The organism is Clostridium malenominatum (assembly GCF_039521365.1).
Classification (GTDB): domain Bacteria; phylum Bacillota; class Clostridia; order Clostridiales; family Clostridiaceae; genus Clostridium_AW; species Clostridium_AW malenominatum.
The window spans coordinates 1,441,783-1,499,453 of record NZ_BAAACF010000001.1; the positions used below are offsets into that span (position 1 = coordinate 1,441,783).

The 57,671-nt window shown below is 30.4% G+C and carries 62 protein-coding genes (1 of these 62 running past the window's edge); 57 read left to right on the plus strand and 5 right to left on the minus strand.

Annotated features, from left to right (window positions below; translation table 11 throughout):
* The first annotated feature begins 81 nt into the window (after nt 1–81).
* The 3 genes from ABDZ69_RS07325 to ABDZ69_RS07335 all read left to right on the plus strand — a co-directional run bounded on the left by ABDZ69_RS07325 (nt 82) and on the right by ABDZ69_RS07335 (nt 1,667).
* Complete coding sequence (locus ABDZ69_RS07325; protein ID WP_343768262.1) at nt 82–549, plus strand: YdeI/OmpD-associated family protein; 468 nt, start codon at nt 82–84, stop codon at nt 547–549.
* A 93-nt stretch (nt 550–642) separates the two neighbouring features.
* A complete protein-coding gene (locus ABDZ69_RS07330; protein WP_343768264.1) occupies nt 643–1,092 on the plus strand; it encodes a hypothetical protein in 450 nt (149 codons plus the stop codon).
* Nucleotides 1,093–1,145: 53 nt separating this feature from the next.
* Complete coding sequence (locus ABDZ69_RS07335; RefSeq protein ID WP_343768266.1) at nt 1,146–1,667, plus strand: hypothetical protein; 522 nt, start codon at nt 1,146–1,148, stop codon at nt 1,665–1,667.
* 56 nt (nt 1,668–1,723) lie between these two features.
* On the opposite strand, the gene ABDZ69_RS07340 is transcribed toward ABDZ69_RS07335, so the two are convergent.
* The gene (locus ABDZ69_RS07340) at nt 1,724–2,836 is read right to left on the minus strand and encodes a glycosyl hydrolase family 18 protein (protein WP_343768268.1); all 1,113 of its coding nucleotides are present in this window, start codon (nt 2,834–2,836) and stop codon (nt 1,724–1,726) included.
* 185 nt (nt 2,837–3,021) lie between these two features.
* Here ABDZ69_RS07340 and ABDZ69_RS07345 point away from each other — a divergent pair, with 185 nt between their 5' ends.
* Nucleotides 3,022–4,686, plus strand: a complete 1,665-nt coding sequence (locus ABDZ69_RS07345) for a ribonuclease J (RefSeq protein WP_343768271.1) — start codon at nt 3,022–3,024, stop codon at nt 4,684–4,686.
* 96 nt (nt 4,687–4,782) lie between these two features.
* Nucleotides 4,783–5,475, plus strand: a complete 693-nt coding sequence (locus ABDZ69_RS07350) for a lysoplasmalogenase family protein (protein ID WP_343768273.1) — start codon at nt 4,783–4,785, stop codon at nt 5,473–5,475.
* Here ABDZ69_RS07350 and ABDZ69_RS07355 read toward each other — a convergent pair.
* A complete protein-coding gene (locus ABDZ69_RS07355; RefSeq protein WP_343768275.1) occupies nt 5,452–5,874 on the minus strand; it encodes a hypothetical protein in 423 nt (140 codons plus the stop codon). The two genes, ABDZ69_RS07350 and ABDZ69_RS07355, sit on opposite strands and share 24 nt — an antisense overlap.
* Before the next feature lie 206 nt (nt 5,875–6,080).
* Here ABDZ69_RS07355 and ABDZ69_RS07360 point away from each other — a divergent pair, with 206 nt between their 5' ends.
* The 27 genes from ABDZ69_RS07360 (at nt 6,081) to ABDZ69_RS07490 (ending at nt 32,538) form a co-directional block, all read left to right on the plus strand.
* A complete protein-coding gene (locus ABDZ69_RS07360) occupies nt 6,081–6,323 on the plus strand; it encodes an acyl carrier protein (protein ID WP_343768278.1) in 243 nt (80 codons plus the stop codon).
* Complete coding sequence (locus tag ABDZ69_RS07365; RefSeq protein WP_343768280.1) at nt 6,320–7,783, plus strand: AMP-binding protein; 1,464 nt, start codon at nt 6,320–6,322, stop codon at nt 7,781–7,783. Before ABDZ69_RS07360 ends, ABDZ69_RS07365 begins: the two co-directional genes overlap by 4 nt.
* A 5-nt stretch (nt 7,784–7,788) precedes the next feature.
* The gene (locus ABDZ69_RS07370; RefSeq protein WP_343768282.1) at nt 7,789–8,904 is read left to right on the plus strand and encodes a LuxE/PaaK family acyltransferase; all 1,116 of its coding nucleotides are present in this window, start codon (nt 7,789–7,791) and stop codon (nt 8,902–8,904) included.
* On the plus strand, nt 8,897–10,213 hold the full coding sequence (locus tag ABDZ69_RS07375) for an acyl-CoA reductase (RefSeq protein ID WP_343768285.1): 1,317 nt from the start codon (nt 8,897–8,899) through the stop codon (nt 10,211–10,213). The genes ABDZ69_RS07370 and ABDZ69_RS07375 overlap by 8 nt, the downstream gene beginning before the upstream one ends.
* Nucleotides 10,214–10,358: 145 nt before the next feature.
* A complete protein-coding gene (locus ABDZ69_RS07380) occupies nt 10,359–11,768 on the plus strand; it encodes a sigma-54 interaction domain-containing protein (protein WP_343769614.1) in 1,410 nt (469 codons plus the stop codon).
* Between the two features lie 219 nt (nt 11,769–11,987).
* Nucleotides 11,988–13,442, plus strand: coding sequence for a 4-hydroxyphenylacetate 3-hydroxylase family protein (locus ABDZ69_RS07385; RefSeq protein WP_343768287.1), 1,455 nt, complete (start codon nt 11,988–11,990; stop codon nt 13,440–13,442).
* Nucleotides 13,443–13,541: 99 nt separating this feature from the next.
* Nucleotides 13,542–13,799, plus strand: coding sequence for a hypothetical protein (locus ABDZ69_RS07390; protein ID WP_343768289.1), 258 nt, complete (start codon nt 13,542–13,544; stop codon nt 13,797–13,799).
* Nucleotides 13,800–13,804: 5 nt separating this feature from the next.
* Nucleotides 13,805–15,103: an acetyl-CoA hydrolase/transferase family protein gene (locus ABDZ69_RS07395; protein WP_343768291.1), complete on the plus strand. Its 1,299-nt coding sequence runs from the start codon at nt 13,805–13,807 to the stop codon at nt 15,101–15,103.
* A gap of 39 nt (nt 15,104–15,142) precedes the next feature.
* Nucleotides 15,143–16,516 carry a hypothetical protein gene (locus ABDZ69_RS07400; RefSeq protein ID WP_343768294.1) on the plus strand — a complete coding sequence of 458 codons (1,374 nt, stop codon included), beginning with the start codon at nt 15,143–15,145 and terminating at the stop codon, nt 16,514–16,516.
* Between the two features lie 430 nt (nt 16,517–16,946).
* Nucleotides 16,947–17,156 (plus strand): alpha/beta-type small acid-soluble spore protein, encoded by a 210-nt coding sequence (locus ABDZ69_RS07405; RefSeq protein ID WP_343768297.1) that lies wholly within the window; start codon nt 16,947–16,949, stop codon nt 17,154–17,156.
* A 467-nt stretch (nt 17,157–17,623) separates the two neighbouring features.
* Nucleotides 17,624–18,502, plus strand: a complete 879-nt coding sequence (locus ABDZ69_RS07410; RefSeq protein WP_343768300.1) for a YicC/YloC family endoribonuclease — start codon at nt 17,624–17,626, stop codon at nt 18,500–18,502.
* A gap of 29 nt (nt 18,503–18,531) precedes the next feature.
* Nucleotides 18,532–18,801 (plus strand): extracellular matrix/biofilm regulator RemA, encoded by a 270-nt coding sequence (remA, locus tag ABDZ69_RS07415; protein ID WP_343768303.1) that lies wholly within the window; start codon nt 18,532–18,534, stop codon nt 18,799–18,801.
* Nucleotides 18,801–19,433, plus strand: a complete 633-nt coding sequence (gene gmk, locus ABDZ69_RS07420; protein ID WP_343768306.1) for a guanylate kinase — start codon at nt 18,801–18,803, stop codon at nt 19,431–19,433. The genes remA and gmk overlap by 1 nt, the downstream gene beginning before the upstream one ends.
* A complete protein-coding gene (gene rpoZ, locus ABDZ69_RS07425; RefSeq protein ID WP_343768308.1) occupies nt 19,414–19,632 on the plus strand; it encodes a DNA-directed RNA polymerase subunit omega in 219 nt (72 codons plus the stop codon). The genes gmk and rpoZ overlap by 20 nt, the downstream gene beginning before the upstream one ends.
* Nucleotides 19,632–20,828 carry a bifunctional phosphopantothenoylcysteine decarboxylase/phosphopantothenate--cysteine ligase CoaBC gene (gene coaBC, locus ABDZ69_RS07430; protein ID WP_343769616.1) on the plus strand — a complete coding sequence of 399 codons (1,197 nt, stop codon included), beginning with the start codon at nt 19,632–19,634 and terminating at the stop codon, nt 20,826–20,828. The genes rpoZ and coaBC overlap by 1 nt, the downstream gene beginning before the upstream one ends.
* An 81-nt stretch (nt 20,829–20,909) precedes the next feature.
* A complete protein-coding gene (priA, locus tag ABDZ69_RS07435) occupies nt 20,910–23,111 on the plus strand; it encodes a primosomal protein N' (RefSeq protein WP_343768309.1) in 2,202 nt (733 codons plus the stop codon).
* Between the two features lie 17 nt (nt 23,112–23,128).
* Nucleotides 23,129–23,581, plus strand: a complete 453-nt coding sequence (gene def / locus ABDZ69_RS07440; RefSeq protein WP_343768311.1) for a peptide deformylase — start codon at nt 23,129–23,131, stop codon at nt 23,579–23,581.
* Between the two features lie 5 nt (nt 23,582–23,586).
* Nucleotides 23,587–24,516, plus strand: a complete 930-nt coding sequence (gene fmt / locus ABDZ69_RS07445; protein WP_343768313.1) for a methionyl-tRNA formyltransferase — start codon at nt 23,587–23,589, stop codon at nt 24,514–24,516.
* 30 nt (nt 24,517–24,546) lie between these two features.
* Nucleotides 24,547–25,230, plus strand: coding sequence for a zinc metallopeptidase (locus ABDZ69_RS07450; protein WP_343768316.1), 684 nt, complete (start codon nt 24,547–24,549; stop codon nt 25,228–25,230).
* Between the two features lie 69 nt (nt 25,231–25,299).
* Nucleotides 25,300–26,628: a 16S rRNA (cytosine(967)-C(5))-methyltransferase RsmB gene (rsmB, locus tag ABDZ69_RS07455; protein ID WP_343768319.1), complete on the plus strand. Its 1,329-nt coding sequence runs from the start codon at nt 25,300–25,302 to the stop codon at nt 26,626–26,628.
* A gap of 4 nt (nt 26,629–26,632) precedes the next feature.
* Nucleotides 26,633–27,670: a dual-specificity RNA methyltransferase RlmN gene (rlmN, locus tag ABDZ69_RS07460; protein WP_343768322.1), complete on the plus strand. Its 1,038-nt coding sequence runs from the start codon at nt 26,633–26,635 to the stop codon at nt 27,668–27,670.
* A 13-nt stretch (nt 27,671–27,683) separates the two neighbouring features.
* Nucleotides 27,684–28,430: a Stp1/IreP family PP2C-type Ser/Thr phosphatase gene (locus tag ABDZ69_RS07465; RefSeq protein WP_343768325.1), complete on the plus strand. Its 747-nt coding sequence runs from the start codon at nt 27,684–27,686 to the stop codon at nt 28,428–28,430.
* On the plus strand, nt 28,405–30,093 hold the full coding sequence (gene pknB, locus ABDZ69_RS07470) for a Stk1 family PASTA domain-containing Ser/Thr kinase (RefSeq protein WP_343768326.1): 1,689 nt from the start codon (nt 28,405–28,407) through the stop codon (nt 30,091–30,093). Before ABDZ69_RS07465 ends, pknB begins: the two co-directional genes overlap by 26 nt.
* Nucleotides 30,094–30,139: 46 nt before the next feature.
* Nucleotides 30,140–31,006: a ribosome small subunit-dependent GTPase A gene (gene rsgA / locus ABDZ69_RS07475; RefSeq protein WP_343768331.1), complete on the plus strand. Its 867-nt coding sequence runs from the start codon at nt 30,140–30,142 to the stop codon at nt 31,004–31,006.
* The gene (gene rpe, locus ABDZ69_RS07480) at nt 31,003–31,656 is read left to right on the plus strand and encodes a ribulose-phosphate 3-epimerase (RefSeq protein ID WP_343768338.1); all 654 of its coding nucleotides are present in this window, start codon (nt 31,003–31,005) and stop codon (nt 31,654–31,656) included. The genes rsgA and rpe overlap by 4 nt, the downstream gene beginning before the upstream one ends.
* Nucleotides 31,653–32,297, plus strand: coding sequence for a thiamine diphosphokinase (locus tag ABDZ69_RS07485; protein WP_343768340.1), 645 nt, complete (start codon nt 31,653–31,655; stop codon nt 32,295–32,297). The genes rpe and ABDZ69_RS07485 overlap by 4 nt, the downstream gene beginning before the upstream one ends.
* 85 nt (nt 32,298–32,382) lie before the next feature.
* Nucleotides 32,383–32,538: a hypothetical protein gene (locus tag ABDZ69_RS07490; protein WP_343768342.1), complete on the plus strand. Its 156-nt coding sequence runs from the start codon at nt 32,383–32,385 to the stop codon at nt 32,536–32,538.
* 180 nt (nt 32,539–32,718) lie between these two features.
* Here ABDZ69_RS07490 and rpmB read toward each other — a convergent pair whose 3' ends face one another.
* Nucleotides 32,719–32,910: a 50S ribosomal protein L28 gene (gene rpmB, locus ABDZ69_RS07495; protein ID WP_343768345.1), complete on the minus strand. Its 192-nt coding sequence runs from the start codon at nt 32,908–32,910 to the stop codon at nt 32,719–32,721.
* 200 nt (nt 32,911–33,110) lie between these two features.
* Between rpmB and ABDZ69_RS07500 the strand changes: the two genes are divergently transcribed.
* The 6 genes from ABDZ69_RS07500 (at nt 33,111) to ABDZ69_RS07525 (ending at nt 39,150) form a co-directional block, all read left to right on the plus strand.
* A complete protein-coding gene (locus ABDZ69_RS07500) occupies nt 33,111–33,461 on the plus strand; it encodes an Asp23/Gls24 family envelope stress response protein (protein ID WP_343768347.1) in 351 nt (116 codons plus the stop codon).
* 14 nt (nt 33,462–33,475) lie between these two features.
* Nucleotides 33,476–35,104 (plus strand): DAK2 domain-containing protein, encoded by a 1,629-nt coding sequence (locus tag ABDZ69_RS07505; RefSeq protein WP_343768350.1) that lies wholly within the window; start codon nt 33,476–33,478, stop codon nt 35,102–35,104.
* 58 nt (nt 35,105–35,162) lie between these two features.
* Nucleotides 35,163–37,196, plus strand: a complete 2,034-nt coding sequence (recG, locus tag ABDZ69_RS07510) for an ATP-dependent DNA helicase RecG (protein ID WP_343768353.1) — start codon at nt 35,163–35,165, stop codon at nt 37,194–37,196.
* 374 nt (nt 37,197–37,570) lie between these two features.
* Nucleotides 37,571–38,134: a 16S rRNA (guanine(966)-N(2))-methyltransferase RsmD gene (gene rsmD, locus ABDZ69_RS07515; protein ID WP_343768355.1), complete on the plus strand. Its 564-nt coding sequence runs from the start codon at nt 37,571–37,573 to the stop codon at nt 38,132–38,134.
* Complete coding sequence (gene coaD, locus ABDZ69_RS07520; protein ID WP_343768358.1) at nt 38,131–38,610, plus strand: pantetheine-phosphate adenylyltransferase; 480 nt, start codon at nt 38,131–38,133, stop codon at nt 38,608–38,610. Before rsmD ends, coaD begins: the two co-directional genes overlap by 4 nt.
* 12 nt (nt 38,611–38,622) lie before the next feature.
* Complete coding sequence (locus ABDZ69_RS07525; protein WP_343768360.1) at nt 38,623–39,150, plus strand: ATPase; 528 nt, start codon at nt 38,623–38,625, stop codon at nt 39,148–39,150.
* Between the two features lie 5 nt (nt 39,151–39,155).
* Here the strand turns inward: ABDZ69_RS07525 and ylbJ are convergent, their stop codons facing one another.
* Nucleotides 39,156–40,316, minus strand: a complete 1,161-nt coding sequence (gene ylbJ, locus ABDZ69_RS07530; RefSeq protein ID WP_343768362.1) for a sporulation integral membrane protein YlbJ — start codon at nt 40,314–40,316, stop codon at nt 39,156–39,158.
* A gap of 62 nt (nt 40,317–40,378) precedes the next feature.
* Nucleotides 40,379–41,593, minus strand: a complete 1,215-nt coding sequence (locus tag ABDZ69_RS07535; protein ID WP_343768364.1) for a nucleotidyltransferase — start codon at nt 41,591–41,593, stop codon at nt 40,379–40,381.
* 269 nt (nt 41,594–41,862) lie between these two features.
* On the opposite strand from ABDZ69_RS07535, the gene pta reads away from it, so the two are divergent.
* The 19 genes from pta to lepB form a co-directional block, all read left to right on the plus strand.
* The gene (gene pta, locus ABDZ69_RS07540; protein ID WP_343768365.1) at nt 41,863–42,855 is read left to right on the plus strand and encodes a phosphate acetyltransferase; all 993 of its coding nucleotides are present in this window, start codon (nt 41,863–41,865) and stop codon (nt 42,853–42,855) included.
* Between the two features lie 36 nt (nt 42,856–42,891).
* Nucleotides 42,892–44,088 (plus strand): acetate kinase, encoded by a 1,197-nt coding sequence (locus ABDZ69_RS07545; RefSeq protein ID WP_343768367.1) that lies wholly within the window; start codon nt 42,892–42,894, stop codon nt 44,086–44,088.
* Between the two features lie 75 nt (nt 44,089–44,163).
* Nucleotides 44,164–44,661: a YceD family protein gene (locus tag ABDZ69_RS07550; protein ID WP_343768369.1), complete on the plus strand. Its 498-nt coding sequence runs from the start codon at nt 44,164–44,166 to the stop codon at nt 44,659–44,661.
* A 13-nt stretch (nt 44,662–44,674) separates the two neighbouring features.
* Nucleotides 44,675–44,857, plus strand: a complete 183-nt coding sequence (rpmF, locus tag ABDZ69_RS07555) for a 50S ribosomal protein L32 (protein ID WP_343768372.1) — start codon at nt 44,675–44,677, stop codon at nt 44,855–44,857.
* A 116-nt stretch (nt 44,858–44,973) separates the two neighbouring features.
* On the plus strand, nt 44,974–46,002 hold the full coding sequence (gene plsX, locus ABDZ69_RS07560) for a phosphate acyltransferase PlsX (protein ID WP_343768374.1): 1,029 nt from the start codon (nt 44,974–44,976) through the stop codon (nt 46,000–46,002).
* Nucleotides 46,003–46,039: 37 nt separating this feature from the next.
* Complete coding sequence (gene acpP, locus ABDZ69_RS07565) at nt 46,040–46,273, plus strand: acyl carrier protein (RefSeq protein ID WP_343768377.1); 234 nt, start codon at nt 46,040–46,042, stop codon at nt 46,271–46,273.
* A 135-nt stretch (nt 46,274–46,408) separates the two neighbouring features.
* Nucleotides 46,409–47,110, plus strand: a complete 702-nt coding sequence (rnc, locus tag ABDZ69_RS07570) for a ribonuclease III (protein ID WP_343768379.1) — start codon at nt 46,409–46,411, stop codon at nt 47,108–47,110.
* The gene (locus ABDZ69_RS07575) at nt 47,103–48,179 is read left to right on the plus strand and encodes an elongator complex protein 3 (RefSeq protein ID WP_343768381.1); all 1,077 of its coding nucleotides are present in this window, start codon (nt 47,103–47,105) and stop codon (nt 48,177–48,179) included. The genes rnc and ABDZ69_RS07575 overlap by 8 nt, the downstream gene beginning before the upstream one ends.
* A gap of 96 nt (nt 48,180–48,275) precedes the next feature.
* The gene (locus ABDZ69_RS07580; RefSeq protein ID WP_343768383.1) at nt 48,276–48,536 is read left to right on the plus strand and encodes a stage V sporulation protein S; all 261 of its coding nucleotides are present in this window, start codon (nt 48,276–48,278) and stop codon (nt 48,534–48,536) included.
* A 236-nt stretch (nt 48,537–48,772) separates the two neighbouring features.
* Nucleotides 48,773–52,342: a chromosome segregation protein SMC gene (gene smc, locus ABDZ69_RS07585; RefSeq protein ID WP_343768385.1), complete on the plus strand. Its 3,570-nt coding sequence runs from the start codon at nt 48,773–48,775 to the stop codon at nt 52,340–52,342.
* The gene (ftsY, locus tag ABDZ69_RS07590; protein ID WP_343768388.1) at nt 52,343–53,254 is read left to right on the plus strand and encodes a signal recognition particle-docking protein FtsY; all 912 of its coding nucleotides are present in this window, start codon (nt 52,343–52,345) and stop codon (nt 53,252–53,254) included.
* 123 nt (nt 53,255–53,377) lie between these two features.
* The gene (locus ABDZ69_RS07595; RefSeq protein WP_343768391.1) at nt 53,378–53,722 is read left to right on the plus strand and encodes a putative DNA-binding protein; all 345 of its coding nucleotides are present in this window, start codon (nt 53,378–53,380) and stop codon (nt 53,720–53,722) included.
* Between the two features lie 10 nt (nt 53,723–53,732).
* On the plus strand, nt 53,733–55,088 hold the full coding sequence (gene ffh, locus ABDZ69_RS07600; RefSeq protein WP_343768394.1) for a signal recognition particle protein: 1,356 nt from the start codon (nt 53,733–53,735) through the stop codon (nt 55,086–55,088).
* Nucleotides 55,089–55,121: 33 nt separating this feature from the next.
* Nucleotides 55,122–55,379, plus strand: coding sequence for a 30S ribosomal protein S16 (rpsP, locus tag ABDZ69_RS07605; RefSeq protein ID WP_343768397.1), 258 nt, complete (start codon nt 55,122–55,124; stop codon nt 55,377–55,379).
* A gap of 17 nt (nt 55,380–55,396) precedes the next feature.
* Nucleotides 55,397–55,624 carry a KH domain-containing protein gene (locus ABDZ69_RS07610; RefSeq protein WP_343768400.1) on the plus strand — a complete coding sequence of 76 codons (228 nt, stop codon included), beginning with the start codon at nt 55,397–55,399 and terminating at the stop codon, nt 55,622–55,624.
* Between the two features lie 53 nt (nt 55,625–55,677).
* Complete coding sequence (gene rimM, locus ABDZ69_RS07615; protein ID WP_343768402.1) at nt 55,678–56,172, plus strand: ribosome maturation factor RimM; 495 nt, start codon at nt 55,678–55,680, stop codon at nt 56,170–56,172.
* Entirely contained in the window at nt 56,163–56,891 is a 729-nt protein-coding gene (gene trmD, locus ABDZ69_RS07620; protein ID WP_343769618.1) for a tRNA (guanosine(37)-N1)-methyltransferase TrmD, read from the plus strand. Before rimM ends, trmD begins: the two co-directional genes overlap by 10 nt.
* Nucleotides 56,892–57,003: 112 nt before the next feature.
* A complete protein-coding gene (rplS, locus tag ABDZ69_RS07625; RefSeq protein WP_343768404.1) occupies nt 57,004–57,351 on the plus strand; it encodes a 50S ribosomal protein L19 in 348 nt (115 codons plus the stop codon).
* Between the two features lie 52 nt (nt 57,352–57,403).
* Nucleotides 57,404–57,671: the 5' portion of a signal peptidase I gene (gene lepB, locus ABDZ69_RS07630; protein WP_343768407.1), read on the plus strand. Its footprint extends 257 nt past the window's final position; 268 of the gene's 525 nt are visible here — the first part of the coding sequence; it begins with the start codon at nt 57,404–57,406; its stop codon lies off the right edge, out of view.

Here is a 57,671-nt window from a genome sequence, read left to right on the forward strand (position 1 = left end):
TCTAAAAATTGCTTTTCAATTTTAATTATAAATAATAATAATTATGAAGTTAAAGGTAGATAAAAAGGAGATTGGCTAAAAATGAAAATTTACGAGTTTGATGCAATAATAAAAAAACATGAATCTATAGATGGCGCTTATATTGAGTTCCCGTATGACGTGGAAGAAGAGTTTAGCACTAAAGGGCAAGTGAAGGTAAAAGCAACCTTTGATGGCTATGAATACAGAGGGTCACTAGCCAAAATGGGGCACCATTGTCACTGTCTTGGGATAACACAAAAGATTAGAAAAGAAATCAATAAACAGCCAGGAGATAGTGTTCATATTGTTCTTAAGAAAGATGATGAACCTAGAATAGTTGAAATTCCATGGGATTTCGATAATTTGCTTAATGAAAATGTGATTGCTAAAGAGTTCTTTAGTGGATTATCTTATAGTAATAAAAAAAAGTTTGTTGATTGGATTATAAGTGCAAAGAAAATTGAAACAAGGGATAAGAGGCTTAAAGATGCTATCACAATGCTATTAAATCAAGTAAAGCAGCCGTAAATATAGCTAATAGCTATGATAGATTAATTTACTTAGCAAAAAGCTGGTTATTAAAATATCTTACATAGTAAGTATAATTAAAAGGGGAAAAATATGAAAAAATCTTCAAAAGGTCTTATAATTTTTCTGTTGTTGCTTGCTTTAGTGGTTGGGTGTTCAAAGTCAAAACCTCGTGAATTTAAAAGTGAAAAACTTGGTTTTTCTTTATCCTTTCCTGAAAACTGGGAGGATAAATATTTTATTGAAGAGAATGATACAAGCCTTTCAGTCTATTTTAAACCAAAGGAAAAATTAGATCATACAGGAGGATTATTTTTTACTATCATTAAAAAAACAGACGACTTAAATGAAGAAATGTATGACTCTATTTATGATGTTGAAAGATACTTTGAAGCAAATGGAGTTACTTATTTCATTGGTGGCCCAACGGATTTAAACTTTCCTGAAAATCATCCTGAACTAAATGTTTTTTTAGATATGAAATCTAAGATTCCAGAGATTTATTTTTCAGTTAATGAGAAAAACGGGAAGGCAGGGAAATAAGGGTGAAAGACGGGATATACACCACTTGGTAAAAAGTAGAAAGGAGAGATTACATGGATTTAGAAAAATTATTAATAATACTGGTAGCAATAGTTATTATAGCAATTGTAGTAAGTGTAATTAAAAATGCAATTAAGTTTATTATTTTTGTGGTAGTGGCATTATTAGCAGTTGTTTTCATTAGAGGGGTTATGGCAGGGAAAACACCAGAGGAGGTTTTTGTTGATACAAAGGCCGATGCTGTCTATACAAAACAACTTTATGAATATAGTCAAAAGGTGAAAAAATCTGTAGATATTACCTTAGATGCTATAGATAATAAGTCACTAGATAAGATAAAGGAAGAAAATGAAAAGCTTCATGAGTATTTAGAGGAAGTTTCTGACTTATATCACGGAGAAAATTTAAAAGGTATTCATAAAAAATACTGTGGTTATTTAGAAAGCATAGTAAAATCTTCGGATGCAATACTAGCGTCAGGCAATCTAAAGGAAAATACTCTAAGCAATCTTGAAAAGGTAAAGGGAAATTTAAATAGCTATTTAGAGGATTTGTTAAAAATTGAAGTAAAATAATGAAAGTCCAGATGCATCTTAAAAAAGATATATCTGGGCTTTTTATTGTATTCGATTTACTTGTCAAATTTACTTTTTATGGTTGACCAATAACTACTATCTTCTAACCCAAGTCTCCAAATAGCAATGCCAGATAAATTATATTTATTAACTAAATCTAATTTAAATTCAAGGCTTGTACTATTTTCAAACCATACACTGTGGTAAATTCCTGAAGAATCAGTGTAATTAAAATAAGGGGTTTTTGAAGTAGAATCCCAAGAAATATTCTTATTATATTTTTCAGCTAGTTTATATATGGCAGAAATGCTATAAGCCTTTGTGCCTAAAGAGGACCAATCATATCCGTATGCTGCTGTGCCGAGCAAAATTTTTTCTTCTGGAATCGTTGATATAGCATACTTTATTACATTTTCTACCCACCCTATAGAAGCAACCGCGCCAGGAGAGCCACCTGGATAATGTTCATCATAGGTCATTAAAACTATTTTATCACAATATCTTGAAAGTTGAGCATAATCATATGGATAAGCCCAAGAGTTAGATGGATTATCACTGACTTTAGCGGGAATAGATAGAGTCACTTCAAACTCCTGCGGATTTAAAGTTTCATAAAGTTCCTTAATAAAGGTAGTATAATATTCTCTGTCATAAGAATAAACTCCTTCTAAATCAATATTTACCCCTTTATATCCATTTGATTTTAAAAGGGAAATTATATTATTAATTAAAGTTTTTTTATTATTAGGACTTCTAAGTAATTCGTTGGAAATAGCTCCGTCAAAATTATTCGTTATTAAAGCTAAAGCTTTAATGCCGCTGTTTTTAGCATAGGTTAATTGATTTGCAGGAAGTAAACCCTTAAGATTGCCGAGCTTGTCTATAGTATAACCATAGGTTGCAATTTCGTTAATTAAAGAAGAATTAGCTACCATTGAATTATATGAAGAGGTATCCCCTGAATAATAATAAGTTGAAAATGCAAGTACAGCTTTTGATGAAAGCTTATTCTTTAAAGAGGTATATGAATTTTGACTTTTAACAAGTTGCCAATGGTTATTATCAGATAGCATACCTATATATTTAGATGTAGTAAGGGATTGGCTACTACTTAAAATAAGTAGAACAATCATCATTATTGCAGGAAATAAAAATTTGTATTTTTTCATGTATATTCTTTCTCCTTATATTAAGTATTCTACTTTTATATCGTAGAAAGAGAGAATATATTCATGAGTAATGTTTTCCAATTTTAATTTTGCAAAAAGATTTAAAAAGAAAGAGAATTAAAATAAGCATTACAAGGCAAAATAAAAGAAATAAAATTAACAGGAATTAAGGAGGCGGAGTTTTAGTGGATAGTACAAATAAAGTAAGAATTATTCCTCTTGGAGGACTTGGAGAAATTGGAAAGAATATAACTGCCATGGAATACAAAGATGAAATAATTGTAATAGATTGTGGAATATCCTTTCCTGATGAAGAAATGTATGGTGTGGATTTGGTAATTCCAGACATAACCTATCTTTTAGACAATGCTAGTAAAGTAAAAGGTATATTTTTAACCCATGGACATGAGGATCATATAGGTTCACTTCCATATATTTTAAAACAATTAAATGTACCAGTGTATGGTACTAGATTGACTCTAGGGATAGTTGAAAACAAATTAAAAGAACATGAAATAAATTCTATTTGTGAGCTTAATAGAGTAGAAGTGGGAGATACAATAAAAACCCAATATTTAACTATAGAATTTATAAGAGTTACCCATAGTATAGCAGATTCCTGTGCGTTAGCTATTCACACCCCAATTGGCGTAATACTTCATACTGGTGATTTCAAAATTGATTATACTCCTATTGATGGGTCAGTGATGGATTTAGAACGCATTTCAGAATTGGGTAAAAAAGGAGTAATGTTACTTATGGCGGACAGTACCAATGTTCAACGTAGTGGACATTCACTTTCAGAGAAAACCATAGGAGAAACTTTAAGTAGAATATTTGCCAATGCTAAAGGAAGGGTTATAGTAGCAACCTTTGCTTCAAATATTCATAGAATGCAACAAATTGTAGATGCTTCAATAAAACTAGGTAGAAAAGTAACTTTTAGTGGAAGAAGTATGGAAAATATTTCTGAACTAGCTATGGATCTGGGATATCTTCATATACCCGACGGAAGCCTTATAACTGTAGATGAAATAAGTAATTATCCAAATGAAAAAGTAACTATAATAACTACAGGAAGCCAAGGGGAACCAATGTCAGCTCTTGCTAGAATTGCTTTTTCAAATCATAGGAAGATTTCTATTGAGCCTAAGGATTTATTTATAATTTCAGCATCTCCAATTCCAGGGAATGAGAAGCTAATATCTAGGGTTATTAATCAATTATATAAAAAAGGTGCTGATGTAATATACGAAGATTTAGAAGAAGTGCATGTATCGGGGCATGCCTATGAAGAAGAATTGAAGCTTGTGCATACTTTAGCTCACCCTAAGTTTTTTATGCCTGTACACGGGGAGTATAGACATTTAAGGCATCACGCTAATTTAGCAGAAAGACTTGGAATGGATAAGTCAGATGTATTTGTTTTAGAGACAGGTCAAGTATTAGAACTATGGGAAAAAGAAGCTAAAATTGGAGGAAGAGTTCCTACTGGGGCGGTGTACGTAGATGGTCTTGGTGTGGGGGATGTTGGAAATATAGTCCTTAGAGATCGAAAGTATTTAGCTCAGGATGGAATGATTACCATAGTTGTTACTATAGAAAAGGAAAATTATAGAGTAATTGCAGGGCCAGACATAATTACAAGAGGTTTTGTCTACGTTAAAGAGTCAGAGGAATTAATTAATGAGTCTAAAGAAATTGTTAGAAGAGAGCTAGAAAATTGCTTAGATAATAGAGTAATAGAGTGGTATGTTTTAAAAGCTAATATGAAAAAGTCCCTTGAGAAATTTTTATATGAAAAAACAAAGAGAAGACCAATCATTCTTCCAATTATCATGGAGGTTTAATTTTTCTGCAAAGCACTCTTTTTATTATGAATAGAGTGCTTTTTCCTTTTTTATGATTATTTAATAAGGAATGGTGAGGAAATGAAGAGTGAAGATATGAAAAAGGTTATTTTAGTTTTAATTGGAGTTTTATATATTTGGTTTTTATATAGGGATTTTGGAGGGAGTGGCGACGAAGTTTTAACAAGTTTAATTAAATACTTAAGCATAGTACTTTGCTTTTCCTTATCGTTCTTAACAAGAGAAAAGTATTTAAATAAAAAGGATATACTACTATTAAGGCTGGGACTTTTCTTTACAGTTCTTGCGGATTTAGCTCTTGTAGTTTTGCATTATTTCACTTTGGGAGTAGTTTTTTTCTGTATAGTTCAAATAGTTTATTGTCATAGATATGAGAATGAAAAATCAATACATTTATTGAAGAGATTTTTCATTATATTTTTATTTATACTACTTACTTATTTAAATATTAATTTGTTTTTTATAGAAATAGATTTTTTGCTTCCCATATCTTTATTTTATTCCATATGTTTAATTACCTCCATGCTAAAAGCTATAAAAGCATATAGAAACAAAGTTTATCCCAAGGGTAATAGAATCTTAATATTTTGGGGGATGTTATTTTTTCTATTATGTGACATAAATGTTGCTCTGTATAACATGGAAAAAGTAATAAACCTACCTAAAAACTTAGAATTGGTAGCTAATAGCACATCCTATCTTTTAATATGGTATTTCTATCTTCCTTCTCAAGTGATGATTTCTTTAAGTGGGTATTTGAAAGTCTAGCTTCTTTAAAAGTTTATTTACATTGCCTTTAAAATTTAAGCATAACAAACTATCCTTACTATCAAAAATTATAAGAAAAGGAGTTTCTTCTTTAGGAAATACAACAATTACTACCTCTACAAAGGTAGTAATGCAATTTTTTTCTAGGGCAAAAGGAGTTTCTAAAGGTACTTTAATCATATAACCTTCCCTTGGAATAGGATTAAATTTAGGATAAATTCCCGTTATATTATTGAGATAATTTGTAATTTCTTTTTCTATTTTAGGTGTTGATTCAATGGTCATCACAACCTTTTGCTCATTTATATGGAAGATTTCTATTTTCGTACTCTCCTGAGATGAAGCAGGGGTAGTAAATAAAACAATAAAAATAAAAGTAAATATAAATTTTTTTACCATAAAAATCACCTCAGTATTAATATTACCGAATAACTTATTAATTAATCATTGTATAAATGCAACAAGATGCATTTTTGCAACAAATAAAGTAAATAAGTTAATACGTAAGTTGAGAATAACTAGTATTTATAGGGATATAGCATTTGGTATGGTTTTTGCTTATAAAATAGATAAATGTTTTATATAATTTTAGGGGGTAATTTTAAATGACTAATTTAGATAAACTTAACAAAATATTACGTGATGTGTTTAATATTAAAGATAATTCCTATGAAAAGGATGAGCTTGGACCTGACGAAATAGAAGATTGGGATTCTTTAGCCCATGTGGAGTTAGTAAATAATTTGGAGGAAATATTTGGGGTTTCAATCAATGTAGTAGATATTTCTAGAATGTATACTATAGGAGATATAAAAAATATACTTAAAAAGTATGGTGTTATAATATGACCTTTACGGACTATGTTTTTGAGAAATCAAAGTATTTGAATAGCATAGCAGTGATTAATAAAGAGGAATATAGATACAAAGAGATTTTTTTAAAAGTAAAGTCTATAGGAAATATGTTAAAGGATAAAGATTTAAATAATGAAAATTCAATATTATTGATAGGAGAGAATTCAGTTTTTTTTATAGAAAGTTATTTTGGAATAATAGATAGCGGAGTTATTTGTGTTCCTATTAATCCAAGTTTTACAGCGGAGCATATTAACTATATTATAGATTCCCTTCATATAAAAATAATATTTGTTCAGAAAAAACTACTTAAAAAACTAAATAGCTTTATTAGGAAAGGTATTGAAATACTCACAGAAGAAGATATTGATAATTTGCCTATGATAAAAGAAAAATTTAAGGAAGTAAAAAAAGAGGATGTGGCAGTAATACTCTTTACATCTGGTTCTACCTCAATACCCAAGGGAGTAATGCTTACACATGATAATTTAATATACAATACAAATTCTATAATAGAATATTTATCATTAAAAGAAGAGGATAGAGTTGAAGTGGTATTGCCTTTTTACTATTGCTATGGCACTTCACTTTTGCATACTCATTTTCGGGTTGGTGGAAGTCTAGTTATAAATAATAAATTCATGTTTCCTGAAACCGTGCTAGAGGATATAAACGAGTATAGGTGCACAGGATTTGCTGGGGTACCAAGTACCTTTCAAATACTTTTGAAGAAAAGTAGTATTAAAGACACGAAACTTCCTTCATTAAGATATATTACGCAAGCAGGAGGAAGAATGGCTAATGTATTTATAGAAGAATTATTAGATGTTTTACAAGGAGTAGATATTTTCATTATGTATGGGCAAACAGAAGCCACATCAAGGCTATCATACCTTCCACCTAGATTATTAAAAGAAAAAATGGGATCTATAGGCAAGGGAATTCCTGGTACAGAATTGAAAGTAGTAGGGAAGGATGGACAAGAGGTGCTTCCAGGAGAAATAGGAGAGATTGTAGCTAAAGGTGGAAATATTATGAAGGGGTATTTTAATGATAAAGATGAAACGAATAAGGTACTAAAGAATGGATATTTGTATACAGGTGATTTAGGTACTGTAGATGAAGAAGGTTATATATATATTATGGGTAGAGAGAAAAATATTATAAAAAGCGGTGGAAATAGAATAAGTCCTAAGGAGATAGAAGATACAATAATTGAATTAGAAGAAGTTTTAGAATGTGCCGTAGTTGGAGTAGATGATGAAATAATGGGAGAAGCAGTAAAGGCCTTTGTAGTATTAAATAATAAAAATTTTACCAATAAGGATATTATAAATCATTGTAAAAACAAACTACCATCCTATAAGCTTCCTAAATACATTGAAGTGGTAGACAATCTCCCTAAAAATTCTTCAGGAAAGGTATTAGTAGGTGTTCTTAAGGAAAGCAGGTGAATTAATTGGATAACTATGTTTTGGTAGAAGAACTGATATTTAATGATATCTTTTCTATAATGAGAGAAGAAAAGGAAAAGATTCTTATAGAAATATTTAAAGAACAGTTAGAAAACAATAGAAAAAATATTAATTTAAAAACCATGTATGAAAAATTAAACTTCAATACAAAAAATTTCTATTCTCTAGTGGAGATACCCTATATACCAGTAAACATGTTTAAAAAATTTGATTTATATTCCTGCCATAAAGAAGACATAGTAAGAGTATTAAATTCTAGTGGCACCACAACAGGGAACCCTAGTAAAATTTATATTGATAAAAAAACATCCCTTCGGCAAGCTCAGGCTCTAGTGGCAACATTAAGAGACTTTTTAGGGGAGAAGAGAAGGCCTTTACTCATAGCAGATTGTGAAGAGGAGAATAAGAAATCTTCAAACTTAAGTGCTAGAGGTGCAGCCATAAGGGGGATTAGCAATTTCTCAAATAAAATAGTATATGCCTTTGATAAAGTAGGAGAAGAATTAAAGCTAAATTTAGAACGTATTGAAAAATTTAAAGAGGATTATTGTAATGAAGATATTTTAATATATGGATTTACTTATATTATTTGGTCAAAATTAATAAAAGAACTTCAATCTAGGGGGAAGGTAGTAAATCTTCCAAAGGCTAAAATTCTTCATAGCGGGGGGTGGAAAAAGCTAACTTCTCAAAGGATAACTAAAGAGGAATTTTCAAAAGTAGTGAGCGAGATTTTTAATACTAAAAATAGCAACGTAATTGATTTTTATGGCATGGTAGAACAACTAGGGGTGATATTTATAGATTGTGAATATGGTTATAAGCATGTTCCAAGTTTTGCGGAAGTTATTATAAGAGATTTTCTTACTCTAGAAGAGGTTAAGTTTGGAGAAATAGGTTTAATAGAAGTAATGAGTAGCTTATCCTCAAGTTATCCTGCCCAAGCGATTTTGACAGAGGATATAGGAGAGTTTATTGGGGTGGATTGCTGTAAATGCGGTAGAAAGGGAAAATACTTTAAATTTAAATCGAGAGTGGAAAAATCCGAAACAAGAGGGTGTGGAGATACCTTTGCTGAAAGGGAGAAGGTTCATGATTAAATGTTTTTCTTTTAATGGAGAGTTTTATAAAGAGGGTAAAATTATTTATAGCTTTGAAGAAATATATGAAAGCCTAAGGGGAAATGAAAAATATATTGTACCTATTCCAGTTGATGCTATGGTAGCTTTAATAGATGCTTATGGCAAAGCAATATCTAAAGATAAGAGTTTACTGAAAGAAGAGGGAGTGCCATTTTTAAGTTTTTATTTAAAGAAGAATAATTTATATAATATTATAGATTTAAATATAAAGAATAAAAGCTTCCTTGATAAATTTATAGAAGTAGAGGATAAAAAATATATAAAAGCTCAAAAGAGAGGATTGGTATGTCATTGGATTGCAGCTAATGTGCCAACCCTAGGTATATATTCAATATTTCAATCCATATTATGTAGAAATAGCAATTTAGTAAAAGTACCTGAAGAAAGTATAAACATATTAATTAAATTATTGAAACCTATAAGGGAAATAAAAATTAACTTTGGAGGGGTAGAATACTTAGGAATAGATATTTTAAAAAATATTTGCATTGTAAACTTCTCAAGCTCTAGTATAGAGAGTAATACTGAAATGTCTAAAATGGCTGATTGTAGAGTGTTCTGGGGTGGGGAAGAAGGACTAAGAGTTATAAGAAAATTACCTCAAAAGACAACTTGTAAGGATATAATTTTTGGACCTAAATATTCCTTTGCAGTGTTTGAAAAAGAGGTATTAGAAAGTTCAGATTTAGAAAAGCATTTAGAAAGTTTAGCACTTGATATTATAGCTTTTAATCAAAGGGCTTGTTCTTCACCCCATGTACTATTTATTGAGAAAAGCTCACTGACCATAGAAGAGGTTTGCAATAAGTTTATCAATATATTTAAAAAAGTTATGAAAAGATATCACGAAAATTATATAAATACAGGAGTTACCTCTTCTATTGTAAATATAAGAGGAGAATATGCACTAGATTTGAATAAGATGTTATATTGTAGTCAGGATCTTCAGTATACAATTTTATTAAATAATGATTTTAAATTAGAAGAGCCCATAGGTGGAAGAACTATATTTATAAAGGAAGTAAATGAAGTTTTTGAAATAGAAAAGCTTATAACTCCTAGAATACAAACGGTAGGTATAGCTTTTAAAAGCGAGGAAAAAGCAATTAAATTAGCAGAGGCTTTAACAAACTTAGGAGTAGACAGAATTGTTAAGGTAGGATATATGAGTTTATATGATAATCCATGGGATGGAACCTTTCCACTTAATGAACTAGTTAGATGGTGCTCCCTTAATATTAATGGAATGATTGAAAATGAAGGCTAAGGCTTAAAAAGTCTTAGTCTTCATTTATGTACGGAACTCTTTACAAAAAATGTAATTAAATCTATAATATTAGTTAAAGGGGGAATTAATGGTGGGGAAAAAAGAAGTCCTTAAGGATAATCCTACTCATTATAACTTGGACAAAATGATTGTTGAATTGGAAAAGACTAAGCTTTTATGCAGAGAATTAGATGCAGTAATTGAATGTTCCTATGATGGCATATACATTGCTGATGGGGAAGCTAATACTTTGAGAATAAATAAATCCTACGAAAAAATTACAGGACTTAAAAGGGAAGATATGATAGGGAGAAATATGAGAGACTTGGTAAAAGAGGGATTTATATCTCAATCCGGGACTTTATTTGTTATTAAAGAAAAAAAGCCTACAACTTTAGAGCAGACCTTTAAAACAGGTAAAAAAGCTATGATTTCAAGTAACCCTATATTTAATAAAAATGGGGAAATTATTATGGTAGTAACCAATGTAAGAGATGTTACCCAGCTTTATGAATTAAAAGAACAATTAGCAAAAAATGAAGAATTAGCTAAAAAGTATTATTCTGAAATTCAATCTATAAAAAATCAACTATTGAATTGTAGTGACACCATAGCAGAAGATAAAAATATGTTAAACACTTTAAGAATGGCACAAAAATTAGCCAATGTAGATACTACTGTTCTTCTATTAGGAGAAACTGGAGTTGGTAAAGAAGTTGTGGCTAAATATATACATAAAAACAGTAAAAGAAATAATAAGCATTTTATAAAAATAAACTGTGGTTCCATACCGGAAAATCTAATGGAAAGCGAATTGTTTGGATATGAAAAGGGAGCTTTTACAGGGGCCAATAAGGATGGAAAAATAGGATTATTTGAAGTTGCAGACGGAGGCACTATATTTTTAGATGAAGTGGGAGAATTGCCTTTAGACATGCAGGTTAAATTACTTAGAGTACTTCAGGAAAATGAAATAGAAAGAATAGGAGGCCTTACTCCTATAAAAATAAATGTTAGAATACTTGCAGCAACCAATAGAAATCTAGAGGACATGGTTTCAAAAAAGCTATTCAGAGAAGATTTATATTATCGTTTAAATGTGGTACCTATAGTAATACCGCCCTTAAGAGAGAGAAAGAAAGATATAGTACCTTTGGTAGAACATTTCTTGCAGGTATTAAATAAAAAGTATAACTTAAATAAAATTTTTACCTCCGTAGCTATAGAAACTCTTTTAAATTACCATTGGCCAGGAAATGTGAGGGAATTAAAAAATGTAGTGGAAAGAGTTGTCATAATGAGTAACAACGATACTATACTCAAAAGTGATTTGCCCATAGGTAAGGAAACGGTGTTGTTGGAATCAGAATTAGATTATATCGATGAAGAAATCAACTTAAAAGAACTAGTAGAAAAGTATGAATTAAAGTTTATAAATAAGGCATATGAAAAATACGGCAACGTAAGGGAGGCAGCAGATTATCTAAGAATAGATCCTTCTACTTTTGTTAGAAAAAGGAAAAGATATACAGATAAATATCTGTTGCAAAAATGACGATTGATGCAATTATGCAATTCATATGGGAGAATAAGTAAGCCTTTGTAATATTAAGAAACAAATATAAAACATATATTAAAAAATAAAATCCGTTGCATTTATGCATCGGATTTTATTTTGATGTTGATAATAGTGCAATATAGGGTTATGGCATGGATATTGCTTAGTTAATAATTGAGAATATAAAAACATTTAAATTGAAAGGGATGGTTTTAAATGGCACTTATGACAGGTGAGCAATATGTAGAAAGTTTAAGAAAACTAAATCTAAAGGTTTATATGTTCGGGGAAAAAATTGAAAACCCAGTAGACAACCCAATACTTCGTCCTTCTATGAATTCAGTAAAAATGACTTATGATTTAGCACTTATGCCAGAATATGAAGATTTAATGACAACTAAATCTGCTTTAAATGGAGAAAAAATTAATCGTTTTTGTCATCTTCATCACAGCACAGAGGACTTAATAAAAAAAGTAAAAATGCAAAGACTATGTGGTCAAAAGACAGCTTCTTGCTTCCAAAGATGCGTTGGTATGGACGCTTTCAATGCTGAATATAGTACTACATACGAAATAGATAAAGCATATGGTACAAACTATCATGAAAGATTTAAAAAATACTTAGAATATGTACAAGAAAATGATTTAACTGTAGATGGAGCTATGACAGATCCTAAAGGTGATAGAGGGCTATCACCATCTAAACAAGAAGATCCAGATCTTTATCTAAGAGTAGTAGAAAGAAGAGCTGATGGGGTTGTTGTTAGGGGAGCTAAAGCTCATCAAACAGGAATTTGCAACTCTCATGAAGTCTTAGTTATGCCAACCATAGCTATGAGACCTGAAGATAAGGATTATGCAATTTCCTTTGCTGTACCTACAGATGCAGAAGGAGTATTTATGATTATAGGACGTCAATCTTGCGACACTAGAAAGCTTGAAGAATTTGCGGATATAGATGTAGGAAATAAAAAGTTTGGTGGTGTAGAAGCCTTAACAATATTTGATAATGTATTTGTACCATGGGAAAGAATATTTTTAGATGGAGAAACTGAATTTGCAGGTATGTTAGTTGAAAGATTCGCTGGATATCATAGACAAAGCTATGGTGGATGTAAGGTTGGAGTTGGTGACGTTCTTATAGGAGCCGCAGCTCTTGCAGCTGATTACAATGGGGCAGCAAAGGCTTCTCATATTAAGGATAAATTAATAGAAATGACTCACTTAAATGAAACACTATACGCTTGTGGAATAGCTTGTTCAGCTGAAGGGCATAAAACTGAATCAGGAAACTATATAATAGACATGTTACTTGCCAATGTATGCAAACAAAACGTAACAAGATTCCCATATGAAATAACAAGATTAGCTGAAGATATAGCAGGAGGATTAATGGTTACTGCTCCTTCTGAAAAGGATTTAAACCATGAACTTTTAGGGCCATATGTTCAAAAATATTTGAAAGGTGTAGCTTCTATATCAACAGAAAATCGTTTAAGGATATTAAGACTTATTGAAAACTTAACTTTAGGAACAGCTGCAGTAGGATATAGAACAGAATCTATGCATGGAGCAGGTTCTCCTCAAGCTCAAAGAATAATGATAGCAAGACAAAGCAATTTAGGTCATAAGAAAGCGCTGGCCAAAGTTATTGCTAATATTACAGAATAACAAAAAATTGCTTTAAAATTTCTTAGATAACAGAGAATAGATGTTATCTGTTCTCTGTTATTTGATAAAAGGAATTAATAAAAATGACAAGGTGATTTCATGGATATTGGAGTAAAATATTGTGGTGGATGTAATCCTAGATATGAAAGAAAAAATATCTTAGAAAGATTAAGGAGAGAATATGATGGGATTACCATTCATTTAGTAAAGGAAGATGAGATTTATGACTTAATTATAGTCTTATGTGGATGTAGTAGTTGTTGTGTAAATCACGAAAATATTAAGGGTAAAAAGGGAAAGCTAATTCTTTCAAGTGAAAAGGATTATAATAAATTAATTCAGTTTATTGAGGGGTGATGGATTTGAGCTTAAATGAAATTTACGCTAGTAAAGTAGTATCAGCTAAGGAAGCAGCAGATAAAATCAAATCTGGAGATAGAATAGTTTTAGGACATGCAGTAGGAGAACCTGCTGCTGTTATAGAGGAAATGATAAGGAATAAAGAGAAGTATAGTAATGTTGAAATAGTTCATATGGTAGCCATGGGTAGGGCTGAATATGCAAAAACAGGTATGGAAAAACATTTTAGGCATAATTCAATATTTGTTGGTGGAAGCACGAGAGATGCGGTAGCTTCAGGAAGAGGAGACTTTACTCCTTGCTTTTTCTCAGAAGTTCCAAAGCTATTTAAAAAAAGCTTACCAGTAGATGTAGCTTTAATACAAGTTACGCCGCCAGATGAGCATGGATATTGCAGCTTTGGTGTATCTAATGATTATACCAAACCTGCAGCAGAGCACGCAAAATTAGTAATAGCTGAAGTTAATGATCAAATGCCAAGAACTATGGGGGATAGTTTTATTCATATATCTGATATTGATTACATTGTAGAAAGCTCTCATCCAATAATAGAGTTAAAACCTCCTGTAATAGGAGAGGTTGAAAAAGCTATTGGAGAAAACTGTGCATCGTTAATTGAGGATGGCGCTACTTTACAATTAGGAATTGGCGCTATACCAGATGCAGTGCTTTTATTTTTAAAAGATAAAAAGGACTTAGGAATACATTCAGAGATGATTTCTGATGGAGTAGTAGAACTTGTAGAATCTGGAGTAATTACAAATAGAAAAAAATCTATTCATAACGGAAAAATAATTGTGACTTTTTTAATGGGAACTAAAAAATTATATGACTTTGTTAATAATAATCCTATGGTAGAAATGTATCCTGTAAACTACGTAAATGACCCAACGGTTATAATGAAAAACTATAAAATGATATCTATAAACTCATGTGTTCAAGTGGATTTAATGGGACAGGTATGCTCTGAGAGTGTAGGATTAAAACAAATAAGTGGAGTTGGAGGACAGGTAGATTTTGTTAGGGGAGCAAATATGTGCAAAGATGGTGTATCAATTATGGCCATGCCATCTACTTCAGGAAAAGGTAAAATTTCAAAAATAGTTCCAATATTAGATGAAGGAGCCACAGTCACTACCTCTAGAAATGATGTGGACTATGTAGTTACAGAATATGGAGTTGCTCAACTTAAAGGGAGAACATTGAGGCAAAGAGCTAGAGCCTTAATAGAAATAGCCCATCCTAATTTCAAGGAAGAGCTAATAAAAGAGTATGAAAAGAGATTTTGTCACCGATTTTAATTTCTATATTAAAATTTAATGAAATAAGGAGGAAAAATTATGGCCATGTACAGAGAAAAAGGACAAGAGCAACCCTATATTTCAGTAGGTATATTCAAAGTCAGACTCCCATTTATTCATTACAAGTGGGAATGGTCAGAAGCTATGCAAGCAATTTTAATGTGTGCTACATGTCTTGGCGCAATTCCAATTCTCACAGAAAACTTAGGCATTCCATTTGACATTGCTTGGGGAATGGTAATTATCAATGGATTATTGTACTGTGTTCATGCTCTCCTTGGAGATCCAGTAGTACCAGGATGGATAACTCCCGCAATACCTCTTACTATTGCATATTTAAGTGGTTTTGCAGTAGGACCAGAAAGAATAAAAGCTTTAATAGCAGTACAAATTCTAGTAGGTCTAATATTTATTATTATGGGTATTACAGGTGCCGCAAATAAGCTTATGAATATAGTGCCAAATTCAATTAAAGCAGGAATTTTACTTGGTGCGGGATTTGCAGCTATAATGGGTGAGTTTAAGGTAGGTGGAAGATTTGAAAAATATCCAATAGCTATAACTGTAGGAGCTTCATTAGCATATTATTTACTCTTCTCAAAAAGCTTTAGGGCATTAAGAAAGAAAAATAAGCTATTAAATACTTTAGGCAAATATGGCATGTTACCAGCAATTATTGTTAGTATTATAGTAGGACCACTTGCAAAAGAATTGCCTGTGCCTAAAATAGAAATTGGAACCTTTATTCACATACCAAATATACCTGAAATTTTAAAGACCGTAAGTCCTTTAAGTATAGGGTTACCAAGTATGTCTTTATTTATAGCAGCAATTCCAATGGCTATAATGGCATATATAATAGCTTTTGGAGACTTTGTTACCAGTGAAGCTTTGATAAATGAAGCAAAGGAAGTAAGAACGGACGAAAAAATTGACTTTAACTCAAATAGATCTAATTTAGTAAGTGGTTTTAGAAATATAGTAATGTCTTTCTTTGCACCATATGTACCTCTTTGCGGTCCATTGTGGGCAGCTGTAACGGCAGCAGTTTCCCAAAGATATAAAGAAGGTAGAGAAGCTATGGATTCAATATTTAGCGGTGTAGGAACTTTTAGGTGGGTTACCTTTATATGCGTAGCAACGATTCCTATAGTTTCACTTGTTCAACCTGTTTTGCCAGTAGCTTTATCATTAACCTTATTAGTTCAAGGATATGTATGTACTAGATTAGCTATGGATATTACTATAACAGACTTAGATAAAGGTATAGCAGGGGTTATGGGAGCTGTTCTAGCTACTAGAGGAGCTGCATGGGGATTAGTAATAGGTATTCTTCTTCACCTCGCTTTAAGTGATTTTACTAAAGCTAATAAAATAGCTATTAATGCAGAAGCAATAACTGAAAGTGAATAATTAAAAATTATTTTTAAATTATAATAGCAAATTGCCACGTACTTGAATAATATAGTAATAAATGTAAAAGGGTGATTTGTATGAAATTTAAATTTAAAACCCCAACCTTTAGAAAGAAAGAATTAAAAACTAGTTTTAAAAACCTAAAATTTCCATTTAAAATCAAAAAAGTGGAAAAGACAAATAAAAAAAACTTTAAATTATTTTCTAAAAGCTCAGAAACAAACATAATAAACTCATTGAAAAAATTTTTTCATAAATAAATAAAACTCCGTAGGCTTTAAAAACCTACGGAGTTTTATTTGTTAAAGGAAAGTGATTTACTTAAATTTCCTCAATTGCCTCCAATTTAATATAATAAAAAACATGGTTTTTGCAGAAAACTATAGTACAAAACAAAATAAATTAAAAATTCAAGGAGGTAATAATTATGGCAAACAGAAATACAGGAAGAAATAGAATATTAGTTCCAGAGGCAAGACAAGGATTAAATCAGTTTAAGATGGAAGTAGCTAATGAATTAGGTCTAACAAATTATGACCAAATTGATAAAGGAAATTTAACTTCAAGAGAAAATGGTTATGTTGGTGGAACAATGGTTAAGAAAATGGTAGAATCATACCAGAATGGCTTAAAGTAATTTAAAGAAAATTAGAAATAAAGTAAAATAAGAAGGGTTGTCCAATTTCAAAATTTGATTTTGGGCAACTCTTTTATAATAACTATGGTTTTTAATAAAGCACATAAAGCTTATTAAAATGAATCAATTAAAGAATTAAACAATTAATTAAGAGAATTATAAAAGATGAAGGGTTACACCTAGATTTTCCCCGAAATTTATTGTAAAATCATAAAAATAAAAGTCATTAATCATGGTATAAAAAAAGATATTTTTTCTTTTTTTATATCATGATTAGTTTACATAATTATAATTATGTATTTATAAGGAATTGTAAACTTAAAAATTCGCAAAATTTTAAAATTTAGAGTAATAACTCAATAAGAGGAGAAAATAAGAGTAAGTTTATGAAACAATAGAAAATATGCTTGAATTTATTATGAGAATGTATGTATAATTAGAATATGTTAAACGAGAGGATGAATAATATGTTAAAAAGCATGACTGGATTTGGAAGAGCATCCTATGACGATACGGTAAGAAAATTTACTGTAGAGATAAAAAGCATAAATCATAGGTATAGCGATTTAAATATAAAAATGCCTAAGAGTTTAATTTCTCTAGAAGAAAGAATAAGGACTATATTACAAGAAAAAATCTACAGAGGAAAAGTAGATATATTCATTACCTTAAATACATATGATAAAAGAGATCTAAAACCTATTTTAAACAAGGCTTTAGCAGACAATTACTATGAATGTTTAAAAACTATTAAAGATAATTATGAAGTTAATAATGATATTTCAATATCTTTAATAGCTAAATTTCCTGAAGTAATAACTCTTCAATATGAAGAAGAAGACATTGAAGAATTATGGGCTTGTCTTGTAAATCCCTTAAAAGAAGCTACGAATCTACTAGTTGAAATGAGAGAAAAAGAGGGAGAAAAACTTAAGATTGACATAATTGAAAAATGTGAGAGAATTACTAAGACACTAGAAATAATAAAAGAAAAGTCTCCCATAGTACCAATAGTTTATAAAGAAAAATTGATGAGTAGAATAAATGAGTTATTAGAAGATGGGAAAGTTGATGAGAGCAGGATAGCTATGGAAGTAGCAATTTTTGCGGATAAGGCCTGTATTGATGAGGAAATTGTAAGATTGAATAGTCATTTAAAGCAGGTTAACGATACTTTGAATCTTTCTGAAGCTGTAGGAAGAAAACTTGATTTCATAGTTCAAGAAATGAATAGAGAAGCAAATACTATAGCATCTAAAGCAAATAATTTAGAAATATCAAACTTAGTTTTAGAAATAAAAAATGATATTGAAAAAATTAGAGAACAAATTCAAAATATTGAATAAAATTTATTTTAATAATTAGGAGGATTTCAATGAGTATTAAACTAATAAACATAGGGTTTGGAAATATTGTTTCAGCAAATAGACTGATTGCAATTGTAAGTCCTGAATCTGCTCCCATTAAAAGAATAATTCAAGAAGCCAGAGATAGGGGTATGCTAATTGATGCTACCTATGGTAGAAGAACAAGAGCGGTTATTATTACTGACAGTGACCATGTAATATTATCTGCAGTTCAACCAGAAACAGTAGCACATAGATTGTCTACTAAAGAAGATGAGGAAAATGAGGTTGAAGAATAATGAATAAAACAGGTTTGCTTATCGTTATTTCTGGTCCATCAGGAACTGGAAAGGGTACAATATGCAAAGCATTAGTACATAGAAAAGATTACTTTGTATCCATTTCTGCTACTACAAGAAACCCACGAGTTGGTGAAGTAGATGGTGAGAGTTATTATTTTCTCACTAAAGAAGATTTTATAGATAGAATAAACAAGGATGACTTTTTAGAACATGCGGAGGTTTATGGTAATTACTATGGCACTCCAAAATCTAAGGTGTTAGAAACCATTGAAAGTGGGAAAGATGTAATACTAGAGATAGATATACAAGGAGCTTTAAAGGTAAAAGAAAATTACCCTAATGGAGTTTTTATATTCATATTGCCACCTTCAATGGAAGAATTGAAGAATAGAATTACTAAAAGAGGAACAGAGACAGAAGAGTCATTAATGACAAGATTTAAATGTGCTTATAAAGAAATTAACTATATATCAAAATATAACTATGCAGTAGTAAATGATACAGTTGAAGAAGCTGTAAATAAAATAGAAAGTATAGTTTTAGCTGAAAAATGTAGGGTAGACAGAATTAAAACTACTACAATTTTAGATTCAAAGGAGGGCCTTATTCATGAACAACTCTATGATTAATCCATCAATAGTAGAATTATTAGAAAAGGTAGATAACAGGTATACTTTAGTGGTTATGGCTTCAAAAAGAGCAAGACAGCTTATAGAAAATGACGAACCATTAATTAAAACAGAATTGAAAAAACCTGTTACAGTTGCTATAAATGAAATAAATTCTAGTGCAATAACCTATGAAACTTTAAGGGAAGGTATAAAATAATTATGGATAAGAAAACTGTAGTTATTGGCGTAACCGGAGGAGTAGCGGTATATAAAGCTTTAGATGTTATAAGCAGATTAAGAAAAAAGGATGTGGAAGTACATGTAATTATGACTAAGTCAGCATGTGAATTCGTGAACCCCTTAAGCTTTCAAAGCCTTAGTCAAAACATGGTTATAACAGATATGTTTGATGAACCTAAGCATTGGGAAATACAACATATATCCTTAGCTAAAAAAGCTGACTTACTTGCGGTAATACCAGCAACTGCTAATATTATTGGAAAAGTTGCAAACGGCATAGCAGATGATATGCTTTCAACCACTATTATGGCAACTAGGGCTAATGTAGTTTTTGCACCTGCCATGAATACAAATATGTACACTAATCCAATAGTGCAGAATAACATTAAAAAGCTTGGTGAATTTGGTTATAAATTCATTGAACCAGAAGCTGGAAGGTTAGCTTGCGGAGATACAGGTCAGGGAAAACTTGCAGATACAGAACTTATAGCCGATAGAATAATCAGTATGCTTTATTCCACTCAGGATTTAGAGGGTAAAAAAGTATTAGTTACTGCAGGCCCAACTGTAGCACCTATAGATCCTGTAAGAAATATTACAAATAAATCAACAGGTAAAATGGGTTACTCCATAGCAGAAGAAGCTAGAGATAGAGGCGCAAAAGTAACTTTAGTTTCAGGACCCACTAACTTAAAAGTTCCTTTTGGTGTGGACTTCATAAGTATTAATACAAACGAAGAAATGTATAATGAAGTAATAAAATACTATGATAATCAAGATATAGTAATAAAATCTGCAGCTGTTGCGGATTTTAAGCCAAAGGATTATTCGGAGAGAAAAATAAAAAAGACCATGGATGAATTTAATTTAGAACTTGTAAAAGATAGAGATATATTAAAACATCTTGGAGAAATAAAGAATAATCAAATATTAGTTGGCTTTGCAGCAGAGAGTAATGATTTAATTGAAAATGCTCAATCTAAGCTTAAGAAGAAAAATTTGGATTATATAGTTGCAAATGATATAACGGGAGAAGATATAGGATTTGCCTCTGAAAATAATAAAGTTTCTATCATAAGTAAAGATGGAACTATAGTTGAAACTAATAAATTAAGTAAAAGAGAAGTTGCAAAAAAATTATTCGATATCATAATTAAAAATATTAATAAATAATGGTATTTAAAGGGGCAAATATTCGCAATTAGCGAAAAAGGCCTCTTTTATTTAGTATATTTTAAATTAAAGGGTGATTATGTGTTTAAATACGCAGGAATTGTAATTAATAGCAATTCCATTCAACTAGATAAAATATTTACCTATGCTATACCAATTAATTTAATAGATAAAATTCAAATAGGAATGAGAGTTTATATTCCTTTTGGTTTAGGAAATAAAAAAGTTGATGGTTTTGTGTTAGAACTATATGAGGATATGGAATCTAGCATATCTTTAAAGTCTATAATAAAAATAGATAGCAGTTTTCCAAAGTTAAGAGAAGAAGACTTAAAGCTAATTAAAGCTATGAAAGAAAAATATTTATGTACCTTCATGGAAGGGATTAAAACTATTTTTCCGGCCTCTCTATTTAAAGGAATTAAACATAAAAAAGAAAATTATTTATTTACTAATAAAGAATTAAGTGATAAATTTTTAAAAGAACCGTACATTACTATATATAATGAAGTGAAAAAAAATAGTGGTAAGTATACAAAGAATTTTTTAAGTAAAGAACTTAACCTTTCGCTTTCATCTATTAACACTATGATTAAACATGAGTTTCTTCTTTTAAAAGAATTTGTAGTAAATAGATATAATGATAGAGAGTATAGCTTTTATGAAAGAAAAACTCTAAGCAGTATTCAAAATGAAGCAGTAAAGACAATATTAGATTCGCAGTATAAGCATTTTTTAATTCACGGAATAACAGGTAGCGGTAAAACGGAAGTTTATATGACTCTAGTAGAAGAAATGCTTAATATAGAAAAAGAAAGCATAATATTAGTACCAGAGATTGCTTTAACTCCTCAAATGGTAGAAAGATTTAAAGGAAGATTTGGAAGAAGTATTACTGTTTTTCACAGTAAACTGTCTGATGGGGAAAAGTATGATGAATGGTTAAGAGTAAAAGAAGGCAAGGTAAAGGTTGCAATTGGTGCAAGATCAGCAGTATTTTTACCTTTTAATAATCTTGGTTTAATAATAATAGATGAAGAACATGAGGGAAGCTATAAATCTGATAGCGACCCTAAATATCATGCTAGAGAAATAGCAGAAGAAAAGAGTAAGCTTTATGGATGTAAGGTCCTTTTAGGAACAGCTACACCTTCTGTGGAAACTTATTATAGATGTAATAAGGGAGAAATAAAGCTCATAGAGTTAAATAGTAGGGCTGATGGTGCAAAATTACCAGAAGTTAAAGTAGTAGACATGAGAGAAGAACTAATTAACAACAATAAATCAGTATTTAGCAGAGAGTTATTTAAGGAAATTGAAGAGGCATTAGAAAGAAAAGAGCAAATTATATTGTTTTTAAATAGAAGAGGTTTTTCAACCTTTGTATCTTGTAGAAAATGTGGGTATGTGTTTAAATGCAACCAATGTGATATTTCATTAACTTACCACTTTGCTAAGGAAAATCTTCTTTGTCACTATTGTGGAAATGAGCAAAAGATTAGCAGGACGTGTCCTAAGTGTTCTAGTACCTATGTAAAATATTTTGGCGTTGGAACAGAAAAGATTGAACAAGAGGTGAAAAGAGCCTTTCCTCTAAGTAAAGTCTTAAGAATGGATTTTGATACTACTAGAAGAAAAAATTCCTATGAGGAAATATATAATTCCTTTAAAAATGGGAGAGCTGATATATTAATCGGCACTCAAATGATTGCAAAGGGATTAGACTTTAAGAATGTAACTCTTGTAGGGGTTATTGCTGCTGATTTATCTTTAAACCTACCTGATTTTAGAGCTAGTGAAAGAACTTTTCAGCTAATTACTCAGGTATCAGGAAGAGCTGGAAGAGGAGAAAAGCCAGGGAAAGTAATAGTTCAAACTTACAATCCAGACAGTTATGCTATAAGATATTCTACTGAAAATGATTATTCCTCTTTTTATAAGGAGGAAATTAAAATAAGAGAAATTATGAACTATCCTCCTTATGTAGATTTGATGCTAATTAATTTATCAAGTGAAAATGAAGATATATTAATAAAAAATATACAAAATGTTGGTATAAATTTAAAAAGTTTTTTCAACAATAATGATAAAATAGAATTGCTAGGACCATGTCCTTGTGATATATCTAAAATAAATAATAATTATAGATGGCAAATAATAATCAAAGGAAATTTAACGTATAAAGAAAAAGAATATATAAAGGAAACAATTTATTCCACATTAAAAGACGTGTATAATAGTATTAGAGTTAGTATTGATGCTAACCCATTAAGCTTAATATAATAAACGGAGGTACAATTATGGCATTAAGAGAGATCAGAAAATATGGAGACGAAGTATTAAGAAAAAAGAGTAGAAAAGTAGAAAAAATCGATGATAGATTACAAGTATTACTAGATGATATGTTAGATACTATGTATGATAGCGATGGAGTAGGTCTTGCAGCTCCTCAGGTAGGGATTCTAAAAAGAGTTATAGTAATTGATATTGGTGAAGGACCAGTATTTTTAATTAACCCTGAAATTATTGAAGAAGAAGGCTTTTATATAGATGAAGAGGGTTGCTTAAGTTTACCTGGTGAAGCAGGAAATGTAAAAAGACCTTACAAGGTAAAAGTTAAAGCTTTAGATAGAGAGGGAAATGAAATAATTGTAGAAGGGGAAGAATTAATGGCCAGAGCTTTATGTCACGAAATTGACCATTTAAATGGAGTACTCTTTGTGGACAAAATTATTGAAAGGAATGAAGAATAATAAGTATGAAGATAGTTTTTATGGGAACTCCTGATTTTGCAGTTCCATCGTTAAAAGCTCTAGTAGAAAAATATGGCGTGGAAGCTATTTTTACACAACCAGATAGACCTAAAGGTAGGGGGAAGAAGCTCCAAATGTCACCAGTGAAAGAAGTAGCTTTAGAACATGGAATTAAAGTTTTTCAACCGGAAAATTTAAAAAAGGATATGGACTGTATAGAAGAGCTAAAGCAAATTAGCCCTGATTTCATAATAGTAGTAGCCTATGGTCAAATTTTATCCAAAGAAATACTTAGCATACCTAAATACGGATGTATTAATTTACATGCGTCACTTCTTCCTAAATATAGGGGTGCTGCCCCTATAAATTGGGCAATTATTAAGGGTGAAGAGTTCAGTGGTAATACAACCATGCTTATGGATGTTGGGCTGGACACAGGAGATATGCTTTTAAAGAGCAAAGTTCAAATTACAGAAGATATGACTGCAGGAGATTTACATGATATCCTCACACAAGATGGAGGAGAACTTTTAATAAAAACTATTGAAGGTTTGAAAGAAGGATCTCTTAACGGTGAAAAACAAATAGATGAAGATTCCTGTTATGCATCAATGCTTTCGAAGGAAACAGGTTACATAAACTGGAACTTAGATAATAAAGCTATTAACAATTTGATTAAAGGGTTAAATCCTTGGCCAATAGCTTATACTAATTATAATGGCGAAGCTATGAAAATACTACAAGCTAAAGTAATAAATGAAAAATGTACTCATGAACCAGGATATATAACTGAGGTGTCGAAACAGGGTATTAAGGTATGTACAGGTGATGGGATATTATTAATACAAAAGATACAGTTTCCGTCTAAAAAGCCTATGAGCGTAGAGGATTATATTAAAGGAAATGAATTAAAGAGGGGGATTATCTTAAGTTAGGCATTTTATATGCCTTAAAGGAGGAATATTATGTTTTATTTTGATGATACAATGATAATTTTATTGCCAGCTTTATTAATATCAGCTTGGGCGCAAATGAGGATTAATTCAACCTATGAAAAATATTCTAGAATTAGAAGTGCAAATGGATATACTGGTGCACAAGTAGCTAGAAGGCTTCTTGATAGCCACGGACTCCATGATGTGCCTATAGAATTAGTTCGTGGAAAACTTACAGATCATTATGATCCAAGAAATAGAGTGATGAGATTATCTTCAGAGGTTTATCATGGTACATCGGTAGCTGCCATAGGAATAGCTGCCCATGAAACCGGTCATGCATATCAGCATGAAGAAAGATATTCTCCTTTGGTTATAAGAAATACTATAGTTCCTGTTGTAAATTTAGGCTCAAATCTATCTTGGGTAATATTTTTCTTTGGAATGATATTTTCAATACCAAGTTTATTAACTGTAGGTATATTATTATTTTTAGGAGTTGTGGTTTTTCAGCTTATTACTTTGCCTGTAGAGTTTAATGCTTCAAATAGAGCCATGGATGTTTTAGAAGCTAGTGGAATACTTTATGGTGAAGAAGTAACAGGCGCGAGAAAAGTATTAAAAGCAGCTGCCATGACCTATATAGCTGCAGCAATAGCATCTATAGCACAATTATTAAGACTTATAGCACTTAGCAATAGAAGAAGAGATTAATAAAGGAAATGTATGGATAATATCCATACAATTTTCTTTATTAAATATTATAGAAACTGAGGTAAAAATATGACAAATAGCAGAAAAATAGCCTTAGATGTACTTTATGATGTTTTTTATAAAGACGCATATTCAAATATATCCTTAGGCAATTCATTAAATAAGTATGATTTAAAAGATGTGGATAAGGGTTTAATTACTGAAATCGTTTATGGAACAATTAAATATAGGTATACCATAGATAAAATCCTTAGTAATTTTTTAAGAGATGACATAAAGAAAATGGATAAGCAGATTTTAAACATATTGAGAATTGGAATATATCAACTTAGATATTTAGATAAGGTTCCTAGCTTTGCAGCTGTAAATGAATGTGTAGAGATAAGTAAGGAAAAATCTAAAAAATCCTCTGGATTAGTTAATGGGGTACTCAGAAATTATTTAAGAAATAAAGATAAGGATTTTTCTATTGGAAATGAAGTAGAGAAATTAAGTTTTCAGTATTCTTTTCCAGAGTGGATAGTTAATTTATTTATAAAGCAATATGGAATTGTAGAATGCAAGAATATATTAGAAGGTTTAAATATGAGACCTAATGTGACCCTTCGAGTAAATAATTTAAAAAGTAATTATGAAGAAGTATGGGACAGATTAATAGAAAATAATTATAATATAGAAGAAGGGGTAATATGTCCAGAAGCAATAAATATAGTAAAAGGTAGAAATGTTGAAGCAAACCCCCTTTTTAAAGAAGGATATGTTACGGTTCAAGATGAAAGTGCAATGCTTGTTGCTCCTGCTCTAGCATTAGAAGAAGGAATGACTGTACTGGATTTATGTAGCGCTCCTGGAGGTAAAACCACTCATATATGTGAAATAATGAATAATACTGGTAGGGTAAAGGCTTTTGATTTACACCAAAATAAATTATCATTAATAGAAGATAATTTAAATAGATTAGGAATTAATAATATTTCATTAGAAGTTATGGATGCCACTATATATAATAGTAAACTAGAGAATATTGCAGATAGAGTTTTAATAGATGTTCCCTGTTCAGGATTAGGTATAATTAGAAAAAAACCGGAGATAAAGTACACAAAGGAAAACAAGTCTTTAAAAGCACTGACAAAAATTCAGAAAAATATAATGTATAATGCAGCTAAGTACGTAAAAGAGGGAGGAATTTTACTTTACTCCACTTGTACTTTAAATAAAGAAGAAAATGAAGATAACGTTAAGTGGTTTTTAAAAAATAATAAAGATTTTCAAATTGAACCTATTTATTTTGGAGAAAGAGAAAACTTACTATATGATAATGGGCTATTAACTATACTTCCTAATGAAAACATGGATGGATTTTTTATTGCTAAATTAAGAAAACAAAGCGGTAGGTGAATATATGAAAAACATGTTAGATTATTCAGTTGATGAGCTAAAAGAATGGCTCAAGGATAATGGGGAGAAAGCCTTTAGAGGTACACAGGTATTTGAGTGGATTTACAAAGGAGTATATAATTTTGATGATATGAAAAATATACCTGGAGGCACTAAAAAACTACTTAATGATAGTTTTTTCTTAGATATACCTGAGGTGGTAAGAAGATTTGATTCTCAAGAGGGAGACACTAGTAAGTTTTTATTTAAATTTAAAGATGGAAATATAATAGAATCAGTAGTTATGAAATATAAACATGGTAACTCTATTTGCATATCGACGCAAGTAGGTTGTAGAATGGGATGTAGTTTTTGTGCTTCAACTATTGGAGGTATGATAAGAAATTTAACCCCTGGAGAAATGCTCGGTCAAGTTATAAAAGCATCCAATGAAATTAATGAAAGAATAAGCAATATCGTTATGATGGGCAGTGGTGAACCTTTGGATAATTTTGACAATGTTCTCAAATTTATTACTTCAGTAAATTCATCAATAGGTCTCAATATTGGTCAAAGGCATATAACACTATCAACCTGTGGCATAGTGCCTAAAATCAAAGAGTTAGCAGATAAAAATACTCAAATAACTTTAGCAATATCTCTACATGCTCCTAATGATGAGCTAAGAAGAACAATGATGCCTATTGCCAATAAATATAGTGTTAAGGAAATAATTGAAAGCTGTAAATATTATATAAAAAACACAAATAGAAGAATAACCTTCGAATATGCATTGGTAAACGGTATTAATGATAGCGAGGAATTGGGAGAAGAATTAGGAAGATTACTTAAAGGTTTACTTTGCCATGTTAATTTAATTCCTGTAAATGAAATCAAGGAAAATAACTTAAAAAAATCATCCTCAGAAAATGTTAGGCGCTTTAGCAATATTTTATTAAAAAATGGCATAGAAACCACTGTGAGAAGAGAGATGGGGGCAGATATAAATGCTGCATGCGGTCAATTGAGAAGAAGTTATATAGAAGAGGATAATAACTTGTAAAGGAGTGTAAACCATGGTGGGAATACTTTCGGACATTGGAAATTACAGAAATCTCAATGAAGATGCTGTAGGCTATTATAAGAACAATGAACTTGGAATTTATATTGTAGCAGACGGAATGGGCGGTCATAATGCCGGGGAAATTGCAAGTAAAATAGCGGTAGAGTCCGTAATCGAATATATTAAAAATAAAGCTTGTTACGATGAAAGTAATATTATTTTAGAAAATGCTATTAAGCACGCCAATAAACTTATATATAATCGTTCTAAAGAAGATATAAGTTTAAGTGGCATGGGAACCACTATTACAGCTTGTTTCGTAGATAAGGACACAATGATGGTAGGGAATGTAGGAGACAGTAGATGTTACATAATAGATAAAGATAATCAAATTATTAAGATTACTAAAGATCATTCTTTAGTTCAACAGTTGATAGATGATGGAAGCATTACTGAAGAGGAAGCTGAATTTCATCCAAATAAAAACATAATAACAAGAGCGTTAGGTACCAATTCTTATGTATCTGTAGATACGTTTAGAGTAGATTTAAAGGATGTTAAAAAAGTAATTTTATGTACTGATGGATTAACCAATGATATTACTCCTAGGCAAATATGTGATATAATTATAAAAAATAATTGTAGTGAAGCAAGTAGATTACTTATAGATTTAAGTAAGAAAAATGGCGGGAGAGATAATATATCAGTTATTGTATTCGAAGGAGAGTGTAAAGATGATAGGTACTTTGCTAGGGAATAGATATAAGTTATTAGAAAAAATAGGTGAAGGCGGCATGTCGGAGGTTTACAAAGCACAGTGTGAACTTCTTAATAGATTTGTAGCAGTAAAAATTCTTAAAGATGAATTTGCAAGAGACAGTCAGTTTGTTGAAAAGTTTAAACGAGAAGCAACAGCAGCAGCTAGTCTTTCTCACAATAATATTGTAAATATATATGATGTTGGATCCCAACAGGGTGTACATTATATAGTTATGGAATATATAAAAGGAAAAACTCTTAAAGAAGTTATAGTTGAAAAAGGTATTTTAAATAGTGATGACGCCATAAGCATGGCAATTCAAATTGCCAAAGCACTAGAATGTGCTCATAGAAACAATATAATACATAGGGATATAAAACCACAAAACATCCTTGTAACAGAAGAAGGAGTAGTTAAGGTAGCCGATTTTGGAATAGCAAAAGCAACTAATTCAGCTACAATTACTAACACAGCTAAAGTTATAGGATCTGCTCATTATTTTTCACCTGAGCAGGCCAAGGGAAGCTTTGTAGATTTTAGAACGGATATATATTCTCTAGGTATAGTTATGTATGAGATGGTTACTGGTAAAGTCCCTTATGATGCTGAAAGTCCTGTATCAGTAGCATTAAAACACATACAAGAACAAGTTATTCCTCCAAGAAATATAAATTCCTCTCTTTCAGAAGGATTTAATAATGTTATTTTAAAAGCTATTGAAAAAGAAGCAATAAAAAGATATCAAAATATAGGTGAGCTATTGCTTCATTTAAACAAGATTAAAAACAAAGAGCCTGTAAATATTAAATTTATAGATTCTCATAATGATAGAACAAGAGTTATGGATCCTTTAAAAGTTGATGATGAAATGGAAGAAGAGGATCTTGAAGATGAAGAAGTTCTAAATAGTAAAAATAAAAAAATAGTTTTAGCTATAGTTTCCATAGTTTTAGTCCTTGTAGTCGGCTTCGCTTCTGGTTATTTTATATTTAATGGTTTTAGTAATAAAAACACTAATATAAGTGATCAAAGTGTACCTGTACCAAAAATTATTGGATTAAAAGAAGAAGATGCTAAAAAGAAAGTAGAAGATAGTGGCTTAGTTTTCCAAGTAGGGGGAACTGAAAAAAGTGATGAGCCTGTAGGAACTGTAATAAGTTCATTTCCATCAGAAGGAACACCTATAAAATCTAAAGGAGAAGTAAGAGTCATAATTAGTGGTGGAAAGGACAACTTGCTTACTCCTGACTTAACAGAAATAGATATAGAAGTTGCAAAAGATATATTAAATAGATTTGATTTAAAAATTGGAAGTGTTAGCTATAGATTTGATGATAATGTACCTAAAAATTGTATAATAAGTCAAAGCCCTACAAAGGATAGCAAAATTCAACCGCAAACCGTTGTAGATGTAGTGGTTAGTAAAGGACCTGAAGTAAAATATGTGGCTGCACCAAGTTTAAATGGTAAAACCTTAGAAGAAGCCTTAGTTATATTAAAAGAGTTAAAGTTAAAGCTTGGAAATGAAGCTGCAGTAGAAACTACAGATGAGAGCTTAAATGGAAAAATATTTGAGCAAAGTGTAGAACCAGGAACACAGATAAAAGAAGGAACATCCATTGATGTTAAATGCTATAGATATTATGATGGTTCAGAAGGCTAGAGGAGATATCTCATTTATATGAAGCTATAATTAATTAGGAGGCAATATGCAAGGATTAATTGTAAAAGGTATTGGTGGCTTTTATTATGTAAAAGTTGAAGATGAAATAATTGAATGTAAAGCAAGAGGTAAGTTTAGACATGATGAACTTACACCTATGGTTGGGGATAGAGTTGAAATAACAGTAAAAGACGGCAAAGGAGCAATTGAAAAAATAAATGAGCGATACAATACTCTCATTAGACCAGTAGTTGCTAATGTCACACAAGCTTTAGTTGTATTTTCCTTGAAAAATCCAGATATTAACGAAGAGTTATTAAATAAATTTCTTTTGCTTTGTGAGCATAATAAACTTAAAGTCGTGGTTTGTTTTAACAAATTAGACTTAAATAAAAACTATGAAGAAGAAAAAGTAATAAATATGGTAAGAGAAGCTGGATATGAAATTTTATTCATTCAGAGCAATATAGGTATTGGAGTAGATAAGATAAAGGAAAAGCTAAAGGACAATGTTACAGTGCTTTGTGGACCATCGGGAGTTGGTAAATCTACTATCTTAAATCAATTAGCTGGAAGAGAACTCATGGAAACTGGAGATATTAGTAAAAAGCTTAATAGAGGAAAACATACTACAAGACATAGTGAATTGATAGAAGTATTTGGAGGATACATTGTAGACACTCCTGGTTTTTCCTCCTTAAGTACAGATTTTATTGATAAAGAGGATTTACAGTATGGTTTTCCAGAATTTGAAAATTATTACGGTGCATGCAAATTTTCAAGTTGTATGCACTACAAGGAACCAGGCTGCAGTGTAAAAAAAGCAGTAGAAGAAGGCAATATAAACAACATTAGATACGATTTTTACGTAAAAATATTAGAAGAAAAACTAAAGGAGAGGATATACAAATGATTAAAATAGCCCCTTCAATACTTTCATCAGATTTTTCAAAATTAGGGGAGGAAGTAAGAAATTTAGAAATTTGTAATGCGGATATAATTCATATAGATGTAATGGATGGTAAATTTGTTCCAAACATCACCTTTGGTATGCCAGTTATAAAAAGTATAAGAAATGCTACAAAATTACCCTTCGATGTACATTTAATGATAGAGGAGCCAAGCAAGTATATAGAAGATTTTGTAAAATCAGGAGCTGATATTATAACTGTTCACTATGAGGCTGATAGGCACATAGATAGAACTATAAATTATATTAAAAGCTTTGGAGTTAAAGCTGCTGTAGCATTAAATCCTGGAACTCCAGTGAGTTTAATTAAAGATTTAATACCTTCTTTAGATATGGTTTTAATTATGTCTGTAAATCCAGGTTTTGGAGGACAAAAATTTATATCTTATGCAATAGACAAAATTAAAGAATTACAAACTCTCAAAAATGAGCTTAATAAAGAACTAATAATCGAGGTAGATGGTGGAGTAGATATTACTAATATTAAAGATGTAGTAGAAAGTGGCGCTCAGTGGATTGTTGCTGGTTCTGCAGTATTTAAAGGCGGTAATATTAAAGAGAATATTAAAAATTTAAAGGATGCGGCAAAATGAAAACTCTAATAATATGTGGAGGACAACCACCTTCAAGAAAATTATTAGATGAGGAACTAAGGAGTTCTGATTTTATAATTTGTGCTGATAAAGGAGGAGAGGTTTTATATCGTTATGGTATAAAACCTAACCTTTTACTAGGTGATTTTGATTCCATAAATGAAAAGGCCTTGGATTATTATAAGGAACAAAATATAATTGTGGATAAATTCCCATCTGAAAAGGATTTTACAGATTCTTATTTAGCCCTAGAAAAGGCCATTGAATTTGGAAGCCGTGAGGTGGTTTTTTTAGGCTGTACTGGTGACAGAGTCGATCATGTGTTAGGTAATATAGGTTTACTACTACATAGTTTGAATAATGGAATAGAATGCTATATTAGAGATGATAAAAATTTAATAAAACTAATTAATAAACCTAAAACTATAAAAGCTAATGGATATGAATTTTTTTCGTTAATTAGCTATGGCGACACTGTTTATGGAATTACACTAAAGGGAGCAAAGTACCCATTAATTAATTACAATCTTAAATTAGGAGAAACTCTAGGGATTTCAAATAAATTTAATTCTGAAGAAGTAGAAATTCATTTTAAAGAAGGTCTGTTACTCCTAATACAAAGCAATGAATACAATGAATAAAATTTCTAATTTCAGTAACCTTTAAGAAATGTAAGCATATAATAATAGCATAAGTAATTTTTGAAGGGATAATAATGTATTCAAAATGAGAAAGAAAGTGAAATCTAAAATAGGATGGATTATTGCTTCTATAGGAGCTGGTATTGTAGTAACATTTATTATCCCTATTTGGGGATGGATGATTGCAGTTGGAGTAGGCCTTATATATATAGGATGGAATTTAATTCAGCAATATAAGTAATTGAGGTGGGGTTTGTGAAAATTGTTGCTATAAAGCTTCCTAAATTTTTATCTTCAATAGTTAAGTTTATACTTAGAAAATAAAATAATACTTAAAATATACTAATCTTTTAAGTATAAAAGATTAGTATATTTTTCGTGCAAAATAAAAAATGCAATTGTGAACAATTGCATTTTTTAACTATATAGCACGTTGAACCTTGCCAGAACGTAGGCATCTTGTACAAGCATGTATAGTTTTAGGTGTTCCCTTAACTATAGCCTTTATTCTTTTTAGGTTTGGAGCCCATGTTCTTTTTGATTGACGATGAGAGTGGCTATATTGAACGCCAGCTATTACGCCTTTTCCACAAACTTCACACTTTCTTGACATCGAAAACACCTCCTTTTGGAATTGAAAAGATAAGTCCCTTTCAATTCGGACGTTATTATTCTATCATACATACTATTATTTTTGCAAGGGTATTCTAACATTTAATTGAATAATATATTATTATTATCATATATTTCCTTGAATAAATTGTGTATTTAATATAAAATAAGCTTAAGACTTATGCATAAGGAGGGTTAAATATGATTGGAAACATTTCTAATAATTATGGATATATAAATTACTCTGATGAGGTATTAGGAAACATAGTTGGAGTTTCAACTATGGAATGTTATGGAGTAGTTGGAATGGCATCTAAAAATGCAAAGGATGGATTATGGGAATTATTAAAGGGAGAAAGTTTGAATAAAGGCGTTAAAATAAATTCAAAAGACAATAAATTGTTTATTGAATTATATATTATAGTTGAATACGGTACAAAAATCTCTGTGATAGCCAGTAATATAATTCAAAAGGTCAAATACAATGTAGAAAACTATACAGGGCTAAAGGTATCAAATATAACAGTGAATGTTCAAGGTGTTAGAGTCTAAGGAGGTAGCTAGTAATGGAATACTTTAAAATAAATGGTCATGATTTTTATAACATGATGATAAATGGGAATAATGAGCTTGAAGCAAATAAAGACTATATCAACGCCCTAAATGTTTTTCCGGTTCCGGATGGAGATACGGGAACAAATATGTCCATGACTTTTAAATCTGCAGTTTCCGAAATTAAGGGTATGGAGAATAAAGGAATAGGGGATATAGCTAGAAGTGTTGCTAAAGGTGCATTAATGGGAGCAAGAGGAAACTCTGGTGTAATATTATCGCAAATCCTTAGAGGAATATCAAAAGGCTTAGAAGATAAAGAAGAAGTTAATGCAGAAGAATTTGCAAATGCTGTTATGGAGGGATCTAAAGCTGCGTATAAAGCTGTTATGAGACCTACAGAGGGTACAATTTTGACTATAGTAAGAGCAGCAGGAGAAGCTGCTTTAAAGAGCAATCATAAAGATATTAAAAAACTTATGGAAGATATATGTGTACATAGTGAAGTAATGTTAAATAAAACTCCTGATATGCTACCAGTTTTAAAACAAGCTAAAGTTGTAGACGCTGGTGGAGCAGGTTTATTAATAATCTTAAAGGGTATGTATGAGGTGTTAAACAAACAGTTAAAATCCTTATCAATTAATGAAGGAACTGGTGAAACTTCAAGTCAAGCTTTTATTCAAGATCTAGGAGAACAGGAGATAGAGTTTGGATATTGTACAGAATTCTTTGTAATCACTGATACGGTTGATACTGAAGAATTTAAAAATGATATTGGAACACTTGGAGATTCCATGCTAGTTGTAGGTGGAGAAGGATTAGTAAAAGTTCATATTCATACAAATGATCCTGGAGCAGTTTTGTCAAAAGCAGTGAAATTAGGCTCCTTATCTAAGATTAAAATTGATAATATGAGAGAGCAACATAGACATATTATTGAAGAAACTATTCCTGTTAAGGAAGAAGAAGCTCCTACTGAGAAAAAAGAATATGCTTTTGTATCAGTGGCTTTAGGAGGAGGTATTAAAAACATTTTCAATGACCTAGGTGTTGACTATGTTATTGAAGGCGGACAGACTATGAATCCAAGCACTGAAGATATTTTAAAAGCAGTAAATAAATTAAATGCTGATAATATTTTTATTTTACCAAATAACAAAAACATTATAATGGCAGCAACTCAAGCTGAAGAGTTATCAGATAAAAATATATATGTAATTCCTACTAAATCAATACCACAGGGAATAACTGCAATTACTTCCTTCAATGGCAATGTTGACGTGGAAACTAATTTAAAAAACATGAAGGATGCTGTGGGAAACGTAGCTTCAGGTTCTGTAACTTTTGCTGTTAGAGATACTGAGATGGATGGAAAGAGCATTAAAGAAGGAGACATAATTGGTCTAATAGAAAACAAAATAGAAGAAACAGGTAAGGATATTTTTGAAGTTTGCAAAAACTTAATAAAGTCTATGGTAAATGAAAATAGCGAATTAATCACAATTTTCTATGGTGAAAACTGTGATGAAGAAGAAGTAGAAAAGTTTGTAAGTGAACTTGAACAAGAATATGAGGATTTAGATATACAATGTTACAACGGTGAACAACCGCTATATTATTTTATTTTTTCAGTGGAATAAGATAAAAAAAGCCTTAAGGCTTTTTTTATTTACAGAAAAGTATTAGTGGAGTGATATTATGAATGTATACAGTGATATAAACTGCATAAAAGGTGTTGGTCCTAAAACTAAAAAGCTTTTAGAGGAATGCGGCATAAATACTATTATGGATTTACTCATATATTTCCCAAGGGATTATAAACAATTTACTAACTGTATAAGCTTTAAAGAAGGAAAGGATAAAGAAGAGATTATCCTTAGAGCAACGGTAAAAGATATAAAAAAAGATGTTAGAACTAAAAATGGAAAAAATATTTCCACCATAATATTTTCTAATGAAGAGGAAAACATTAAGTGCAAATGGTTTAATCAATCTTATATAAAAAACAGTTTTGTATTAAATGAAGAATACACCTTAAAAGGAAAAATTAATATATACAAAGGTGAGAAAATATTACTTAATCCTAAGGTTATTAAATCTACTCCCATTAATGAAAATGAAAGTATAGAACCTATTTATTCTCTAAAAGAGGGGTTGAAAAATACTACCATTTCTAAACTTATAGCTGAAGCATTAAATAATATAGAGGTGGAAGAAAATTTACCGAAATGGATTTTAGAAAAGCATAGTTTTATATCACTAGATAAAGCTATTAGAAATATTCATTTTCCTGAAAACAAAGCTTTGCTTTATGAAGGAAGAAAAAGATTGAAATATCAAGAATTGTTTACTTACTCATTAAAAACTAATATGTTAAAAAGTGTTAGAAACAATAATAAAGGAATTAGCTTTAATATATCTAGCTCTCTAAATGATTTAAAAAAACAATTACCTTTTGATTTGACAAATGCCCAGAGCAAAGCCTTAAGAGAGATATTAACCGATCAAAAAAAAGATATAATTATGAATAGGCTTGTACAAGGGGATGTGGGAAGCGGTAAAACAATTATTGCTATTATTTCATCCTTTAACGTTATAATGAATGGATATCAAGTAGCGTTTATGGCTCCTACAGAAATATTAGCTCATCAACATTATGAGGAAACAACTAAAATATTAAAAAATTTTAATTTAAATATAAAATTGCTGTGTGGGAGTACTACTTCAAAAGAAAAAGAAATCATAAAAAAAGAGATAAAAGAAGGAACTGTTCACATGGTAATTGGTACACATGCCCTTTTAGAAGATAATGTGGAATTCAATAATTTAGGATTTGTTATTACAGATGAGCAGCATAGATTTGGAGTAATGCAAAGAAGTAAACTTATTAACAAGGGCAAAAAGGTAGATAGTTTAGTTATGACAGCTACACCAATTCCAAGAACCTTGTCTTTATATCTATTTGGAGATTTAGATGTGTCAGTTATTGATGAGTTACCACCAGGTAGGCAAAAGATAAATACATATTTTATTAAGTCTAGCGAAAAAGAGAGGGCATATTCCTTTGCTTTAAAACAAATTAATGAGGGAAGGCAAGTATATATAGTGTGTCCTCTTGTAGAAGATAATGAAAGTTTAGATTTGACTTCCGTAGAAAATTTATATGAAGAGGTAAAAAAGTACTTTAATGAAATTCCCATCTCAATATTACATGGTAAAATGCCTCCAAAAGAAAAAAACAATATAATGGATTTATTTAAAAAGGGCGAAATTAAAGTATTAATTTCCACTACTGTAATAGAAGTAGGTGTCAATGTGCCTAATGCTACACTAATGATAATAGAAAATGCACAGAGATTTGGTTTAGCGCAACTGCATCAATTAAGAGGAAGAGTAGGTAGGGGAGATAAAAAATCCTACTGTATACTTATAGGAGAGATAAAAAGCGATATAACTAAAAGAAGAATGGAGAGCATAGTAAACAGTAATGATGGATTTTTTATAGCTGAACAGGATTTTAAACTTAGAGGCGGTGGAGAAATCTTCGGATTTAAGCAACATGGAGAAGAAGAGTTTATTTTAAGCAATATAATAGATGATATTGAGTTATTTAAAAGTGCTAATGAAGATGCTAAATCATTATGGGAAAGCAATAATTTATTAGATAAAAATATCATTAATTATATATTAAATAAATTAGACAGAGACTCCAGATACATTTGTTTCAATTAATTTCATTAATATGAAAACATTTCATGTGTATATAGATTATAATTTGGGCAATATAATAGTGCACCAAAGGTTAAGCATAATTAAAAAAATCGGAGGTGTTCAGCCATGGGAAACGGAGCGAAAGAAATAGATGTAGAGGATATACCGCCAGCATAGTAATGCAAATTGAAAGTATATAAAATACAAATATAAAAAGTAGTTCTGTGCAAAATTTCATGGTAAAAACTTTTTAACTAAAGGGATAAAAGGGAGGATATAATAATCTTCCCTTTTGTCTTTGACAAAATATCTTTGTATTAACTATTTAAATATGCTAAAATATTATATGCAATATACAATTGACTTCATGATTATTACATAGGGAGGAAAAAAATATGAGAATAATAGCAGGTCTTGCTAAGGGAAGAAAAATTTTATCTCCAGAAGGCATGGGGACAAGACCAACATTAGATAGAGTAAAAGAAAATATATTTAATATAATACAAAATGATGTTTATGATACCGTTGCTGTAGATTTATTTGCTGGTACTGGCAGCTTAGGGTTGGAGGCAGTAAGTAGAGGAGCAAAGAAATGTTATTTAATAGATAAAGGAGATATAACCTTTAAATATTTAAAAGAAAATGTTGTAAATTTGAAATTTGAAGATAAATGTGAATGTTTAAATATGGACGCTTATGAAGCTTTAAAGTTTTTTGTTAAAAAAGGTATTGTTTTTAATTTGATTTTTATAGATCCTCCATATTTAAAGAATATGATACCTCCTGCTATCGAATTTATTGAAAAAAATAATCTATTAGATAAAGATGGATTAATAGTAACTAAAATAGATTCTAGCGAAGAATTGTGTTTAGGTGGAGATGAAATTGAGTTGATTAACCATAGAAAATATGGTAACACTACAATTTGCCTTTATAGATACAAGGAGGATTTAAAATGAATATAGCAGTTTATCCTGGAAGCTTCGATCCAATAACTAACGGTCATTTAAATATAATAGAAAGAGCTTCTACAATTTTTGACGAAGTAGTAGTTGGTATTCTAGTAAATCCAGATAAAAAAGGCTTGTTTTCCATTGAAGAAAGAGTTGAGTTAATAAAAAGAGTTACTTCTCATATACCTAATGTTAGGGTTGAAAGTTTTAGTGGACTTCTAGTAGATTTTATGAAAAATAACAATATAAAAGTAATAGTTAAAGGACTACGAGCGGTTTCTGATTTTGAATATGAGTTTCAGATGAGTTTAATGAACAAAAAACTTAGTCAAGATATAGAAACTTTATTTATGATGACTTCAGCAGAGTATTCTTTTTTAAGTTCTTCATCAGTAAAACAGGTAGCAGCCTTTGGCGGATGTATTAAAGGACTAGTACCTGATGAAATTATACAAGACATTATGTCAAAGTTTTGTGATTAGGGGGTCTTGTAAATGGATATTATCAAATTATTAGATTATCTTGCAGACATAGTAGAAACCTCCTCAAAGGTTCCTATGACTGGGAAAGTAATGATAGATAAAAAAGAAATTTTAGAAGTTATAGACAAGATAGGAACTAATTTACCGGGTGAATTTAAAAAAGCAAAATGGGTTTATGAAGAAAAAGAGAGAATTCTTAGTGAAGCTATCAGAGAAGCTGAAACTTTGAAAAGGGAAAACCTGGAGCTATTAAAAAGACAAATTGAAAGTCATGATATTACTAAAGAAGCAAAGGAGAGAGCTGAGGAAATAATATCTTCAGCTCAAAGAGATGCTAAAATCATGAGACTTGGCGCTAGGGACTATGCTCATGAAGTTTTATCACAGCTTGAAAGAGAAATAACTGAAAATAGTAATAACATGCTAAACAACATAAAAACTGACATGGAAAGCTATTATGAATCTTTAACTGAGGAAATTGTAACAACTACCGAGATAATTAGAAATAATATAAAAGAGTTAAAAAACATGAATAAATAATTTAGCTAAACATGTTTTTTATTCTTAAAAATAAAAAGTGGTAATATCAATATTGATAAAGTAATTATATACATAGCTAAGGATGAGTTGTAATTATTGCTATTAGAATTAAATACTTGTAAAGTTATTCTATTATATAAAAGTTTGTATATAACATAAGAGCATAGTGAACATACAATTCCTTGTGTAAATTTATTCTTTATATAAACCCAAAGAGAAATATTGTTTTTACTCATAAAGGAATTGCATTGCAGAACAATACAAAGTCCACTAAAACCTAATAAAAATCCAGTGAAAATAACTTTTATTTCATTACTTGTGTTACTCGTAGATATTATATTACAGCCATTTGTCATCTCTACCATACCATAAAGTAATCCTTCAATTAAACCTTTATTAATATTAAATAAGTTGCTTAAGTTATTTAAAATAGTATTAGTTATGATACTATTTTTTATTATTTTTATTAATATACAAAATAGAAGTATAAAACCGCCAACGGAAAGAGAAGTATTGATGGAATTTTCAATGGCTACCTTAAGTGCATCTCCAAAGTTTTTTCTATCACTTATAATATAAATAGGAGTTTTACCTTTTTTTATATTATAAGATTTATCCTTTAATATAAGAGACATAAAAAAGCAAGAAATGTAATTTCCAAGTAGCAATATGTAACCCAGCTTTGTATTATTTAACATAGACAAACCAACTGAACCTATAGTAAATAATGGGCTTGCGTTTGAAGCAATGTTCAATAGTCTTGTACAGGTTTTTAAATCAATCATTCCTTTTTCATATAACTCACAGCTATATTTAGCTCCTAAAGGGTAACCGCATAATATGCTTACAATCAGAGCAAAGCTACATTCTTCAGGCAACCCTAAAGGAAGGCACAAAATTTTACCAAAAAGCTTTGAATACAGATTAATACCATTATAAAACATTATTATGTTAGTAATGATTAGAAATGGAAAGAGGGACGGAAAAACTTTGTAAAAAAAAAGTTGACTTCCAAGTAATGAACCTTGAATACAAGAATCGGGATTTACTATAAAATTAATAATTATAAAAGAACATATTACAGTAATAATTATAGATTTATCTTTAGCAAATATATATAATAATAAAAATACTAATAATAACACTACGTATAAAAAAAACAACAAAATAAAACCCCTTTAATATATTGATTTATATATATATATTTAAAAGAGGTTTATTTATTACATTATATTATTACAGGTTTATTTTTAAAATCTCCTAAAGGATCACAGGATTTATTTAAAAGACTATAACATTTAGTTCCTTTTATATCTAAATATAGTGTTGGATTAATTTCTTTAGGAATTTTAGTGTACACTGGAATAGAAGATTTCTTCTTTAAAACTTTTAAAATTTCGCTACCTCTCTTGTTAAATCCTAAAACACGTGCATAAGGACAACTTTCTTTTCGTAGAGAAAAAGTATCAATAGTATCAAATCCAATGAAGTATTGACATAAAATCCTACTAATTCTTGTGTAGGTGTATCTTTTAGTTTTTATACCCTGTATCACATCTTGTAAAGTGTTGTATTTATTTAGTGCATCATAGATTCGATTATGTAATCCCTCAGATACGTCCGGCAGATTTTCTATGCCATTTTCACCATTGAAATACTTATGTTTTATAAAGGGAAGCATTTCGTTTTCAAGAGGGAAGGAATAACCTTTTTCTTTAAAATTCACTATTGAATTAAATACATTAAGAGGAACTTGATTATTTAGTTTATCCAATATTTCGTTATTTTTAATGAAGTTTCTTATAGAAGAAGCACTGGAGAAGCTATTAGTCATTTCTAAAGAATTATAATTATTACCTTCTCTTTTTATAGTAAAGGGAATAATAGTGCTATTAATTCTTAATAAATTTTTACAATACTCTATGGCTAAAATATTGTTTGAGGTGGATAAAAAATTGTTAATTTCAAAACAATCTTTATCCTTTTCTTCTAAATACAATGATAAAGCTTTAGCTCTAGCAAGGTGAAAAGGGAGTCCTTCTTTCAAATATTCTTTTAAGTATCCTTTAAATGTAATAGGTTCCTCAAGTAATACTTTCGAAATATCCAAAATAGATGAAATATTTCCGCTTTCACTTCCAAAGGATAAATTATTTATTATTCCTAAAGAGTCGAACAAACTTATTGCTCCAAAAGAGAAAAATTCAGCAGAGGAAATACTATAAAGCAGTGGAAGCTCAATTACTAAATCTACGCCATTTTCCAAGGCCATTTTAGCTCTAGTCCACTTATCGAGCATTGCTGGTATGCCGCGTTGAACAAAATTTCCACTCATTACTGCTACTATACCATCAGCAGAAGTTAGCTCTCTGGTTTTTTTAATATGATATACATGACCCTTATGTAAGGGGTTATATTCTGCCACAATTCCAGTTATATTCAAATTAATACCTCCATCCGTTATATTTATATAAGTTTCTGTTAATACTATTATAATGATATTCATATGCTACTAAAAGAATTGATATATATTTAACACATTTTTAAAAATACTATACTATTTATTGAAAATTACGTCAATAATATGTCGATAATGTATATAAAAAAAACTAATTATATATAAAAATTTAAATAATACACTTGAAAAAGTAGCACAAAAAGTCTTATATTATATATGTGTGTAGTAATATTATAACCGAGAGGAGAATTTAAATGAAATTAATGGATGAAATTTGGCAAAAGGCCAAAGCTAACAGAAAAAAAATAGTACTTCCAGAAGGTGAAGAGGAAAGAAATATAAGAGCCTGCGAAATGATTATTAAAAATGGTCTAGCAGACATCATTTTAGTTGGAAACCCAGAAAACATAAAAAAAATGGCTAAGGATTTAGGTGTTAGTGTTGAAGGTGCTGAAATTATAGATCCTGCAACTTCTGATAAAACTGAAGAATATGCAAAAACTTTATATGAAATAAGAAAAAATAAAGGTGTTACTTTAGAAAAGGCAGCTCAAATAGTTTTAGATCCACTTTATTTTGGAACTGTAATGGTAAAATTAGGTCATGCTGATGGAATGGTTTCAGGAGCAATACATACAACTGGCGATTTATTAAGACCAGGTCTTCAAATAGTTAAAACAGCTCCAGGAACATCTGTTGTATCTAGTGCATTTATCATGTATGTACCAGGATCTGAATACGGTAAGGAAGGATTATTATTATTCTCCGATTGTGCTGTTAACCCAAATCCAAATGCAGAAGAATTAGCGTCGATAGCAATTTCTACAGCTGAAACTGCTAAAAAACTTTGTGGAATGGATCCAAAGGTTGCAATGTTGTCCTTCTCAACCATGGGAAGTGCAGAGCATGAACTAGTTCAAAAGGTTAGAACTGCAACTGAACTTGCAAAATCACAAAGACCAGACCTAGACATAGATGGAGAATTACAATTAGATGCTTCAATTGTACAATCCGTTGCTAGCTTAAAGGCTCCAAATAGCGCCGTTGCAGGTAAAGCTAATGTTCTTATATTCCCTGACCTACAGGCTGGAAATATAGGATATAAATTAGTTCAAAGATTTGCTAAGGCTGAAGCTATAGGACCTATAACACAAGGTTTTGCAAAACCAATAAATGACTTATCAAGAGGATGTAGTGCAGAAGATATAGTTAACGTTGTAGCTGTTACAGCTGTTCAAGCTCAATAATATAAATGCATTCAGAAAGTGAAGGGAGAATTTAATATGAAAATACTTGTTATAAACTGTGGAAGTTCATCATTAAAATATCAGTTAATTGATATGACTAAGGAGGATGCACTTGCTAAGGGGTTAGTTGAAAGAATAGGAATAGATGGTTCAATACTTACTCAGAAGGCTAATGATGAAAAATATGTTATAGAACAACCAATGAAAGATCATCAAGATGCTATTAAGTTAGTTTTAGCAGCTTTAATTGATGAAAAACATGGTGTTATAAAAGACATGTCTGAAATTTCAGCTGTTGGACACAGAGTTGTTCATGGTGGAGAAAAGTATGCAACTTCAGTACTTATAGATGATGAAGTTATGAAATCTTTAGAAGAATGTGTGAAGCTTGCACCTCTTCATAATCCTCCGAACATAATAGGAATAAATGCATGTAAAGCTTTAATGCCAAATACTCCTATGGTTGCAGTATTTGATACAGCTTTCCATCAAACTATTCCAGAACATGCATATATTTATCCAATACCATATGAATTATACAAGAAATACGCAGTAAGAAAGTATGGCTTCCATGGAACTTCTCACAGATATGTTTCTATGAAAGCAGCAGAACTTATGGGAAAAGACGTTAAAGACTTAAAGATAATAACTTGTCACTTAGGAAATGGTGCTAGTATTTGTGCTGTTGAAGGTGGAAAATCCGTAGACACTAGTATGGGATTCACACCACTTGAAGGTATAGCTATGGGAACAAGATCAGGTAATATAGACCCAGCTATAATTGCATTCTTGATGAAAGAATTAAATATTTCAATTGATGAAGTTAACGATATGTTAAATAAAAAATCAGGGGTTTATGGAATATCCGGAGTTAGCAGTGACTTTAGAGATATCGAAGAAGCAGCTGAAAAAGGTGAACATAGAGCTCAATTAGCATTAGATATATTCCATAATAGAGTTAAGAGATTTGTTGGAGCTTATGCAGCTTTAATGGGTGGAGTTGATTGTATCGTCTTCACAGCAGGACTTGGTGAAAACTCAGCATTGAGCAGAGCAGAAATATGCAAAGGATTAGAATTCTTAGGCTTTAACATAGATGAAAAGAAAAATAACGAGGGAAGAGGTTTTGCTAAAGAAATTAGCACAACTGATTCAAAAGTTAAGGTTTATGTTATACCAACAGAAGAAGAGTTAATGATAGCAAGAGATACAAAAGAAATTGTTGGAAAGTAATCATATAAATAAAACTTGACTTTTAATCATCATCTTTATATAATAAATTGTGGCTATAACATTGAGGTGAATATTATGGTTTTAGATTTATCCGATTTATTAAAAAAGAAAATTCTTAAAAAGGATTTAGATATTACCGTTGAAGAAAAAGGCTTCTACGATGGTATGGAGTACATAGCCTTCAAGGCTCCCATTAATCTTGATGGAAAATTAACTTTAGTAGGAGACGTGATTGAGCTTAATGGAACTATAAGAACCGTCCTTGAACTTCAATGTTCAAGGTGTTTAGCTAGTTTTTCTAAAAGTGTAGAAATTACAATAGAAGAAAAATTATCTACAATAGAAGATAAAGATGATGATTACATCTTTATTAAAGGTGATGTAGTTGACATCACGGAAATAATAGAGAATAATATTATTATATCTTTACCAATTAAAAGGCTTTGTGATGAAGAATGTAAGGGATTGTGTTCTAATTGCGGACTAAATCTTAATCATTCCAGTTGTAATTGTGATGAAATGAATATTGAACCACGATTATCAAAGCTTAAAAACTTTTTTTCATCTAACTAAGGAGGTGTTTACTGTGGGAAATCCAGCGAGAAAAGGTTCTAAATCTAAAAGAGATTCAAGAAGAGCCCAAACTTTCAAATTAAGTGCACCAGGAATAGTAGAATGTCCTCAGTGTCACGAAATGAAACTTGCTCATAGAGTATGTAAAAGCTGTGGAAGTTACAAAGGCAAGGAAGTTGTTTCAACTGAAAAATAAAGAAAGTCAAAAGACTTTCTTTTATTTTTTTTATTTCTTATTGTAATTATTAAAAATTTATTATATACTTTTGACCTAGAGAAGCGTGACTTCTATTTGAAAGGAAGTGGATCCTTGTGATAATTGCAGTGGATGGTATGGGTGGAGATTTAGCTCCTGTTGAAATTGTAGCAGGATGCATTGACGCTATAAAAGAATTTGATAACATAAAAATAATAATTACTGGAAATGAAGAATTAATTCTAAATGAGTTACATAAATATAATTACGACAGTGAAAAAATATCAGTTATCCATTCAAGTGAGGTGATAGGCCCTAATGAATCACCTGTAATGGCCATAAGAAAGAAAAAAGATTCTAGCTTAGTTAAAGCATTAAACTTAGTTAAAGAAAAGAAAGCAGAGGGTATTATTTCTGCTGGAAGTACTGGAGCCTTTATGGCAGGTGCCTTATTTATAGTAGGAAGAATAAAAGGCATTGATAGACCAGCTTTAGCACCAGTAATGCCTGGCAAAAATTCTCCTTTCATGGTTATTGATGTAGGAGCCAATGCAGATTGTAAGCCTAAAAATCTACTTCAATTTGCTTTAATGGGTAAAATATATTTTGAAAAAATATTAAAAGTAAATAACCCAACGATAGGATTAGTAAATATAGGAACTGAAGAAGAAAAAGGAAATGAACTTACTAAAGGAACTTATCCCTTACTAAAGGAATCAGGATTGAACTTTGTGGGTAATATAGAACCGAGAGAGATTCCAAAGGGGGATGTAAATGTTTTAGTTTGTGATGGTTTTGTTGGCAATACCATTCTTAAAATGTTTGAGGGAACTGCCTCTGTACTATTTGATGTAATAAAAAAAGAGATAATGTCTTCATCATTAACAAAAATAGGAGGACTTTTCTTAAAGCCAGTTTTTAAAAATATTAAAAAGAAGTTTGATTACAAAGAATATGGAGGAGCTGCATTCCTTGGAGTTGATGGTATTTGCATAAAGGCACATGGTTCTTCTGATAGATTAGCTTTTAAAAATGCTATTAGACAATGTATAATTTTTCATGATAATAACATTATAAATAATATTAAAGAAGAACTTATAAAAGTAAATGATATCCAAAATATTGACGCTATGGATATTATGTAATATTATCTTAATATAAGATTTCTGGGGAGGTGAAATAATGATATTCAAAAAAGTTAAAAATATAATCTCTGAGCAATTAGGAATAGATGCAGATGAAATCGCAATGGAATCTTCATTTATAGATGATTTAGGAGCAGATTCATTAGATGTTGTTGAATTAATAATGGCATTAGAAACTGAATTTGATTTAGAAATTCCTGATGAAGAAGCTGAAAAAATATCAACTGTTGGAGATGTTGTAGATTACATAAAGGCTCATGTTGAAGAATAATTAGAAGTCCCCGTTTATTAACGGGGATTTAAATTTATATTTGTAAAGTTTAATTTGTTTATTATTGAATTAGTCATAGATTTAGTATTGTATGTCAAATTGAATAATAAACTCTATAGAAGGAGTAAAATATACATGGACAAAAGAAGACAAATTAAGGAAATAGAATATAAGTTAGGCGTGGTTTTCCGTGATGAGGAGTTATTGTTTACAGCAATAACTCATAGTTCCTTTGCAAATCAAAAAAAGAATGTGGAGTATAATGAAAGATTAGAATTTCTTGGGGACTCTGTATTGCAGCTAATAATTACTGAATACTTATATAAAAACTACACTGATAAGAGCGAAGGTGAGCTTTCGCGTAAAAGAGCTCTTATAGTTTGCGAAAATTCTTTATTTGAAATTGCTCAAAGATGGCAGTTAGGAAATTATATAAATATGAGTAAAGGAGAAGAAATTACAGGGGGAAGGGAACGAACATCTATACTGGCGGATTGTGTTGAAGCCATAATAGCTGCTATTTATTTAGATAGAGGAATAGATTTTGTAAAAACTTTTATTCTATCTAATTTTAGAGTAATTATAGATAGAGCTATGGATGATAAAATAATTTTGGATTATAAAACAAAACTTCAAGAGACCTTGCAAGAGCAGGGAGAAGTTAATATAAATTATAATTTATCCAAACACGAAGGCCCTCCTCATAGGAGAAAATTTTATACGGACGTAATTATTCAAGATAAAATTCTTGGTAGTGGAGTAGGCTATAGTAAAAAAGAAGCAGAACAAAATGCGGCTAAAGAGGCTATAAAAAACATGGAGGGGAAAAATGAGTAAGAGACACTATATAATTCCAATATTTGTTCCCCACGAAGGATGCCCTCACAATTGCGTATTTTGCAACCAAAATTCTATAACAGGCAATGAAACTGTTGTTGTAGATGAATCCTATGCTGAAGAAGTAATACAATCGCATTTAAGGACTATTAATAAAGAAGATTCAATTATAGAGATATCATTCTTTGGAGGAACTTTTACCGCTATACATATTGATAAGCAAAAAAGACTATTAAGAGTTGCTAAGAAATATAAAGATAGTGGAGAAATAAACTATATAAGATTATCTACTAGGCCGGATTATGTCGACCATAATATATTAAATAACCTAAAAAGCTATGATGTAGATATTATTGAGCTAGGCGTTCAATCCATGGATAATGAAGTTTTACGGTATTCTGGAAGAGGTCATACAGAGGAAGATGTAGTAAACGCTGTAACCTTAATAAAAGAGTATGGCTTTACCTTAGGAATTCAAATTATGCTAGGATTACCTAAAGACAACTTTTCTAAAGACATTGAAACCGTTAAAAAAGTTATAGATTTGAAGCCGAACTTATGCAGAATATATCCAGCTCTTGTAGTTAAGAATACCCCTATGGAAATTATGTATGAAAAGGGTGGATATATTCCCTACACTTTAGAAGAAGCGGTGACTATATCTAAAGTGGTTTTTGGAATGCTAAGTGCAAATGGTGTTAATGTTATAAGAATAGGATTGCAACCAACAGAAGAAATTAATTATGGAAAAGAAATTGTAATAGGTCCTTTTCACCCTGCTTTTAGAGAATTGGTTCAAAGCAGCATAATTAACGATATGATATACGAGTTTTTAATAGGAAAAACCATTTCTTCTATAAATATAAGTATAAATCCTAAAACAACTTCGAAATTGTTTGCAAATAAAAAACAGTATTTTAAAGATATGTTAAATAAATTAAACTTATCAACTATACGTGTATCAGGAGACTCTAATTTACAACAAGATGAATTAAAAGTTCTCTTAAATGGGACAGAATATAATCTGTCGATTGCTACATATATTTGGCGCAAATATAAAGAAGGATAAAAGTATAATTTATAGAATAATTAATTATAGAATAAAAACCAATAAACAATATAAAATTATATTTATTTTTTAATGTATTTATGGGGAGGAATCATCATGGAAGTATTAAAAGTATCAGCTCAATCAGAGCCAAAATCAGTAGCAGGAGCTTTAGCAGCAGCCATTAAAGAAAAAAGCTTTGCTGAAATTCAAGCAGTAGGTGCTGGAGCAGTAAATCAAGCTATTAAAGCAATTGCTATTACGAGAGGATTTGTAGCACCAAATGGCATAGACTTAATTGTAGTACCAGCATTCTCAGAGGTTAGCATTGAAGGGGAAGAAAGAACAGCTATTAAATTTATAGTAGAGCCAAGATAATAAAAATATTCATATAAAGTAAAAGCCATGCTAAAGCATGGTTTTTATTTTTAGATTGATATTTTTACTAGTATAATATAAACTTATATATTGTCAAATAAAATATATTTGAGGTGTTGTATATGAAAAAGCATAAAAGAGATAAGTTGCAGAAGATAATGGTGTATATGTTATTAGCCTCCTTTTTATTAAGTATGCTTCCTGCTATTTTTTTTAAGTAAGGAGAGATTTTTAATATGCAATTAAAATCTATTGAAATAAGAGGGTTTAAATCATTTGTAAACAAGACAGAATTGAACTTTAAGAAGGGTATAACCGCAATAGTAGGACCAAACGGAAGCGGTAAAAGCAATATATCTGATGCTATAAGATGGGTTTTAGGAGAACAAAGCATAAAGAGCCTAAGGGGCGGAAAGATGGAAGATGTAATATTTGCTGGTACACAGTTTAGAAAACCTTTAGGATTAGCACAGGTTTCTCTAACATTGGATAACTCTAAGGGTGAATTGCCTTTAGAATATAGCGATGTTACTGTAGCTAGAAGAATATATCGCTCTGGCGATAGTGAATATTACATAAATAATAATCAGTGTAGATTGAGAGACATACAAGAACTTTTTATGGATACAGGTATAGGAAAAGAAGGGTACTCCATAATTGGACAAGGTAAAATTGATGCTATACTAAGTGGTAAAGCTGATGAAAGGCGTGGACTTTTAGAGGAAGCTGCGGGAATTGTAAAGTTTAAAAGACGAAAAGATGAAGCTGAGAAAAAACTTGAAAGCACCGAAGTTAATCTAACTAGAATAAAAGATATACTTTTTACCTATGAGGAAAGATTAGAGCCATTAAGGATAGAAAGTGAAAAAGCTAAGACCTTTCTAGCTTTAAGCAATGAATTAAAGTGTAAAGAAATTAATTTAATAATTACTGGTTTAGATAATATTAATAAGGAGATTGATTATGCATCTGTTAATATTAATCAACATAAAGTAGAATTAGATACTCTGCATAATAACGAGATAAAATATAAGGATAAAACTGGACTTTTGAAAAGGTCCTTGGAAGAGCTGGAAAATTTAATTAGTAATGAAAAAAATCAATATTATGAAAAAAAAGAAGAAGAAAGCAATTTAATAAATGAAATTAATATATTTAAAGAAAGAATAACAAATGCAAATATAGTTATGGAAAATTCAAAAAAAGAAATTTCCATACTAGAAGAAAAATTAACTATAATTAAAGGAAACAGAGATAATGAAGAAAAGGTTGTAGGTGAGCTTCAAAGTAATCAAAGAAAGTTAAATTTACTTATCGCCCAGTGTGAAAAAAACATAATAGAATTGAACTCTAAAGCTGATAATGAAATAAATCATGTTAAAAAGCTTAAAGATGAACAAATTGAAATACTTAGTTCTATATCTAAGACAAAAAATCAAATATCAATAATTGAAAATAACATAGAAGTTTCAAAAAATAAAAAGATGAATTTAAAATCTTCTTATGAAAGTAGTTTAAATTCTTTAAAAATAAATAGCAATACTGCTAAAATAATGGAAATGGAACTCCTTAAAAAGGCAGAGGCAGTAGCAGAATATGAAGCTCAAATAAAGAATTATAAAAAAGAAATGGAAAGCATTAAAACTATACTTTTTAATGATGAAAAAAAGCTTAGAGAAGATCAGATTAAACATAATGGTCTTGAAGCTAATTATAATTTATTAATAAAGCTGGAAAATTCCTATGAAGGATATTATAAATCTGTTCAAGCTATAATGTCTCATATTAATAAAGGAATAATTAAGGAAGCTTATGGAAATACTTTTGTTTTAGGAGAGATAATTGAAGTTCCTAAGGAATATGAATTAGGAATTGAAATTGCCCTAGGTTCTGCCATATCAAATATAATTACTCCCGATGAAAATGTTAGTAGAATACTAATAAATTATTTAAAGAAAAATAATTTAGGTAGAGCAACTTTCCTTCCTCTAAACATTATAAAGGGTAAGAGTATAAACTTGAGCAGTAATGTAACAAATATAGAGGGATATTTAGGTATTGGCAGCAAATTGTTAAAATATGAGGATAAGTTTAAAAATGCTATAGATTTCGCTTTAGGAAGAACTATAATGTGCACCGATATGGATGCCGCTCTTAAAATAGCTAAAGCCACAGATTATAGCTATAAAATTGTGACTTTAGCTGGTGAAGTTATTAATGTTGGAGGTTCTTTAACTGGAGGAAGTTCCATAAGAGGAAAAAACACTAGCGTTATAGGTAGAAAAAGAGAAATTACAGAAATGAATGAGGATATTGCAAAGCTGTCTTCTCAAATAACTGAGACTCAGTTATTTATAACTTCAAATAAGGATAAAATAAAGAGGTTAGATGATGAATGTTTAAATTTAAAAGATTTAATATATGGAGAAAATATTGAAGAAGCAAAACTAAAAGAAAAGTTATATAACATAGAAAATGAAAATATAAAATTAAAAAATAGGCTGGCAGTATGGAACGAAGAGGTAGAGAAGCTACAAAGTGATATAGATAAGAATATGAAAGATATTCAGGACAAAGAAGAGGATTTGACTCATTTAGCTTTGTTGGAAAAGGAGAACACTAATAATATTATAACTTTGGAAAAATCATTAAAGGATCAAGAAAATAATATTTCAAAGATAAAAGATGGTTTAACAGAAGATAAAATAAAAAAGGCTCAAATTGATGAAATTATATTAGGAAAACTTAAAGATTTAGTAAGAATGGCCAATGAATTAGAAGATCTTGAAAAAAAGCATCTTCAATTAAAAGAAGACATAGAAACTAATAGCAATAATATTAAACAATACTTATGGCAAATAAGTGAGAATGAATCAAAAAGAGAGCAAATTATTAACAATTTGCAAAGCTTAACCCAGTCTTTCAAAGATAAAGAGGTAGAAATTTTAGAGCTTAAAGAAAAATTAAATGAAGAGAATAGTTTTTTAGAGGAAAATTATGCTCTAAAAAATAAGAAAGAAGTAGAACATAATAAATTAATGGTGAATTTAGCCAAGATAGAAAATGAAAGAGATAATTTATTATTAAAATTACAAGAAGAGATGGAATTAACTTATGATGAAGCATTAACTTTTAGAGAGGAAATAGAAGATCTATCTAAGTACAAAAAGCTTGCGTTGGAAATTAAAAATGAAATTTCCTTACTTGGTATAGTAAATGTATCATCTATTGAAGAATATAAAGAGCTTAAAGAAAAATTTGCTTTTTTAAATAGTCAAAAAGATGATTTAATTACCGCTAAGGAAGAACTTTTAGTTCTTATTGAGGATTTGATAAATAATATGAAAAAATTATTTATGGATAATTTTAATGTTTTAAAAGAATTATTTGACCAAACCTTCAAGGAATTATTTAAAGGTGGTACTGCAGATTTAATTTTATCCGGTGACGATATACTAAATGGTAATATTGAAATAAATGTTCAACCTCCAGGTAAGAAACTTCAAAATATAAATTTAATGTCTGGTGGAGAAAAGGTATTATCTGCAATTGCTCTATTATTTGCAATTTTAAAAATGAAGCCTACGCCATTTTGTATACTAGATGAAATAGAGGCAGCTTTAGATGATGCAAATGTTAAAAGATATGCTGATTTCTTAAGGGAGTTTTCAGGTAATATTCAATTCATTGTCATAACTCATAGAAAAGGTACCATGGAGGCAAGTGATGTCCTTTATGGGGTAACCATGGAGGAAAAAGGTATATCTAAGGTTATATCAATAGATTTAAAGGAGAGTGCTGTATAAATGCTAGGAGGGTTTTTTAATAAGTTAAAAGAAGGCTTATCAAAGACTAAAGACAACTTTACTGATAAAATAAGTGAAATGCTAAACATGTACGTAGCAATAGATGAGGACCTGTATGATGAATTAGAGGAGATATTAATTACCTCTGATATAGGTGTTGAAACCTCACTAGAGATAATTCGTAAGTTAAAAGAAAAAATTAAAGAAACCAAAGTAAAAGACGTAAGTGGAGTAAAGCCTTGTCTAAAGGAAGTATTAGTAGAAATGCTAGGAGAAGAGAAAGGAACTATACTTCCAGAGAGCACTCCTGAAATTGTACTAATTGTAGGGGTTAATGGAGTAGGGAAAACCACATCCATAGGAAAAATATCTCATAAGCTTAAGACCAATGGATATAAAGTATTAATGGTTGCAGGAGATACCTTTAGAGCAGCTGCTATAGATCAGTTAGAAGTTTGGAGTAAAAGAGCTGGAGTAGATATAATAAAACATCAAGAAGGCTCCGATCCAGCTGCGGTAGTTTATGATGGAATACAAGCAGCTAAGGCTAGAGGAGTTGATGTATTGGTTTGTGACACAGCAGGAAGACTTCATAATAAGAAAAACTTAATGGATGAGTTAGGTAAAATTAATAGAATTATTGAAAGAGAATATTCAAATGCCTCTAAACATACCTATTTAGTTTTAGATGGAACCACAGGTCAAAATGCCATACAACAAGCAAAGCAATTTATGGAAGTTTGTAATGTAGATGGCATTATATTAACTAAATTAGATGGCACAGCAAAGGGTGGAGTTGTTATTTCAATTAAGCATGCATTAAATATACCTGTTAAGCTAATTGGGGTAGGAGAAGGCATAGAAGATTTACAAGATTTTAATCCAAGAGAATTTGTGGAAGCTTTATTTTAATAGGATATCTTTTTTAAAATGCTGTTAAGTAAAAGTACTTGACAGCGCTTTTATTATTTGATATTATAGATTTCGTCAGTAAATGATAAAAGGAGTGATTATGCAGTTACATCTGCAGTCCCCATGGATGAAAGAATAGAAATTTCAATGCTATTAGACTTTTATGGTTCTATGCTTACAGATAAGCAAAGGGATATTATGTATCTTTATTACAATGAAGATTTTTCCCTTGCGGAAATATCAGAACATACAAATACAAGTAGGCAAGCTATTTTTGATATAGTAAAGCGCTGTAATAAAATACTGATAGAATATGAAGATAAATTAAAATTACTAGAAAAGTTTATGAAACTAACAAAAACTAAAGAGCTTATTTTAAATAAGCTAAATGAAATAGATAGTTCCTGCGATAATATAAAAATTTCAAATAGTATAAATGAAATTATAAATGAAATAAATAATATTTAGGAGGATGGCCATGGCATTTGAAGGTTTAGCCTCTAAACTGCAAGAATCATTAAAAAAATTAAGAGGAAAAGGTAAGCTTTCTGAAAAAGATATTAAAGAGGCTATGAGAGAAGTCAGATTAGCCCTATTAGAAGCAGACGTTAATTATAAAATAGTTAAGGATTTTGTTAAAAACGTAGGTGAGAAATGTCTTGGAAATGAAGTTATGGAAAGCCTTACTCCAGGACAACAGGTTATCAAAATAGTTAATGATGAATTAGTAGAACTCATGGGAAGTCGCGAAAGTGCAATTAACTTTTCCCAAAGTGGATTAACAGTAATCATGCTAGTAGGACTGCAAGGTGCTGGTAAAACCACTATGGCAGGTAAACTTGCATTACAACTAAAAAAGAAAAATAAAAAACCTTTACTTGTAGCTTGTGATATTTATAGACCAGCGGCTATAAAGCAGCTTCAAGTAGTTGGTAAACAAATAGAAATACCTGTATTTACATTGGGAGATAAAGTAAATCCTGTTGATATATCGAAGGCAGCTATTAAACATGCTAAAGACAATGGCAATAATGTAGTTATAATAGATACTGCCGGAAGACTTCACATTGATGAAGAGCTGATGGATGAACTAAAGGGTATAAAAGAAAATATTTCTCCAGATGAAATATTATTAGTAGTAGACTCTATGACAGGTCAAGATGCTGTAAATGTAGCTGAAAGCTTTAATTCTCAGCTAGAATTAACCGGCGTCGTATTAACAAAACTTGATGGAGATACAAGAGGTGGTGCAGCTTTATCTATAAAAGCCATGACAGGTAAGCCAATTAAGTTTGCCGGTGTGGGCGAAAAGATGAATGACTTTGAAGTTTTCCATCCTGATAGAATGGCTTCTAGAATACTCGGTATGGGTGACGTACTTACTCTTATTGAAAAAGCTCAATTAGCTATTGATGAAAAGGAAGCTGAGAAGCTTGGAGCAAGAATGATGAATCAAGAATTTAATCTTGAGGATTTCTTATCAGCTATGCAGCAAATGAAAAAATTAGGTCCTTTAAATAAACTTATGGAAATGGTTCCCGGTGTAAACTCTAAAGAGCTTAAAGATGTTGACTTTAGCCAAGGAGAAAAGGAACTGAAAAGAATAGAGGCTATCATTAATTCTATGACTTCTAAAGAAAGAAGAAATCCTAACTTAGTTAGCAGTTCTCCTTCAAGAAAAAAGAGAATAGCTAATGGTTCTGGTACTAGTATTCAGCAGATTAATAAGCTAATGAAGGATTTTGAAGGCATGAAGAAGATGATGAAACAAATGAAAGGTATGGAAAAAACCTTTAAAAAGAAAAAAGGATTGTTTGGTAAATTACCATTCTAATATATTCTACACACTTTAAAGGAGGTGAAACACATGGCAGTAAAGATAAGACTAAGAAGAATGGGTGCTAAAAAAGCTCCTTTCTATAGAGTAATTGTTGCAGATTCAAGATCTCCAAGAGATGGAAGATTCATTGATGAAATTGGATACTACAATCCAACAACAGAACCAGCTACTATAAAAATAGACGAAGAAAAAGCTGTTACTTGGGTAAAAAATGGTGCTCAACCTACAGACATAGTTAAAAGACTATTTGATAGAACTGGTATAAACGAAAAGCTTTCTAAGTAATAACGGGGGTGTAATTCATGAAAGAATTAGTGGAGATTATTGCTAAATCATTAGTAGATAACCCTGAAGCAGTTCAAGTAAATGAAATCACTGGCGAACAGTCGACAATACTTGAATTAAAAGTTGCACCTGAAGATATGGGAAAAGTAATTGGAAAACAGGGAAGAATAGCTAAAGCTATAAGAACTGTTGTAAAAGCAGCGGCTATCAAAGAAAATAAAAGGGTAGTTGTGGAAATAATATAAGAAAAAGAGTTAGGACTACCCTAACTCTTTTTTTAAAAAGGGGAATAAGAGAAATGAAAGATTTCTTAAGTATAGGACAAATAATTAACACTCATGGTTTAAAGGGAGAAGTTAAAGTATACCCTTTGACAGATGATTTAAATAGGTTTAAAAAACTTAAAAAGGTATATATTGAGGGTAAAGAAACTAACATAGAAGGATGTAAACTTCAAATTGATAGAGTTATACTTAAAATTGAAGGAGTAGACTCTATTGAAGATGCTATGAAATTAAAAAATAAATATTTAGAAGTTAAACGTGAAGAAGCAGCAAAGTTACCTGAAGATAGTTATTTTATTGCAGATTTAATAGGATGCACCGTATATGATGAAGATAATAAAAACTTAGGTAAAATATATGATGTAATTCAAACCAAAAACAATGATGTTTATTGGATTAAAGAAGGAACTGAATTACTAATTCCTGCCTTAAAAACTATTGTGGTTAGTATTAATATAGAAGAAAAAGTCATTATAATAAAACCCGTAAACCAATGGCTATCAGAATAGATATTTTAACACTTTTCCCTGAAATGTTTTCTATATTTAACCACAGTATATTAGGAAGAGCTATTGATAAGGACTTAATTAATATAGATTTACACAATATAAGAGACTATACATTAGACAAACATAAAAAGGTGGATGACTATCCCTATGGGGGTGGTGCAGGAATGGTAATGGCAGCTCAGCCTATTGTAGATACTATAGAACATGTTAAAAAACAGAACAAAGGTAAAGTTATCTTTTTAGGTCCAAGAGGTGAAAAATTCACTCACAGCATTGCAACGGAATTATCAAAAGAAGAGGAGCTAATTTTTTTATGCGGGCATTATGAAGGCATAGATGAAAGAGCCTATAAATTTATTGATATGGAACTATCTTTAGGTGATTTTGTACTTACAGGTGGAGAGATGGCTTGCATACCTATAGTAGATAGTATTTGCAGGCTTATACCTGGTGTGCTTGGAAAAGACGAGAGTTTTATGGAGGAGTCTTTCTACAATGGCTTGCTAGAATATCCTCACTATACAAGGCCGGAGGAGTTTAGGGGAGATAAGGTGCCTGAAGTATTAACTTCAGGACATCATGAGAACATTAGAAAATGGAGAAGACTTCAGTCTTTAAAACTTACCAAAGAAAAAAGACCAGATCTTTTTGAAAATATCCCCCTTACTAAAGAGGATAAAAAAATTTTGTTAAATATTGAAAAAAACATGGATATATAATGTTGAAAAAAACATTTATATATGATAGAATTATCTTCGTGCTAGTACGGGCGGTCCTCTGTTGTTTTTAATAACAAGAACGTCAAAATAAATTTGAGGAGGGAATGCACAAATGTTAGAAGTAATAAAAGCAATTGAAGCAGAACAAATTAGAACTGATTTACCAGAATTCAACGTGGGAGATACTATAAAGGTACACGTAAGAATCAAAGAAGGAACTAGAGAAAGAGTTCAGCTTTTTGAAGGTACAGTTTTAAAAAGACAAAATGGTGGATTAAGAGAAACTTTTACAGTTAGAAGAGTGGCTTCAGGAGTAGGCGTTGAAAGAACTTTCCCAGTAAATGCTCCTACTGTTGAAAAAATCGAAGTTGTAAGAAGAGGAAAAGTAAGAAGAGCTAAGTTATTCTATTTAAGAGATAGAGTAGGTAAGGCTGCAAAAGTAAAAGAATTACTAAGATAAAAAACGGGGCTATATAGTCCCTTTTTTGTATATTTAGGTGGTGAAGTATTAAATGGCAAAAGAATTAGTAGAATTAGCTAAATCCATACTTCTGGCTATAATAGCAGCTTTTTTAATAATTACCTTTGTATTTGAAACTGTTAGTGTAGATGGTTTATCCATGTATCCTACTCTAAATAATAAAGATAGACTCATTGTTGAGAAGGTTACCTATTATTTTAGAAAACCTAAACCAGGAGACATTGTAGTTATAAAATACCCTGCTAATCCAAAAGAGAAGTTTATTAAAAGAGTAGTAGCTGTTGGTGGAGATAAAATTA

What these genes read in the sequence shown, in the direction of transcription:
- ABDZ69_RS07325 (WP_343768262.1), top strand. Translation starts at nt 82, where the DNA reads ATGAAAATTTACGAGTTTGATGCAATAATAAAAAAACATGAATCTATA.
- ABDZ69_RS07330 (WP_343768264.1), top strand. Translation starts at nt 643, where the DNA reads ATGAAAAAATCTTCAAAAGGTCTTATAATTTTTCTGTTGTTGCTTGCT.
- ABDZ69_RS07335 (WP_343768266.1), top strand. Translation starts at nt 1,146, where the DNA reads ATGGATTTAGAAAAATTATTAATAATACTGGTAGCAATAGTTATTATA.
- ABDZ69_RS07340 (WP_343768268.1), bottom strand. Translation starts at nt 2,836, where the DNA reads ATGAAAAAATACAAATTTTTATTTCCTGCAATAATGATGATTGTTCTA.
- ABDZ69_RS07350 (WP_343768273.1), top strand. Translation starts at nt 4,783, where the DNA reads ATGAAAAAGGTTATTTTAGTTTTAATTGGAGTTTTATATATTTGGTTT.
- ABDZ69_RS07355 (WP_343768275.1), bottom strand. Translation starts at nt 5,874, where the DNA reads ATGGTAAAAAAATTTATATTTACTTTTATTTTTATTGTTTTATTTACT.
- ABDZ69_RS07360 (WP_343768278.1), top strand. Translation starts at nt 6,081, where the DNA reads ATGACTAATTTAGATAAACTTAACAAAATATTACGTGATGTGTTTAAT.
- ABDZ69_RS07365 (WP_343768280.1), top strand. Translation starts at nt 6,320, where the DNA reads ATGACCTTTACGGACTATGTTTTTGAGAAATCAAAGTATTTGAATAGC.
- ABDZ69_RS07375 (WP_343768285.1), top strand. Translation starts at nt 8,897, where the DNA reads ATGATTAAATGTTTTTCTTTTAATGGAGAGTTTTATAAAGAGGGTAAA.
- ABDZ69_RS07380 (WP_343769614.1), top strand. Translation starts at nt 10,359, where the DNA reads ATGATTGTTGAATTGGAAAAGACTAAGCTTTTATGCAGAGAATTAGAT.
- ABDZ69_RS07385 (WP_343768287.1), top strand. Translation starts at nt 11,988, where the DNA reads ATGGCACTTATGACAGGTGAGCAATATGTAGAAAGTTTAAGAAAACTA.
- ABDZ69_RS07390 (WP_343768289.1), top strand. Translation starts at nt 13,542, where the DNA reads ATGGATATTGGAGTAAAATATTGTGGTGGATGTAATCCTAGATATGAA.
- ABDZ69_RS07400 (WP_343768294.1), top strand. Translation starts at nt 15,143, where the DNA reads ATGGCCATGTACAGAGAAAAAGGACAAGAGCAACCCTATATTTCAGTA.
- ABDZ69_RS07405 (WP_343768297.1), top strand. Translation starts at nt 16,947, where the DNA reads ATGGCAAACAGAAATACAGGAAGAAATAGAATATTAGTTCCAGAGGCA.
- ABDZ69_RS07410 (WP_343768300.1), top strand. Translation starts at nt 17,624, where the DNA reads ATGTTAAAAAGCATGACTGGATTTGGAAGAGCATCCTATGACGATACG.
- remA (WP_343768303.1), top strand. Translation starts at nt 18,532, where the DNA reads ATGAGTATTAAACTAATAAACATAGGGTTTGGAAATATTGTTTCAGCA.
- gmk (WP_343768306.1), top strand. Translation starts at nt 18,801, where the DNA reads ATGAATAAAACAGGTTTGCTTATCGTTATTTCTGGTCCATCAGGAACT.
- rpoZ (WP_343768308.1), top strand. Translation starts at nt 19,414, where the DNA reads ATGAACAACTCTATGATTAATCCATCAATAGTAGAATTATTAGAAAAG.
- def (WP_343768311.1), top strand. Translation starts at nt 23,129, where the DNA reads ATGGCATTAAGAGAGATCAGAAAATATGGAGACGAAGTATTAAGAAAA.
- fmt (WP_343768313.1), top strand. Translation starts at nt 23,587, where the DNA reads ATGAAGATAGTTTTTATGGGAACTCCTGATTTTGCAGTTCCATCGTTA.
- ABDZ69_RS07450 (WP_343768316.1), top strand. Translation starts at nt 24,547, where the DNA reads ATGTTTTATTTTGATGATACAATGATAATTTTATTGCCAGCTTTATTA.
- rsmB (WP_343768319.1), top strand. Translation starts at nt 25,300, where the DNA reads ATGACAAATAGCAGAAAAATAGCCTTAGATGTACTTTATGATGTTTTT.
- rlmN (WP_343768322.1), top strand. Translation starts at nt 26,633, where the DNA reads ATGAAAAACATGTTAGATTATTCAGTTGATGAGCTAAAAGAATGGCTC.
- ABDZ69_RS07465 (WP_343768325.1), top strand. Translation starts at nt 27,684, where the DNA reads ATGGTGGGAATACTTTCGGACATTGGAAATTACAGAAATCTCAATGAA.
- pknB (WP_343768326.1), top strand. Translation starts at nt 28,405, where the DNA reads ATGATAGGTACTTTGCTAGGGAATAGATATAAGTTATTAGAAAAAATA.
- rsgA (WP_343768331.1), top strand. Translation starts at nt 30,140, where the DNA reads ATGCAAGGATTAATTGTAAAAGGTATTGGTGGCTTTTATTATGTAAAA.
- rpe (WP_343768338.1), top strand. Translation starts at nt 31,003, where the DNA reads ATGATTAAAATAGCCCCTTCAATACTTTCATCAGATTTTTCAAAATTA.
- ABDZ69_RS07485 (WP_343768340.1), top strand. Translation starts at nt 31,653, where the DNA reads ATGAAAACTCTAATAATATGTGGAGGACAACCACCTTCAAGAAAATTA.
- ABDZ69_RS07490 (WP_343768342.1), top strand. Translation starts at nt 32,383, where the DNA reads ATGAGAAAGAAAGTGAAATCTAAAATAGGATGGATTATTGCTTCTATA.
- rpmB (WP_343768345.1), bottom strand. Translation starts at nt 32,910, where the DNA reads ATGTCAAGAAAGTGTGAAGTTTGTGGAAAAGGCGTAATAGCTGGCGTT.
- ABDZ69_RS07500 (WP_343768347.1), top strand. Translation starts at nt 33,111, where the DNA reads ATGATTGGAAACATTTCTAATAATTATGGATATATAAATTACTCTGAT.
- ABDZ69_RS07505 (WP_343768350.1), top strand. Translation starts at nt 33,476, where the DNA reads ATGGAATACTTTAAAATAAATGGTCATGATTTTTATAACATGATGATA.
- recG (WP_343768353.1), top strand. Translation starts at nt 35,163, where the DNA reads ATGAATGTATACAGTGATATAAACTGCATAAAAGGTGTTGGTCCTAAA.
- rsmD (WP_343768355.1), top strand. Translation starts at nt 37,571, where the DNA reads ATGAGAATAATAGCAGGTCTTGCTAAGGGAAGAAAAATTTTATCTCCA.
- coaD (WP_343768358.1), top strand. Translation starts at nt 38,131, where the DNA reads ATGAATATAGCAGTTTATCCTGGAAGCTTCGATCCAATAACTAACGGT.
- ABDZ69_RS07525 (WP_343768360.1), top strand. Translation starts at nt 38,623, where the DNA reads ATGGATATTATCAAATTATTAGATTATCTTGCAGACATAGTAGAAACC.
- pta (WP_343768365.1), top strand. Translation starts at nt 41,863, where the DNA reads ATGAAATTAATGGATGAAATTTGGCAAAAGGCCAAAGCTAACAGAAAA.
- ABDZ69_RS07545 (WP_343768367.1), top strand. Translation starts at nt 42,892, where the DNA reads ATGAAAATACTTGTTATAAACTGTGGAAGTTCATCATTAAAATATCAG.
- ABDZ69_RS07550 (WP_343768369.1), top strand. Translation starts at nt 44,164, where the DNA reads ATGGTTTTAGATTTATCCGATTTATTAAAAAAGAAAATTCTTAAAAAG.
- acpP (WP_343768377.1), top strand. Translation starts at nt 46,040, where the DNA reads ATGATATTCAAAAAAGTTAAAAATATAATCTCTGAGCAATTAGGAATA.
- rnc (WP_343768379.1), top strand. Translation starts at nt 46,409, where the DNA reads ATGGACAAAAGAAGACAAATTAAGGAAATAGAATATAAGTTAGGCGTG.
- ABDZ69_RS07575 (WP_343768381.1), top strand. Translation starts at nt 47,103, where the DNA reads ATGAGTAAGAGACACTATATAATTCCAATATTTGTTCCCCACGAAGGA.
- ABDZ69_RS07580 (WP_343768383.1), top strand. Translation starts at nt 48,276, where the DNA reads ATGGAAGTATTAAAAGTATCAGCTCAATCAGAGCCAAAATCAGTAGCA.
- smc (WP_343768385.1), top strand. Translation starts at nt 48,773, where the DNA reads ATGCAATTAAAATCTATTGAAATAAGAGGGTTTAAATCATTTGTAAAC.
- ftsY (WP_343768388.1), top strand. Translation starts at nt 52,343, where the DNA reads ATGCTAGGAGGGTTTTTTAATAAGTTAAAAGAAGGCTTATCAAAGACT.
- ABDZ69_RS07595 (WP_343768391.1), top strand. Translation starts at nt 53,378, where the DNA reads ATGGATGAAAGAATAGAAATTTCAATGCTATTAGACTTTTATGGTTCT.
- ffh (WP_343768394.1), top strand. Translation starts at nt 53,733, where the DNA reads ATGGCATTTGAAGGTTTAGCCTCTAAACTGCAAGAATCATTAAAAAAA.
- rpsP (WP_343768397.1), top strand. Translation starts at nt 55,122, where the DNA reads ATGGCAGTAAAGATAAGACTAAGAAGAATGGGTGCTAAAAAAGCTCCT.
- ABDZ69_RS07610 (WP_343768400.1), top strand. Translation starts at nt 55,397, where the DNA reads ATGAAAGAATTAGTGGAGATTATTGCTAAATCATTAGTAGATAACCCT.
- rimM (WP_343768402.1), top strand. Translation starts at nt 55,678, where the DNA reads ATGAAAGATTTCTTAAGTATAGGACAAATAATTAACACTCATGGTTTA.
- rplS (WP_343768404.1), top strand. Translation starts at nt 57,004, where the DNA reads ATGTTAGAAGTAATAAAAGCAATTGAAGCAGAACAAATTAGAACTGAT.